Annotated in this window: 54 protein-coding genes and 1 riboswitch (2 of these 55 only partly in view); of the genes, 30 read left to right on the forward strand and 24 right to left on the reverse strand. The window is 73.4% G+C overall.

Translation table 11 applies throughout. The annotated features are described in order from the left end of the window. The 3 genes from ACIBW6_RS18995 to ACIBW6_RS19005 form a co-directional block, all read left to right on the forward strand. Nucleotides 1-882: the 3' portion of a sugar-binding transcriptional regulator gene (locus ACIBW6_RS18995; RefSeq protein WP_399061079.1), read on the forward strand. The gene continues 99 nt to the left of window position 1, outside the view; only the last 882 of its 981 coding nucleotides appear in the window; the start codon falls outside the window, past its left edge; its stop codon occupies nt 880-882. After that, complete coding sequence (locus ACIBW6_RS19000) at nt 875-1,213, forward strand: barstar family protein (protein WP_399060925.1); 339 nt, start codon at nt 875-877, stop codon at nt 1,211-1,213. Before ACIBW6_RS18995 ends, ACIBW6_RS19000 begins: the two co-directional genes overlap by 8 nt. Before the next feature lie 167 nt (nt 1,214-1,380). Continuing rightward, a complete protein-coding gene (locus ACIBW6_RS19005; RefSeq protein ID WP_399060927.1) occupies nt 1,381-2,823 on the forward strand; it encodes a GuaB1 family IMP dehydrogenase-related protein in 1,443 nt (480 codons plus the stop codon). A gap of 26 nt (nt 2,824-2,849) precedes the next feature. Here the strand turns inward: ACIBW6_RS19005 and ACIBW6_RS19010 are convergent, their stop codons facing one another. From ACIBW6_RS19010 to ACIBW6_RS19040, 7 genes are read right to left on the reverse strand one after another with little or no spacing between them, the layout of a single operon-like run. Then, nucleotides 2,850-3,215: an ATP-binding protein gene (locus ACIBW6_RS19010; protein ID WP_399060928.1), complete on the reverse strand. Its 366-nt coding sequence runs from the start codon at nt 3,213-3,215 to the stop codon at nt 2,850-2,852. 9 nt (nt 3,216-3,224) lie between these two features. Further along, nucleotides 3,225-3,614, reverse strand: a complete 390-nt coding sequence (locus tag ACIBW6_RS19015) for an STAS domain-containing protein (protein ID WP_399060930.1) — start codon at nt 3,612-3,614, stop codon at nt 3,225-3,227. After that, nucleotides 3,611-4,849 carry a PP2C family protein-serine/threonine phosphatase gene (locus ACIBW6_RS19020; protein WP_399060932.1) on the reverse strand — a complete coding sequence of 413 codons (1,239 nt, stop codon included), beginning with the start codon at nt 4,847-4,849 and terminating at the stop codon, nt 3,611-3,613. The genes ACIBW6_RS19015 and ACIBW6_RS19020 overlap by 4 nt, the downstream gene beginning before the upstream one ends. Then, nucleotides 4,846-5,859 (reverse strand): ATP-binding protein, encoded by a 1,014-nt coding sequence (locus tag ACIBW6_RS19025; RefSeq protein WP_399060934.1) that lies wholly within the window; start codon nt 5,857-5,859, stop codon nt 4,846-4,848. The genes ACIBW6_RS19020 and ACIBW6_RS19025 overlap by 4 nt, the downstream gene beginning before the upstream one ends. Further along, the gene (locus tag ACIBW6_RS19030; RefSeq protein WP_399061081.1) at nt 5,856-6,305 is read right to left on the reverse strand and encodes an ATP-binding protein; all 450 of its coding nucleotides are present in this window, start codon (nt 6,303-6,305) and stop codon (nt 5,856-5,858) included. The genes ACIBW6_RS19025 and ACIBW6_RS19030 overlap by 4 nt, the downstream gene beginning before the upstream one ends. Then, nucleotides 6,295-6,696, reverse strand: a complete 402-nt coding sequence (locus ACIBW6_RS19035) for an STAS domain-containing protein (RefSeq protein WP_399060936.1) — start codon at nt 6,694-6,696, stop codon at nt 6,295-6,297. Before ACIBW6_RS19035 ends, ACIBW6_RS19030 begins: the two co-directional genes overlap by 11 nt. Continuing rightward, nucleotides 6,693-7,577, reverse strand: a complete 885-nt coding sequence (locus ACIBW6_RS19040; protein ID WP_399060938.1) for an STAS domain-containing protein — start codon at nt 7,575-7,577, stop codon at nt 6,693-6,695. The genes ACIBW6_RS19035 and ACIBW6_RS19040 overlap by 4 nt, the downstream gene beginning before the upstream one ends. 448 nt (nt 7,578-8,025) lie before the next feature. Between ACIBW6_RS19040 and ACIBW6_RS19045 the strand changes: the two genes are divergently transcribed. The 3 genes from ACIBW6_RS19045 (at nt 8,026) to ACIBW6_RS19055 (ending at nt 11,902) form a co-directional block, all read left to right on the forward strand. Next, nucleotides 8,026-9,507: an amino acid permease gene (locus ACIBW6_RS19045; protein ID WP_399060940.1), complete on the forward strand. Its 1,482-nt coding sequence runs from the start codon at nt 8,026-8,028 to the stop codon at nt 9,505-9,507. A 10-nt stretch (nt 9,508-9,517) separates the two neighbouring features. Next, nucleotides 9,518-9,970 carry an Lrp/AsnC family transcriptional regulator gene (locus ACIBW6_RS19050; protein WP_356492024.1) on the forward strand — a complete coding sequence of 151 codons (453 nt, stop codon included), beginning with the start codon at nt 9,518-9,520 and terminating at the stop codon, nt 9,968-9,970. 228 nt (nt 9,971-10,198) lie between these two features. Further along, nucleotides 10,199-11,902 (forward strand): flavin monoamine oxidase family protein, encoded by a 1,704-nt coding sequence (locus ACIBW6_RS19055; protein ID WP_399060942.1) that lies wholly within the window; start codon nt 10,199-10,201, stop codon nt 11,900-11,902. A gap of 17 nt (nt 11,903-11,919) precedes the next feature. Here ACIBW6_RS19055 and ACIBW6_RS19060 read toward each other — a convergent pair whose 3' ends face one another. From ACIBW6_RS19060 to ACIBW6_RS19070, 3 genes are all read right to left on the reverse strand, one after another. Next, nucleotides 11,920-12,849, reverse strand: coding sequence for an LLM class F420-dependent oxidoreductase (locus ACIBW6_RS19060; protein ID WP_399060944.1), 930 nt, complete (start codon nt 12,847-12,849; stop codon nt 11,920-11,922). Between the two features lie 72 nt (nt 12,850-12,921). Continuing rightward, complete coding sequence (locus ACIBW6_RS19065) at nt 12,922-13,638, reverse strand: DUF5995 family protein (RefSeq protein WP_399060945.1); 717 nt, start codon at nt 13,636-13,638, stop codon at nt 12,922-12,924. A gap of 108 nt (nt 13,639-13,746) precedes the next feature. After that, nucleotides 13,747-15,150 carry a uracil-xanthine permease family protein gene (locus tag ACIBW6_RS19070; RefSeq protein WP_399060946.1) on the reverse strand — a complete coding sequence of 468 codons (1,404 nt, stop codon included), beginning with the start codon at nt 15,148-15,150 and terminating at the stop codon, nt 13,747-13,749. A gap of 192 nt (nt 15,151-15,342) precedes the next feature. On the opposite strand from ACIBW6_RS19070, the gene ACIBW6_RS19075 reads away from it, so the two are divergent. Next, nucleotides 15,343-16,644: an alginate lyase family protein gene (locus tag ACIBW6_RS19075; protein ID WP_399060948.1), complete on the forward strand. Its 1,302-nt coding sequence runs from the start codon at nt 15,343-15,345 to the stop codon at nt 16,642-16,644. A 44-nt stretch (nt 16,645-16,688) separates the two neighbouring features. On the opposite strand, the gene ACIBW6_RS19080 is transcribed toward ACIBW6_RS19075, so the two are convergent. Next, the gene (locus ACIBW6_RS19080; protein ID WP_399060950.1) at nt 16,689-17,891 is read right to left on the reverse strand and encodes an MFS transporter; all 1,203 of its coding nucleotides are present in this window, start codon (nt 17,889-17,891) and stop codon (nt 16,689-16,691) included. A 157-nt stretch (nt 17,892-18,048) separates the two neighbouring features. On the opposite strand from ACIBW6_RS19080, the gene ACIBW6_RS19085 reads away from it, so the two are divergent. Continuing rightward, nucleotides 18,049-19,230 (forward strand): ROK family transcriptional regulator, encoded by a 1,182-nt coding sequence (locus ACIBW6_RS19085; protein WP_399060952.1) that lies wholly within the window; start codon nt 18,049-18,051, stop codon nt 19,228-19,230. A gap of 92 nt (nt 19,231-19,322) precedes the next feature. Here ACIBW6_RS19085 and ACIBW6_RS19090 read toward each other — a convergent pair whose 3' ends face one another. Next, complete coding sequence (locus ACIBW6_RS19090) at nt 19,323-20,066, reverse strand: SDR family oxidoreductase (RefSeq protein ID WP_399060953.1); 744 nt, start codon at nt 20,064-20,066, stop codon at nt 19,323-19,325. A gap of 129 nt (nt 20,067-20,195) precedes the next feature. Next, complete coding sequence (locus ACIBW6_RS19095; RefSeq protein WP_399060955.1) at nt 20,196-21,098, reverse strand: RNA polymerase sigma-70 factor; 903 nt, start codon at nt 21,096-21,098, stop codon at nt 20,196-20,198. 186 nt (nt 21,099-21,284) lie between these two features. Further along, nucleotides 21,285-21,415: riboswitch (FMN riboswitch) on the forward strand. Nucleotides 21,416-21,583: 168 nt separating this feature from the next. Here ACIBW6_RS19095 and ACIBW6_RS19100 point away from each other — a divergent pair. From ACIBW6_RS19100 to ACIBW6_RS19140, 9 genes are all read left to right on the forward strand, one after another. Next, nucleotides 21,584-22,231 (forward strand): riboflavin synthase, encoded by a 648-nt coding sequence (locus ACIBW6_RS19100; RefSeq protein WP_399060957.1) that lies wholly within the window; start codon nt 21,584-21,586, stop codon nt 22,229-22,231. Then, nucleotides 22,228-22,878 carry a nicotinamide riboside transporter PnuC gene (locus tag ACIBW6_RS19105; RefSeq protein ID WP_399060959.1) on the forward strand — a complete coding sequence of 217 codons (651 nt, stop codon included), beginning with the start codon at nt 22,228-22,230 and terminating at the stop codon, nt 22,876-22,878. Before ACIBW6_RS19100 ends, ACIBW6_RS19105 begins: the two co-directional genes overlap by 4 nt. Continuing rightward, nucleotides 22,875-24,164, forward strand: coding sequence for a bifunctional 3,4-dihydroxy-2-butanone-4-phosphate synthase/GTP cyclohydrolase II (locus ACIBW6_RS19110; protein ID WP_399060961.1), 1,290 nt, complete (start codon nt 22,875-22,877; stop codon nt 24,162-24,164). Before ACIBW6_RS19105 ends, ACIBW6_RS19110 begins: the two co-directional genes overlap by 4 nt. A gap of 45 nt (nt 24,165-24,209) precedes the next feature. Beyond that, on the forward strand, nt 24,210-24,695 hold the full coding sequence (gene ribH, locus ACIBW6_RS19115; protein WP_399060963.1) for a 6,7-dimethyl-8-ribityllumazine synthase: 486 nt from the start codon (nt 24,210-24,212) through the stop codon (nt 24,693-24,695). Nucleotides 24,696-24,729: 34 nt separating this feature from the next. Continuing rightward, entirely contained in the window at nt 24,730-25,002 is a 273-nt protein-coding gene (locus ACIBW6_RS19120; RefSeq protein WP_361079704.1) for a phosphoribosyl-ATP diphosphatase, read from the forward strand. A 52-nt stretch (nt 25,003-25,054) separates the two neighbouring features. Continuing rightward, complete coding sequence (hisG, locus tag ACIBW6_RS19125) at nt 25,055-25,912, forward strand: ATP phosphoribosyltransferase (protein ID WP_399060966.1); 858 nt, start codon at nt 25,055-25,057, stop codon at nt 25,910-25,912. 11 nt (nt 25,913-25,923) lie between these two features. Next, entirely contained in the window at nt 25,924-26,364 is a 441-nt protein-coding gene (locus ACIBW6_RS19130) for a PH domain-containing protein (protein ID WP_399060968.1), read from the forward strand. A gap of 225 nt (nt 26,365-26,589) precedes the next feature. Further along, entirely contained in the window at nt 26,590-27,927 is a 1,338-nt protein-coding gene (locus tag ACIBW6_RS19135; protein WP_399060970.1) for a hemolysin family protein, read from the forward strand. After that, complete coding sequence (locus ACIBW6_RS19140; protein ID WP_399060972.1) at nt 27,924-29,000, forward strand: hemolysin family protein; 1,077 nt, start codon at nt 27,924-27,926, stop codon at nt 28,998-29,000. Before ACIBW6_RS19135 ends, ACIBW6_RS19140 begins: the two co-directional genes overlap by 4 nt. A gap of 25 nt (nt 29,001-29,025) precedes the next feature. On the opposite strand, the gene ACIBW6_RS19145 is transcribed toward ACIBW6_RS19140, so the two are convergent. Further along, nucleotides 29,026-30,900: an AAA family ATPase gene (locus tag ACIBW6_RS19145; RefSeq protein WP_399060974.1), complete on the reverse strand. Its 1,875-nt coding sequence runs from the start codon at nt 30,898-30,900 to the stop codon at nt 29,026-29,028. Between the two features lie 415 nt (nt 30,901-31,315). Then, a complete protein-coding gene (locus ACIBW6_RS19150; protein ID WP_399060976.1) occupies nt 31,316-31,957 on the reverse strand; it encodes a uridine kinase in 642 nt (213 codons plus the stop codon). A gap of 207 nt (nt 31,958-32,164) precedes the next feature. On the opposite strand from ACIBW6_RS19150, the gene ACIBW6_RS19155 reads away from it, so the two are divergent. Together ACIBW6_RS19155 and ACIBW6_RS19160 are read left to right on the forward strand one after the other, a co-directional pair. Next, nucleotides 32,165-33,550, forward strand: a complete 1,386-nt coding sequence (locus ACIBW6_RS19155) for a peptidase C39 family protein (RefSeq protein WP_399060978.1) — start codon at nt 32,165-32,167, stop codon at nt 33,548-33,550. 218 nt (nt 33,551-33,768) lie between these two features. After that, a complete protein-coding gene (locus tag ACIBW6_RS19160) occupies nt 33,769-33,924 on the forward strand; it encodes an SCO1431 family membrane protein (RefSeq protein WP_399060980.1) in 156 nt (51 codons plus the stop codon). A gap of 88 nt (nt 33,925-34,012) precedes the next feature. On the opposite strand, the gene ACIBW6_RS19165 is transcribed toward ACIBW6_RS19160, so the two are convergent. Continuing rightward, a complete protein-coding gene (locus ACIBW6_RS19165; protein ID WP_399060982.1) occupies nt 34,013-35,254 on the reverse strand; it encodes a glycoside hydrolase family 18 protein in 1,242 nt (413 codons plus the stop codon). Nucleotides 35,255-35,637: 383 nt separating this feature from the next. Here ACIBW6_RS19165 and ACIBW6_RS19170 point away from each other — a divergent pair, with 383 nt between their 5' ends. Continuing rightward, complete coding sequence (locus ACIBW6_RS19170) at nt 35,638-36,801, forward strand: acyl-CoA dehydrogenase family protein (protein ID WP_399060984.1); 1,164 nt, start codon at nt 35,638-35,640, stop codon at nt 36,799-36,801. On the opposite strand, the gene ACIBW6_RS19175 is transcribed toward ACIBW6_RS19170, so the two are convergent. Further along, complete coding sequence (locus ACIBW6_RS19175) at nt 36,764-37,147, reverse strand: hypothetical protein (RefSeq protein ID WP_399060987.1); 384 nt, start codon at nt 37,145-37,147, stop codon at nt 36,764-36,766. The genes ACIBW6_RS19170 and ACIBW6_RS19175 overlap by 38 nt on opposite strands. A 281-nt stretch (nt 37,148-37,428) precedes the next feature. Here ACIBW6_RS19175 and ACIBW6_RS19180 point away from each other — a divergent pair, with 281 nt between their 5' ends. Then, complete coding sequence (locus ACIBW6_RS19180) at nt 37,429-38,502, forward strand: hypothetical protein (RefSeq protein ID WP_399061083.1); 1,074 nt, start codon at nt 37,429-37,431, stop codon at nt 38,500-38,502. A 47-nt stretch (nt 38,503-38,549) separates the two neighbouring features. Then, nucleotides 38,550-39,653 carry a phosphotransferase family protein gene (locus tag ACIBW6_RS19185; RefSeq protein WP_399060989.1) on the forward strand — a complete coding sequence of 368 codons (1,104 nt, stop codon included), beginning with the start codon at nt 38,550-38,552 and terminating at the stop codon, nt 39,651-39,653. Nucleotide 39,654: 1 nt separating this feature from the next. Here the strand turns inward: ACIBW6_RS19185 and ACIBW6_RS19190 are convergent, their stop codons facing one another. Next, complete coding sequence (locus tag ACIBW6_RS19190) at nt 39,655-40,107, reverse strand: hypothetical protein (protein ID WP_399060991.1); 453 nt, start codon at nt 40,105-40,107, stop codon at nt 39,655-39,657. 237 nt (nt 40,108-40,344) lie between these two features. On the opposite strand from ACIBW6_RS19190, the gene ACIBW6_RS19195 reads away from it, so the two are divergent. The 4 genes from ACIBW6_RS19195 (at nt 40,345) to fxsA (ending at nt 44,337) form a co-directional block, all read left to right on the forward strand. Then, nucleotides 40,345-40,785 (forward strand): Lrp/AsnC family transcriptional regulator, encoded by a 441-nt coding sequence (locus ACIBW6_RS19195; RefSeq protein WP_324767677.1) that lies wholly within the window; start codon nt 40,345-40,347, stop codon nt 40,783-40,785. 86 nt (nt 40,786-40,871) lie between these two features. Next, nucleotides 40,872-42,485 carry an amidohydrolase gene (locus ACIBW6_RS19200; protein WP_399060993.1) on the forward strand — a complete coding sequence of 538 codons (1,614 nt, stop codon included), beginning with the start codon at nt 40,872-40,874 and terminating at the stop codon, nt 42,483-42,485. A gap of 417 nt (nt 42,486-42,902) precedes the next feature. After that, nucleotides 42,903-43,700, forward strand: coding sequence for a polyprenol monophosphomannose synthase (locus tag ACIBW6_RS19205; RefSeq protein WP_399060996.1), 798 nt, complete (start codon nt 42,903-42,905; stop codon nt 43,698-43,700). Between the two features lie 46 nt (nt 43,701-43,746). Continuing rightward, nucleotides 43,747-44,337: an FxsA family membrane protein gene (gene fxsA / locus ACIBW6_RS19210; RefSeq protein ID WP_399060998.1), complete on the forward strand. Its 591-nt coding sequence runs from the start codon at nt 43,747-43,749 to the stop codon at nt 44,335-44,337. A gap of 149 nt (nt 44,338-44,486) precedes the next feature. Here the strand turns inward: fxsA and ACIBW6_RS19215 are convergent, their stop codons facing one another. The 4 genes from ACIBW6_RS19215 to ACIBW6_RS19230 all read right to left on the reverse strand — a co-directional run bounded on the left by ACIBW6_RS19215 (nt 44,487) and on the right by ACIBW6_RS19230 (nt 47,963). Then, entirely contained in the window at nt 44,487-44,861 is a 375-nt protein-coding gene (locus ACIBW6_RS19215) for an RNA polymerase-binding protein RbpA (RefSeq protein WP_003977404.1), read from the reverse strand. A gap of 254 nt (nt 44,862-45,115) precedes the next feature. Next, the gene (locus ACIBW6_RS19220) at nt 45,116-46,471 is read right to left on the reverse strand and encodes an MFS transporter (protein WP_399061000.1); all 1,356 of its coding nucleotides are present in this window, start codon (nt 46,469-46,471) and stop codon (nt 45,116-45,118) included. Between the two features lie 56 nt (nt 46,472-46,527). Beyond that, nucleotides 46,528-47,295 (reverse strand): glycerophosphodiester phosphodiesterase, encoded by a 768-nt coding sequence (locus ACIBW6_RS19225; RefSeq protein ID WP_399061002.1) that lies wholly within the window; start codon nt 47,293-47,295, stop codon nt 46,528-46,530. Then, nucleotides 47,292-47,963 (reverse strand): YitT family protein, encoded by a 672-nt coding sequence (locus tag ACIBW6_RS19230; protein ID WP_399061004.1) that lies wholly within the window; start codon nt 47,961-47,963, stop codon nt 47,292-47,294. The genes ACIBW6_RS19225 and ACIBW6_RS19230 overlap by 4 nt, the downstream gene beginning before the upstream one ends. Nucleotides 47,964-48,061: 98 nt before the next feature. Here ACIBW6_RS19230 and ACIBW6_RS19235 point away from each other — a divergent pair, with 98 nt between their 5' ends. After that, a complete protein-coding gene (locus tag ACIBW6_RS19235; RefSeq protein ID WP_399061006.1) occupies nt 48,062-49,561 on the forward strand; it encodes a PLP-dependent aminotransferase family protein in 1,500 nt (499 codons plus the stop codon). 26 nt (nt 49,562-49,587) lie between these two features. Here ACIBW6_RS19235 and ACIBW6_RS19240 read toward each other — a convergent pair whose 3' ends face one another. Together ACIBW6_RS19240 and ACIBW6_RS19245 are read right to left on the reverse strand one after the other, a co-directional pair. After that, the gene (locus tag ACIBW6_RS19240) at nt 49,588-51,738 is read right to left on the reverse strand and encodes a hypothetical protein (protein WP_399061008.1); all 2,151 of its coding nucleotides are present in this window, start codon (nt 51,736-51,738) and stop codon (nt 49,588-49,590) included. A gap of 36 nt (nt 51,739-51,774) precedes the next feature. Beyond that, nucleotides 51,775-51,969, reverse strand: coding sequence for a hypothetical protein (locus ACIBW6_RS19245; protein WP_324767692.1), 195 nt, complete (start codon nt 51,967-51,969; stop codon nt 51,775-51,777). Between the two features lie 289 nt (nt 51,970-52,258). Here ACIBW6_RS19245 and ACIBW6_RS19250 point away from each other — a divergent pair, with 289 nt between their 5' ends. The 3 genes from ACIBW6_RS19250 to ACIBW6_RS19260 form a co-directional block, all read left to right on the forward strand. Further along, nucleotides 52,259-52,651, forward strand: coding sequence for an ankyrin repeat domain-containing protein (locus ACIBW6_RS19250; RefSeq protein ID WP_399061010.1), 393 nt, complete (start codon nt 52,259-52,261; stop codon nt 52,649-52,651). A gap of 279 nt (nt 52,652-52,930) precedes the next feature. Next, a complete protein-coding gene (locus ACIBW6_RS19255; protein ID WP_399061012.1) occupies nt 52,931-54,352 on the forward strand; it encodes a HEAT repeat domain-containing protein in 1,422 nt (473 codons plus the stop codon). Nucleotides 54,353-54,512: 160 nt separating this feature from the next. Continuing rightward, nucleotides 54,513-55,316: the 5' portion of a glycosyltransferase family 4 protein gene (locus tag ACIBW6_RS19260; RefSeq protein WP_399061014.1), read on the forward strand. The gene runs 321 nt beyond the window's last position; 804 of the gene's 1,125 nt are visible here — the first part of the coding sequence; the start codon lies at nt 54,513-54,515; its stop codon lies off the right edge, out of view.

Raw genomic sequence — 55,316 nt, forward strand, 5'->3', positions numbered from 1 at the left:
CGCTTCAAGGTGGCCCGGGTCCTGGAGACCGCCCTGGAGCGAGATCTCGTCCGTATCGAGATCCGGGTCCCGGCCGAGCTGGACGCCGAGCGCTCGGACGCGCTGCGCGCCCGGTACGGCCTGCGGCACGCCGTGGTCGTCGAGTCGCCCGCCGAGGCGGAGGAGTCCCCCGACCCCGAGAACCTCGGCGAGGTCGCCGCGGACCTGCTCGGCGAACTGGTGACCGAGGGCGACGTCCTCGGCCTCGCCTGGGGCCGCTCCACCATCCACATGGCCGCCGCCCTCGACCGGCTCCCGCCGTGCACCGTCGTGCAGCTCACGGGGGTGTACGACGCCGGGACCGCCGAGCGCGGCTCGGTGGAGGCGGTGCGGCGCGCCGCCCAGGTCTCGGGCGGGGACGCGCACCCCATCTACGCGCCCATGCTGCTGCCGGACGCCGCCACCGCGTCGGCGCTGCGCAACCAGACCGGGATCGCCCGCGCCTTCGAGTACTTCGACAAGGTCACCGTGGCCTGCGTGTCGATCGGCTCCTGGGAGCCCGGCATCTCGACCGTGCACGACATGCTCAGCGACGAGGAGCGCGCGCACTACGCGTCCCTCGGGGTCGCGGCCGAGATGTCCGCCCACCTCTTCGACGCGCAGGGCCGCCGGGTCGGCCGGGACCTGGGGGAGCGGTGCATCACGGTCGAGGCCGACCGGCTGCGGCGGATACCTGAGGTCGTGGCCATCGCGGGCGGCCAGCGCAAGGCCGCCGCCATCGACGCCGTGCTCCGGTCCGGGCTTGTGACCAGCCTGGTCACCGACACCGCGGCGGCCGACTTCCTGCTCGCGGCGGGCACCGCCCCCAGGTCCGCCCTGCAGCGGGCCGATCCGGATGAGTGAGCCGCGGGCGCCGCAGGGACAGGCGGCGGCCGTGCGCTTCCTCGATCTGGACGGCGTCGCGGACAAGGCCGCCTTCATGGAGCGCTGCGCCACCGTCCTGGGGCTGCCCGACTGGTTCGGCCGGAACTGGGACGCGCTGGCGGACGCGCTCGCCGACCCCGGCCAGTGGCCGGACTCCGGCCGGGGCCTGGTGCTCGTCGTGACCGGCTGGCAGGCGTTCGAGACCCGCGGACCGGGTCAGTGGGCGACGGCCCGCGACGTGCTCACCGAGGCGGTCCGGCGGCGCCGCGGGAGCGAGGCGCCCCTCACGGTGGCGCTCGGGCTGGTCTGAGCCGCACCCGCCCCACCCGGCTTGGATGATCATCCGAGCCGGCCCCACGACCTTGGGACGTTCGGCCCGGAGACGGGGCCGAGGGGGCCGTGGGAAAATGAAGTACGTGCTTTGTGCCCCGGAGGGCTCCTCCCGGGGGCCCCTTCTACCGACTGGGATGTCCGCACGTGCGTTTCCTCAATGACATCAAGCCCGCGTACGACCTGACGTACGACGACGTCTTCATGGTGCCGAGCCGGAGCGCCGTCGGCTCCCGGCAGGCCGTCGACCTCTCGTCGCCGGACGGCACGGGCACCACCATCCCGCTGGTCGTCGCCAACATGACCGCGATCGCCGGGCGCCGGATGGCCGAGACGCTCGCCCGCCGCGGCGGCCTCGTCGTCATCCCCCAGGACATCCCGATCGAGGTCGTCACCGAGGTCATCTCCTGGGTCAAGACCCGCCACCTGGTGCTCGACACCCCCATCGTCCTCGCGCCGACCCAGACCGTCGCCGACGCCCTCGCGCTGCTGCCCAAGCGCGCGCACAACGCGGGCGTCGTCGTCGACGACGAGCTGCGCCCCGTCGGTGTCGTCACCGACCAGGACCTGACCGGCGTGGACCGCTTCACCCAGCTCTCCGAGGTCATGTCCAGGGACCTGCTGCTGCTCGACGCGGACATCGACCCGCGCGACGCCTTCAACAAGCTGGACGGCGCCAACCGCCGCTACGCGCCCGCGGTCGGCAAGGACGGCAAGCTCGCCGGCATCCTGACCCGCACCGGCGCCCTGCGCGCCACCCTCTACACCCCGGCCACCGACGCCGAGGGCAAGCTGCGCATCGCCGCCGCGGTCGGCATCAACGGCGACGTGGCGGGCAAGGCCAAGCAGCTGCTCGACGCGGGCGTCGACACCCTCGTCATCGACACGGCCCACGGCCACCAGGAGTCGATGATCAGCGCCATCAGGACGGTGCGCGCGCTCGACCCGCGGGTCCCGATCGTGGCGGGGAACATCGTCGCCGCCGAGGGCGTGAAGGACCTGATCGAGGCCGGCGCCGACATCATCAAGGTCGGTGTCGGACCCGGCGCCATGTGCACCACGCGCATGATGACCGGCGTCGGCCGCCCGCAGTTCTCCGCCGTCATGGAGTGCGCCGCCGAGGCCGCGAAGTACGGCAAGCACGTCTGGGCCGACGGCGGGGTCCGCCACCCGCGCGACGTCGCCATGGCGCTCGCCGCCGGCGCGTCGAACGTGATGATCGGCTCCTGGTTCGCCGGCACCTACGAGTCCCCGGGCGACCTCCAGCACGACGCCAAGGGCCGCGCCTACAAGGAGTCCTTCGGCATGGCCTCCGCGCGGGCCGTGAAGAACCGGACGTCCGAGGAGTCCGCCTACGACCGCGCCCGCAAGGCGCTCTTCGAGGAGGGCATCTCCACCTCCCGGATGTTCCTCGACCCGGAGCGGCCGGGCGTCGAGGACCTGATCGACTCGATCATCGCGGGGGTCCGCTCGTCCTGCACGTACGCCGGTGCCAACTCGCTCGCCGAGTTCGCCGACAAGGCCGTCGTCGGCGTCCAGTCCGCCGCGGGCTACGCCGAGGGCAAGCCGCTGCACGCCAGCTGGAGCTGATCCTCAGGGGCGCGGGGCGGCCCGGCTCAGACGGCCGGTGCCGCCCACGCCGCCTCGATGCGCTTGCCGCCCGGCGCCGGGAGCACCGCGAGCCGCTCCGCAAGCCGCTCCACCATGTGCCAGCCGAAGCCGCCCCCGCCGCCCAGGTCCGGCGCGCGCGGCACCGGCGGGCGCGGGTCGCCGTCCTCCACCGTCACCGACAGGCCGCCCGCGTCCACCCGCAGCCGCAGCCGCCCGAGGGCGCCGGTGTGCCGGGCCGCGTTCGTCACCAGCTCCGACACGACGAGCAGGACCGCGTCGGCGTCGGCCCACGGGCAGTGCTCGGCGAGGAACCGGGCTGCCGCGCTCCTGGCCTGTGTCCCCGTCACGGGGCCGTCCACCACGATCTCCATAGCTGACAGCTACCCCACCGCCGGATCTTCAAGGGGCCCCGTCGGGGCCGCGGCGGGACCGATGACCGTGTCGAGGCCCGTGATCCGGAAGATCCGCTCGACCGCGGCGGAGAGGCGGCACACGGCCAGCGAGACGCCGCGCTCCTGGAGCACGCCCCGCGTCCGCAGCAGCACGTTGATGCCGCCCGAGTCGAAGAACTGCACGCCGGACAGGTCGAGCGTGACGAGGGTGCCCGGCGGGTCGGCGAGCGCCTCCACCGCGGCGATCAGCTCGGGGGCCGTCTCGTAGTCGAGATCGCCGGCGAGGGCGATCACGGGCCCGTCGGGTCCGTCCGATCCGGTACAGGACAGGGCGGTGCCGGGCCCGTCGGGTATGGGCTCGGGTGCCGCGTGCGTCATCGGCTCCTCCGTACGGTCAGGGCGAGGGTGTCGTCCGGGTGCAGGATCACGGTGTGCATCTCCTCGGCGAGCGCGCCGGGGATCTCCTCGGTCGGGCGGTCGCGGTGGCGGACGGCCGCCGACACGAGCCGGCGCTCGCCCTCGTAGGGGTCGCGACGGCTCTCGGTCAGCCCGTCCGTGTAGAGCACGAGCAGGTCGCCGGGGGCGAGGTCCTCCTGCCAGAGCCGGTCGCTGCCGGCCTTCGGGTAGCCGATGCCCCGGCCGCGTACCTCCAGGAAGCGGGCGGAGCCGTCCGCGGAGACCAGCAGGGGCGGCGGGTGGCTGCCGCTGGCGAGGACGACCCGGCCCGTCGCCGGGTCGATGCGGGCCAGCAGCACCGTCGCCATCAGCTCCCGGTCGTAGGGCAGCAGGATCTCGTCGGTGCGGGCGACGATCGTCTCCAGGGGGTGGCCCTCCAGGGCCAGCGTGCGCACGGCGTGCGTCACGTTCAGGGCGCTGCTGGTACTGGTGAGGCCGTGGCCGAGGGCGTCGACGACCGTGATGTGCACGGTGCCGTCGGGCAGCTCGAACCAGTCGTACAGGTCGCCGCCGGTGGGGGCGTCGGTGCCCGCGGGCGCGTAGTGGATGGCCAGTTCGAGCCCGTCGACCTTCATCGGCCCGGGCCGCAGGGCGTCCTCCAGTTCGCGGAGCATCTGGCCGTGGGCGCGGCGCAGCTGCTCGTCGCGCTCCTCCAGCTGGACGTAGAGGGCGAGGACGCCGCTGTTGGTCTCGTCCAGTTCGTGGGTGAGGCGGCGCCGGTCGGCCTCCAGGGCGTCGGCGCGGGCGACCGCGACCCGCAGCTCCTCCTCCAGGAGGTCGGTCGGGGAGGGAGCGGCGGACTCCAGGGCCGGGGGACGGCGCTGTCCGGGCAGCGGCACCCGCCACACCGTGGTGTCCGCCTCGTGCTGCCCGGGCAGCGGCAGCGCCTCGACCGGCGCGGCCCAGGGGGTCCGCGCGGCGTGCAGGCGCACCGTGAGGGACTGGCGGTGCGTACTCTGTTCGTACGCCGATTCCAGCGTCACGGGCCGTCCCGCCCGCAGTTCGGACTCCGCGACCCGCGCCACGGAGAGCGTCAGCCGGGTGCGCAGCTCGGCGGAGAGCCGGAAGGTGACCGCCAGGGCCCGTACGGCGGCGCGCAGCTCGGCCGGCGTGCGGTGGGTCGTGCGCTGGGCGGGCGCGGCTGCCCGGTCGGTCATGAGTTCCTCCTTGCCGCCCCGGTGACGAGGGCGGTCGCGTCGTCCCGGGCCGAACGATAGCCATGGCCCAGAGCCGCGGCGAGCAGCCGGGGCGGCAGCCCCAGCAGGAACGGGGTGGCCGTCTCCGGCCAGCGCGCGGCGATCCCGTCGCTGTGCAGTACCGCCGAGCTCGTCGCGGGCATGGTCAGCGAGACCGGTCGCGGCCGGGGCATGTTCCAGCCGACGACGCCGGGCTGGCCGGTGGCCCGGGGGCCGGTGCCGTCGTGGCCGACGATCAGCAGCCGGATGTTGCCCACGCCGCAGTGTTCGACGGTGCCGGGCCGCAGCCGTACGAGGCCGACGGCGGCGCCGCGGCCGCCGCGCAGCGCGCGGTCCATCACGGTGAGCAGGTCGGGCAGCGGCCGCTCCGGCTCCGCACGGAAGGCCCGTACGGCGGCGGCGCTCGCCTCGGCGGCCTCGGCGCCGTGGCCGAGCCCGTCGACGACGGCCGCCGTCCGGCCGCCCGGCGTGTCCACCACGGTCGCGCTGTCCCCGCACTCCTGCTCGCCGCGCAGCGGCAGGCAGAGCAGCCCGATGTCGGCCCGTGTCGGCGTGGCCCCGGGAGCGTGGAAGCGGGCGCAGATCAAGGTGCCGACGCCGGGCAGGCTGCGCAGCGTCAGCTCGTCGGCGAGGCGGCGCAGCGCGCCCATGCCGGAGCCGAGCGTCCCGGTGGTGCTGTACCCGTCGACCATGGCCCGGTCGGGGCTCGCCATGCCCGGGCCCCGGTCGACGGCGACCACGTCGATGCCGCCGCCCTGCGGCAGTCGCTGCACATAGACGGCCCCGTCGACCGCGTGCCGCAGCAGGTTTCCGGCGAGTTCGCTGGTGAGGACCGCGGCCCGCTCGACGGGGGTGGGGCCGAGACCGGACGCCCGCGCCGCGTCCCTGGCCAGGGACGCCGCGTGGTGCACGGCGCTGGAGTGGTCGACGACGACGTGCGCGGTCACGGCGGCGTCGGCGAAGGCCGTCACCGCACCGTCCAGCGCGCCACGGTGACGGTGGTGCCGGCGCCGGGCCGGGTGTCCACGTGGAACTCGTCCATCAGCCGCCGGGCGCCGCCCAGGCCGTGGCCGAGGCCGTTGCCCGAGGTCCAGCCGTCGGTCATGGCGGCCCCCATGTCCGGGATGCCGGGCCCCTCGTCCGTGATGACGAGGCGGATGCCGTCGCCGCCGCGCCGCCGCAGCAGCTCGACGGTGAGGGTGCCGCCACCGCCGTGGATGTAGGCGTTGCGGGCCAGTTCGCTGGCGGCGGTGACCACCCGGGTCTGGTCGACCAGGCCGAAACCGCACTCGACGGTCGCCGCGCGCACGGCATGACGGACCGTCAGGAGGTCGTCCTCCGAGCGCACTTCGTACTCCCGGCGGACGACCACCTGGGCCGCTGCGGGGTGCGGGTGCGCGGCCGCCTCATCCGACATGGTCACGGCCTGGGCCCTCCGGGGTCCGCTGCCAGCCGAGCGCGGTCAGCCCCTGCTCGGCGTTGAGCGCCGTCTCCACCCCGGTGAGCCGGATGCCCAGTTCGACCAGGGTGATGGCGACGGCGGGGCGCATTCCCGCGACGATGACCCGGGCGCCGAGCAGCCGGGCCATGTGGGTGAGCTCCATCAGCGTGCGGGCCACGAACGAGTCGATGAGTTCGAGCCGGGAGATGTCGATGAGCACACCGCGGGCCCGGTCGGAGACGATCCGCTCGGTCAGCTCGTCGGTGAAGGCGACCGCGGACCGGTCGTCCAGCTCGTTGAGGAGCCCGGTCACCAGGACGTCGCCGAGCCGCAGGATGGGGACGCCCGTGGGGCGCACGGTGGTCACCGCGGTGCCGATCCGGGCACGGTGAAGCCGACGTCCTGCTGGTCGGTCAGTCTCACCGCGTCGGCCAGGGCGTCGGCCAGCGTCGCGCGGGTCAGGATGGTGGACAGGTCGATTCCCAACTGGGCGATGGTCTGGGCGATGGGCGGCCGGATGCCGCTGATGACGCAGTCCGCGCCCATCAGCCGGACGGCGTTGACCGTGTGCATGAGGTGCTGGGCAACCGCCGTGTCGACGGTCGGCACCCCGGTGATGTCGATGATGGCGATCTTGGCCTCGTCGTCCTGGATCGCCTGGAGCAGCGACTCCATGACGATCTGGGTGCGGGCCGTGTCGAGCGTGCCGATCAGCGGGACGGCCAGCACCTGGCGCCACAGCCGCACGACGGGCGTGGACAGCTCCATGAGCTGGCGGCTCTGACGCTGGATGATCTCGTCGCGCCCCTCGACGTAGGTCTCGAAGGAGAGGGCGCCGGCCGCGTCGAGCATCCGGTTGACCAGGAGGGCCGCCGAGAACAGCTCGCCGCTGTCCCGCGTGGTGTGCTGGACCGCCGCCAGCAGCGCCTCTTTGAGGGAGAGGACGGCGAGGGAGGTGTCGGTGGGGGTGGCCCCGGCCCGCACCCGGCGCAGCGAGAGCTGGACGACGGTGGTGCGCAGGTTGTGGTGCGACGTCACCAGGCGTCCGACCGGGGTGTCACTGGCCAGCGCCTCGGTGAGGGCATCGATGAGCAGATGCGCCTCCTCGCGCAGCTCGCCCTCGGTCATGTCCGTGCCGAGGGCCGCCTGCTCCAGCTGGAGGAGCGTCCACCGCTCGGCGATCCGCCCCTCCTGGGCGCGCAGCGCCTCCAGCAGCAGATGGCGGATGTCGGTTTCGCTTTTACTCACAAGCCCCTCTCACACCGTTCTTCTCTGACCGCCGTGCACGTCCTCCACATGATGCACACATCGAACGTTTGTAGCCCCAACCCGGGGGGCGACGCACGGGCGTCCCGTGCGGAGCCGGTGACCGGCCGGTGCACGGGACGGCCCACCCGCGTACCCGCGAACCGCGCTTTCACTCCCCGCCCTGCCGTGTGATGCCTGCCACAGTGAACGCAACAGACGAAACGGACGTCGCAACGAACTCCTGCCTTGCGGCGATCCGCGCAACGTTCGCGCGCGGGCACGCAAGGTTGCTGCATTACAGCTGGGAAGCTCCGTCCCTTAGAGTCATCCGCTGAAGGTGGCACGGCGGGAGACGGCCTGCGCGGCGGTCCCCGGTTCGGATGTGACCGCCGCCACGCGCTCCCTCGCCCCCGCCCGACCCCATTGGCAGCGATGAAGGAGCCAGTCCGTGCCCGACCACGGCGCACCCCCGCGCACCCCGCAGACCGAGGCCGCAGCCGCCGGCCTCGGCGCCCGCCTGATGCGCCGAAAGCCGGTGGAACGCCTGGTCGACGAGGGCGGGCAGGGGGAGGGCGGCTCACTGCGGCGCTCGCTCGGGCTCTGGCAGCTGACCATGATCAGCATCGGGGCGACGCTGGGCACCGGCATCTTCGTGGTCCTCGGCGAGGCCGTCCCCAAGGCCGGCCCCGCCGTCACCCTGTCGTTCGTGATCGCGGGCCTGACCGCCCTCTTCTCGGCTCTCTCCTACGCCGAACTGGCCGGCACCATCCCGGTCGCGGGCTCCTCCTACTCGTACGCATACGCAACGATGGGCGAGCTGATCGCCTGGATCTGCGGCTGGTGCCTGGTCCTGGAGTACGGCGTCTCCGTCGCGGCCGTCGCCGTCGGCTGGGGCGAGTACCTGAACGAACTGCTCGACGGCACCATCGGCGTCACCATCCCCGACGTGCTCTCGGCACCGCCCGGCGACGGCGGCGTCTTCAACCTGCCCGCACTCATCGTGGTGCTGCTCGCCATGGTGTTCCTGCTGGGCGGCGCCAGGGAGTCCGCCCGCGCCAACACGATCATGGTCGCGGTGAAGATCGTCTCCCTGCTGCTGTTCTGCGCCGTCGGGCTCAAGGGCTTCCAGTCCGGCAACTACGAGCACTTCATGCCGCTCGGCATGGCCGGGGTCAGCGCCGCGGGCGCCACGCTGTTCTTCTCGTACATCGGCTTCGACGCCGCCTCCACGGCCGGCGAAGAGGCCAAGAACCCGCAGCGCGACCTGCCGCGCGCCATCATGCTCTCGCTCGTCATCGTCACCGCGCTGTACGTGCTCGTCGCCGCGGTCGCCGTCGGGGCCAGGCCCTGGCAGCAGTTCAGCGACTCCGAGGCGGCCCTCGCCGGGATCATGAAGGACGTGACGGGCCAGTCGTTCTGGGCGACGCTGCTGGCGGCCGGTGCCGTCATCGCCATCGCCTCCGTCGTGCTGACCGTGCTCTACGGGCAGACCCGCGTCCTGTTCGCGATGAGCCGCGACGGACTCGTCCCCAAGGTCTTCTCCAAGGTCCACGCCAAGAGCGGCACGCCGCGCGTCAACACCCTCCTGGTCTCCCTGTTCTGCGGCGTGCTCGCCGCCGCCGTCCCGCTGGGCCAGCTCGCCGACGCCACCAGCATCGGCACGCTCTTCGCCTTCGCCCTGGTCAACATCGCGGTGATCGTGCTGCGCCGGACCCGGCCCGACATGCCCCGCACCTTCCGGGTGCCGCTCTCGCCCGTCCTGCCCGTCATCGGCTTCGGGCTCTGCCTGTGGATGATGGGCTCGCTGTCCGAGATCACCTGGATCGTCTTCGGTGTCTGGATGGCCGTCGGCCTCGTGTTCTACTTCAGCTACGGGATGCGTCGCTCCCGTCTCGCCGCCCCCGCGGATGCCGCAGAAGCACAGAAGTGAACCGCCTGCCTTGCTGAACGATCTCGACGAACGCATCGTGCACGCCCTCGCCGAGGACGCCCGTCGCTCCTACGCCGACATCGGCATGCTCGTCGGTCTCTCCGCGCCCGCCGTGAAGCGGCGCGTGGACCGGCTGCGGGCCACCGGCGCGATCACCGGCTTCACCGTGCGCGTCGACCCCGCCGCGCTCGGCTGGGAGACCGAGGGGTTCATCGAGATCTACTGCCGCCGCAACACCTCGCCGGACGCGATCCGGCGAGGCCTGGAGCGGTACCCCGAGGTCGCGGCCGCCTCCACCGTCACCGGTGAGGCGGACGCCCTCGTGCAGGTGTTCGCCTCCGACATGCGCCACTTCGAGCGGGTCCTGGAGCGGATCGCGGGCGAGCCGTTCGTCGAGCGGACGAAGTCCGTGCTCGTCCTGTCACCGCTGATGCGCCGCTTCACCTCGGGCTCGCCTGTCTGACGGCTCCGGGCCCGCGCAACGGATCGCCGCACAGGCTCCCGCGCGCGCAACGGATCGCACACCCAGACGCAACGCTCCGGTCTTCCCCGTCGGCCGGGCCGAAACGTACGGTCGTACCGGTCGCGGACAGATCCCCGACGACCCCCTCCCCGTTCGTACGTCGTACGCCGCTGAGCACAGCCCTGCCGTCGTCGCCGCGCACCCGTATCCGCAAGGAGCCCGTACCCCATGACGTCCACGGTGCCCACCGCCGTCCAGCACACCGAGGCCCAGCCGCCGATCACCATGTTCGGGCCGGACTTCCCGTACGCGTACGACGACTACCTCGCCCATCCGGCGGGGCTCGGCCAGATACCGGCGACCGAGCACGGCACGGAGGTCGCGGTCATCGGGGGCGGCCTGTCCGGGATCGTCGCCGCGTACGAGCTGATGAAGATGGGCCTCAAGCCCGTCGTCTACGAAGCGGACCAGATCGGCGGACGGCTGCGCACGGTCGGCTTCGAGGGGACGCCGCCGGACGCCGCCGGGCTGAGCGCGGAGATGGGCGCGATGCGCTTCCCGCCCTCGTCGACGGCGCTCCAGCACTACATCGACCTGGTGGGGCTGCACACCCGGCCGTTCCCCAACCCGCTCTCTCCGGCGACCCCCTCCACCGTCGTCGACCTCAAGGGCGAGAGCCACTACGCCGAGACGATCGACGACCTGCCGCAGGTCTACCGCGACGTCGCCGCCGCGTGGAACGCCTGTCTGGAGGAGGGCGCCGACTTCACGGACATGAACCAGGCGATGCGCGAGCGCGACGTGCCACGCATCCGGGAGGTCTGGTCGCAGCTCGTGGAGAAGCTCGACAACCAGACGTTCTACGGGTTCCTGTGCGAGTCCGAGGCCTTCAGGTCCTTCCGGCACCGGGAGATCTTCGGCCAGGTCGGCTTCGGCACGGGCGGCTGGGACACCGACTTCCCCAACTCGATCCTGGAGATCCTGCGCGTCGTCTACACCGAGGCCGACGACCACCACCGCGGCATCGTCGGCGGCTCGCAGCAGCTGCCGCTGCGGCTGTGGGAGCGCGAGCCCGGCAAGATCGTGCACTGGGCGCCCGGCACCTCGCTCGCGTCGCTGCACGCCGAGCGCACGCCGCGGCCCGCGGTGACCCGGCTCGCCCGCACGGCCGGGAACCACATCACCGTCACGGACGCCGACGGCGACATCCGCACGTACCGGACCGCGATCTTCACCGCGCAGTCCTGGATGCTGCTCTCCAAGGTGGCCTGCGACGACGCGCTCTTCCCGATCGACCACTGGACGGCGATCGAGCGGACCCACTACATGGAGTCCAGCAAGCTGTTCGTCCCGGTCGACCGGCCGTTCTGGCTGGACAAGGACGAGACCACCGGCCGCGACACGATGTCGATGACGCTCACCGACCGGATGACCCGCGGCACGTACCTCCTGGACGACGGGCCGGACAAGCCCGCCGTCATCTGCCTCTCCTACACCTGGTGTGACGACAGCCTGAAGTGGTTGCCGCTCTCCGCGGGTGAGAGGATGGAGGTCATGCTCAAGTCGCTGGGCGAGATCTATCCGAAGGTCGACATCCGCAAGCACATCATCGGCAACCCGGTCACGGTGTCCTGGGAGAACGAGCCGTACTTCATGGGCGCGTTCAAGGCGAACCTGCCGGGCCACTACCGCTACCAGCGGCGCCTGTTCACCCACTTCATGCAGGACCGCCTGCCCGCGGACCGGCGCGGCATCTTCCTGGCCGGCGACGACATCTCCTGGACGGCCGGCTGGGCCGAGGGCGCCGTGCAGACCGCGCTCAACGCGGTGTGGGGCGTGCTGCACCATCTGGGCGGCACCACCGACGCGACCAACCCCGGCCCCGGCGACGTGTACGACGAGATCGCCCCCGTCGAACTCCCGGAGGACTAACACCTCGCCGGGTCCGCCTACACCCCGGCGGCGCGGGCCTTCTCGTACACCTCCGCCGCCACGTCCTTGAGCTCCTGCGCGTCGCGGCAGTCGCCCTGGAGGTCGAGGAGGATCTCCTCGAGGCCCACCGCGGCGTGCGCGGCCAGGTCCTCGACGATCTGGTCCGTGCTGCCCTGGAACGGCCGCCGGTCCTCGCCCGTGTACGTCTCCCGCGAGTACAGCGTGTTCGCCCGCAGCACGCTCTGCAGCGGCGCGGTGCGGCCCCGCTCCTCGGCGAGCGCCCGCAGCTCCGCCCACTGCCGGGTGAGCGCCTCGACACCGGCGGCCGCGGGCATCCAGCCGTCCGCCCGGTCGACCAGGCGGCGCGCGGCCCGGGGGCCGCCGGCCGGGAGCAGGATCGGCAGCGGCCCGGCCGGTTTGGGCCCCACCACGGACGGCGCGACGGTCGTCCACTCGCCCTCGTACGCCACCGGGTCGGGGCCCCACACCGCGCGGCACACGTCGATCAGCTCGTCCAGGACCGCGCCGCGCCGCTCGAAGGGGGCCACGGCCGCCGCCGCGTACTCGTCGTGCGACCAGCCGGTGCCGAGCCCGGCGACCACCCGGCCGCCGCTCGCCGCATCCAACGAGGCGAGCGAGCGCGCCAGTTGGAAGGGGACGTGCAGGGGCGCCACCAGCACGCTGGTGCCGAGCCGGGCGCGTGAGGTGACCGCGGCCGCGAGGGTGAGCGAAACGAGCGGATCGGCGACCGACCGGTACCGGTCGGGCCAGGGCAGCCCCGGGACGCCGTAGAGCCCCTGCCGGGCCGGCTCGGGGAACAGGACGCGCTCGAAGACCCACAGGCTCTCGTAGCCGGTCGCCTCCGCCGCGCGCGCCACGTCGGGGATGTCGCGGCCGATGTCGTACTGCCGCATCTGCGGGAGGCCCAGGCCGAGTCGGGTCGCCATACCGTGCTCCTTCGTCGCGTGCGCATCGGGTGTCACAACCCTCAACGCGCCGACACCGCCCCGGAGTTCCGCTCAGTCGGGGAGCGGGGTGAGCAGCATGCGGCTGACCAGGCCCACCGAGGTGTCGAGTCGGTAGGCGAACTCGTCGGCCAGGCAGGGGAGTTCACGCAGCGCCCACAGGGCGCGGGCGGACCCCCACGCCGCGTCGCGCGCCCGCTCCAGGCTCCACGAGCCGAGCAGATGGGTGAGGGGGTCGGCGACCTGGAGGAGGTCGGGGCCCGGCATCAGCTCTTCGCGGACGTGCTCCTCCAGCGCGACGAGGAGGTCGCCCACCCGCTCGAACTCGTCCTCCAGGGCGGCCGGGGCGCAGCCGAGCGTCCGGCAGGCGTCCACGACGGCCAGCGCCAGATCGTGGCCGATGTGCGCGTTGATGCCCGCGAGCGCGAACTGCAGCGGGCGCACGCCGGGGTGGCGCCGCAACTGCAGCAGCGGGCGCCAGCACGCGGGTCCCCGGCTCCCGAGGGCCGCCGCCTCCACCGCCGCGAGGTAGCGCTCGGCGAAGCGGACGTCCAGGGTGACGGCGGCGGCCCGGTCCCGGAAGCCGCTCGCGGCGCCGCGCTCGACCGCCCGGTCGACGGCCTCCGTGACGGCGAGATAGACCCGGTTGAAGACCGCCACGCCGTCCCGCGGCGGCAGGTCGAGGGTGAGCGCGCGCATCCGCGCCAGCACCGCGTCGATCCCGGGTGCGGCCGGGGTGTACGTACCTGCGAACCGCTCCGCCTGCGCCATGGACGAAGGGTCCCAGCCCGGGGCCCGCGCGGGCGTCGGCTGGCCGGGGGCTTCCCCAGAACGAGCGAACGGCCGGTGCGGGACCGGCCGTTCGCCGCCCGGTCGCGCCTACGAGCCGGCCGGCGGACGCGGCGTGCCGGAGCCCTCGTCGTAGGCGGAGGTGCCCGAGTCCAGCAGGGGTTCCTGCGACTTGAGGTGGGCGGGGGCCAGCGCGCGCAGGGCGTGGTAGCCGGTGATCACGACGATGGTGCCGAGGGCGATGCCGCTGAGGGAGAAGGTGTCGGTGAACTTCAGCGAGACGTTGCCGACGCCGATGATGATGCCCGCGGCGGCCGGCACCAGGTTCAGCGGGTTGCGCAGGTCGACCTTGGCGTTGATCCAGATCTGCGCGCCGAGCAGGCCGATCATGCCGTACAGGATGACGGTGATGCCGCCGAGGACGCCGCCGGGGATCGCCGCGACGATCGCGCCGAACTTGGGGCACAGGCCGAAGAGGAGGGCGAATCCGGCCGCCGCCCAGTAGGCCGCCGTGGAGTAGACGCGGGTCGCGGCCATGACGCCGATGTTCTCGGAGTACGTGGTGTTGGGCGGGCCGCCGACGGCGGTGGAGAGCACCGAGGCGACGCCGTCCGCCGAGATCGCGGTGCCGAGCCTGTCGTCGAGGTTCTCCCCGGTCATCTCGCCGACCGCCTTGACGTGCCCGGCGTTCTCCGCGATCAGCGCGATGACCACGGGCAGCGCGACGAGGATCGCCGACCACTGGAAGGAGGGGGCGTGGAAGGAGGGCAGGCCGACCCAGTCCGCCGAGCCGACCGCGGAGAGGTCCAGGCGCCAGTGGTCGACGGCCTCGGTACCGCCGTCGACCGAGTGGATCTTGCCGAAGACCAGGTCGAGGAGCCAGGAGAGGCCGTAGCCGAAGAGCAGGCCGAGGAAGATGGCGATGCGGGACCAGAACCCGCGCAGGCAGACGACGGCAAGGCCGGTGAAGAGCATCACGAGCAGCGCCGTCCACTGGTCGGCCGGCCAGTAGGTGGAGGCGGTGACCGGCGCCAGGTTGAAGCCGATCAGCATGACGACCGCGCCGGTGACGATCGGCGGCATCGCGGCGTGGATGATCCGCGCCCCGAACCGCTGGACCGCGACCCCGACCAGGAAGAGCACCGCGCCGACCACGAGGACGGCACCGGTCACGGTGGCGCTGGAGCCGCCCTGCGCCCGGATCACGGCGGCGACGCCGACGAAGGACAGGGAGCAGCCCAGGTAGCTGGGGACCCGGCCGCGGGTGGCGAGCAGGAAGATCACCGTCGCGACGCCGGACATCATGATGGCGAGGTTCGGGTCGAGCCCCATCAGGACCGGTGCGACGAACGAGGCGCCGAACATGGCGACCACGTGCTGGGCGCCGAGTCCGACCGTGCGCGGCCACGACAGCCGCTCGTCGGGGCGGACGACGGCTCCGGGGGCCGGGGTACGCCCGTCGCCGTGCAGTTTCCAGCGCACGCCGAGGTCCATGTGAGTTCTGCTTTCTGTGGCTCGAAATAATCGCTTCATGGTAGAGGCACGCGGCCGTCCGCTCCGGCCGGCCGCGGCGGGCGCAGCCATGGGCGCTGTCGGACTTCTTGTTGCCGAGGGGGCGGAGGTCTACCCTCACTCGCACTTGTCCGTGAACATCGTTCAGATATGTGTCTGAATGGAGCCGTGTTGATGCGTGCCAGACCCCGGATGCGCCTCGGCGCCCTCGTCGCGGCCGCGGCCGCGCTGACCGCCGTCCTGATCCCGCCCGCGCAGGCCGCCGCCCACGAGCCGCGGGCCGCACCTGCCACCGCCCGCGAATCCGCTCCCCGCACGGCCGTCCTGGACGGCGACCGCCTGAGGCGGACCCGGCTGCGCCTCGCCCACGGCGACCCCCGGCTCGCCCGGGCCGCCCGGGACCTGACGGCGCGCGCCGACCGCTGGCTCGGGCAGGGCCCCTGGACGGTCGTCGACAAGCCGAAGCCCGCCCCCGGCGGCGACGTGCACGACTACCTGAGCCAGGCGCCGTACTGGTGGCCCACCACGGCCCCGACCACCGACAACCCCTGGGGCTGCCCGTACGAACAGCGCGACGGGCAGCGCAACCCCGAGGTCGACACCGGCACCGACCGGCAGGACGTCGAGAAGGTCTTCGACTCCAGCTACGACCTCGCCCTCGCCTGGTACTACACCGGCAAGAAGCAGTACGCCGTCAAGGCCGGGCAGATCCTGCGCACCTGGTTCCTCGACGCGGCCACCAAGATGAACCCGGACCTGGACCACGCCCAGTTCATCCCGTGCAAGTACGACGGCCGCGCCATCGGCGTCATCGACTTCTCGCAGTCGTACACCAGCGTCGTCGACGCCGTCGCCCTCCTCGCCACCGGCGCCCCGGGCTGGACGCGCGGCGACCGGGCGGGCATGGGGGAGTGGAACGAGGACTTCCTCGACTGGCTCGTGCACAGCGACTTCGGTGAGCAGGAAGGCGCCGCCGACAACAACCACGGCACCTTCTACGACATGCAGGTGGCCGCCCTCGCGTACGCGACCGGCGACAAGGACCTGGCCCGCCGCACCGTCCTCGGCGTCCGCGCCGGGCGCATCGACGCGCAGATCGCGGGCGACGGCACCCAGCCGCAGGAACTGGCGCGCACCCGCAGCTGGCACTACTCGACCTTCGACCTCGTCGCGTACACGCGACTCGCCGCCATCGGCCGGCACGTCGGCGTCGACCTGTGGCGCTACCGGGGGCCGCAGGGGCAGAGCCTGGTCAAGGCCGTGGACTACCTGCTGCCCGCCGCGACGGGGGCGAGTGCCTGGCCCCACCCGGAGCTGGAGTTCCACCGCTTCGCGGCGAGCGACGTCGTCCGGGCGGCGGCCGACGCGGGGGACCCGGCCGCGCGCCGGGCCGTGCCGGACCTTGAGGCGCCGCCCGGCGGCGACCTGTGGGAGCTGCGGCCCGCCGCCGAACAGCTGGACTCGATCGCCGGATGACGGCGGCGCCGCGGGTCCGGGCGGTCGCGCCGGGGCCCGCGGCGTCAGTCGACGCGGGCCACGGACGGGGCCGGCACCGCCGTCGGGGTGCGGTCGGCGCCGCGCAGCACCCCCGCGAACACCATCAGCCCGCAGGTCAACGCCGTCACCAGGCCGAACGACACGACCAGGCTGGTGGCGTCCGCGACCGTGCCGATGGCCGACGGCGCGATCAGCCCGGAGGTGTACGTGATCGTGGCGACGCCCGCGATGGCCTGGCTCGGGTTCGGCCCGCTGCGCCCGGCCGCGGCGAAGGCCAGCGGCACGACGACGGCGATGCCGAGCCCGAGCAGGCCGAACCCGGCCATCGCGACCGGCGGGTTCGGGGCCAGCACCACGAGCAGCGCGCCGCAGGTAGCCATGGCGCCGCTCACCCGCACGGTGCGCACCGCCCCGAAGCGGTCCACCACGGCGTCGCCGGCGATCCGGGTCACCGCCATGGTGAGCGTGAACGCCGTGGTGCAGGCGGCGGCGAGCCCCGCCGAGGTGTCGAGCACGTCCCGCAGGTACACCGCCGACCAGTCCAGGCTCGCACCCTCCGCGAAGACCGCGCAGAACCCGACGGCGCCGATGAGCAGCGCGGACTTCGGCGGCAGCGCGAACCGCGGCGGCGGCTCCTCGTCCTCCGTGGGCCGCAGGTCGAGCACCCACCGGCAGGCGACGAACCCGGCCGCGGTGAGCACGGCGGCCGCCAGCAGGTGGTGCAGCCGCGCGTCCGCCCCCAGGTGAGCGGCGAGCGTGCCGCCCGCCGAGCCGATCAGCGCGCCCACGCTCCACATGCCGTGCAGGCCCGACATGATCGATTTGTCGAGGCGGGTCTCGACCTCGACGCCCAGCGCGTTCATCGCCACGTCCGACATGCCGGCCGACGCCCCGTAGACGAAGAGCACCGCGCAGAGCGTGAGCAGGTTCGGGGCGAGCGAGGGCAGGACCAGGGCCAGGGTCCACAGGGCGAGCAGCCCGCGCAGCGCCGCCTTGGCCCCGAACCGGTGGGTCACGCTGCCGGCCAGCGGCATCGCCACCGAGGCGCCGATGGCGGGGAAGGCGAGCGCCAGGCCCAACTGGCCCGCGCTCACGCCCGCGTGGTCCTGGATCCACGGCACGCGGGTCGCGAACGAACCCGTCACCGCCCCGTGGACGCAGAAGACGGTCGCGACGGCGTAGCGCGCCCGCTTCACCTTCTCCAGCGTGTAGGTCGCTTCACTCATCCGGTGGGCCCCTCCCCGTACGTCGGTGTGCGCGTGCGTCGGTGCGTGACGTCCGGCCGTGCGTGACGTCGGTATGCGCGTGGCGGTGACGCGGCGCGGCCGTAAACTATCAGGAACCCTGCCTGATAGTTACCCCGTTTCGGCGTAGGATCCGGCCATGCCCGCATCGCCGAGGACCGCCCGCGCCATCAACGACCGCCTCGCGCTGCGCTTCCTCCAGGACCGAGGCCCGCTCACGGCAGGCCAGTTGAAGGACCTCACCGGCCTCTCCCGGCCCACCGTCGCCGACCTCGTCGAGCGGCTCACGGCCTCCGGTCTGGTCGCGGTCGTCGGGGAGAGCGGCGCCCAGCGGCGCGGTCCGAACGCCCGGCTGTACGGGATCGTCGCCGACCGCGCGCACCTCGCGGCGCTCGACGTGCGCACCGAGGGCGTCCGGCTCGTCGTCGCCGACCTGCTGGGCGCGGTGCTCGCGCGGGCGGAGCTGCCCGTCGAGGAGGGAGAGGAGACCGGCGCCGCCGTCGAGCGGGCCGTCGCCCTGCTGGAACGCACGGCGAAGGAGGCCGGCGCCGAACGTCTGCATACGGTCGGCGTGGGGGCCCCCGGCCTCATCGACCCGGTCTCCGGCGAGCTGCGGGACTCCTCCGGCCTGCCGCAGTGGCACCGGCAACTGGTCGCGGCGCTCCAGGAACGCCTGCCCGCGCGGGTGCTGGTGGAGAACGAGACCAACCTCGCCGCCGTCGCCGAGCAGCGCGACGGCGCCACCCGCGACCGGGACACGTTCGTGCTGCTCTGGCTCGGCCTCGGCATCGGGGCGGCGGTCGTCCTGGACGGGAAGCTGCGCCGCGGGGCCTCCGGCGGGACCGGCGAGGTGGGGTTCCTGCCCGTGCCGGGGACGGCCGGGCTCCCCTCCGCCACCGACTGCGGCGGCGGCTTCCACTCCCTGGCGGGATCGGCCGCGCTCCTCGAACTGGCCGCGGAGCACGGCTTGGCGGACCCCGGGCAGCCGGTGGAGCGGGCCGCTGCCGTGGTGCGCTCCGCCGTGGAGGGCGCGGCGGACGGCTTCCTGGACGCCCTGGCCGACCGGGTCGTCCTCGGCGCCGCCGCCGTGGTCGCGGTGCTCGACCCCGGCTGCGTGGTGCTGGCCGGGGAGATCGGCCGGGCCGGGGGCGACGCGCTGGCGCGGCGCGTCGCGGACCGGCTGGCGGCGATGTCGCCACTGGTGACACAGGTGCGGGCCGGGGCGCTCGGCGGCGGTGCGGTGCTGCGCGGCGCGCTGCTGATGGCCCGCGAGGCGGCCCAGGAGGACGTGTTCGGGCCGGGCCCCGCGCCCCAGCCCTGAGGACACGCGGCGTGGGTGGCCCCCGCCCCACGCGACGACGTGTCCAGCTCCGGCTCCACGGCCCCGCCCTGGAATCACCGCGCCCCGCGCGCTCAGCGGGCCCCGCTCCTCCCCAGGTACTCCTCGAACGTTCCCTTGCCCACGGCCTGTTCGGGAGCCAGATGGCCGCCCGCGCGGAAGGCGCGGTACGTCCTGCCCGCCAGCGGGACGCTGAGCACCGCACGGCGCCTGCCCGTCGCGCGCAGGTACGCGCGGGCGAGGTCAGGGAACGTGCGGACCTCCGGGCCGCCCATGTCCGCGACCCGCCCGGCCGGCGCGCCGAGGGCCAGCCCGGCCAGCCGGTCCGCCACCTCGGCCACCTCCACCGGCTGGTCGCCGACGCCCGCGGGCAGCAGCATCACCGGTGACTTCGCGAACCCCCGCAGCACCGAGTGCACCAGCTCGTGGAACTGGGTCGCGCGCAGCACCGTCCAGCCGAGCCCGGACTCCTCGACGAGCCGCTCCACCGCGTGCTTGGCCCGGTAGTAGCCGAGCGGCACCCGGTCGACGCCGACGATGGAGATGTAGACGAGGTGCCCCACCCCGGCCGCCCGCGCGGCCCCGATCAGCTGTCGCGCCGCCCGCTCGTCCCCGCCGCCCGGCGTCGAGGCGCAGTGCACGACCACCTCCACCCCCTCGACCGCGCGGGCCAGCGCGGGCCCGCCCTCGCGCAGGTCCACCGCGTAGGGCTCGGCGTGCCGGCTCAGCACCCGCACCTCGTGCCCGCCGTCGCGCAACCGCTCCGCTACCAGCCGGCCGAGCGTTCCGGTCCCGCCGGTCACCAGGATCGTGGTCACCGCTGCATCAGCTCCTTCGGACGTTCCTTCGGACGCCGGGCGCCTCCTCGTGGCGCGCCCGCCGCCAGCTCAGAACCGGGCAGGCGGCACGGATGTGACAACGGCGGCGGACTTTTTCCGGCGGTCCGCTCAGGCGGCGGCCAGCTGCCGCCCCACGAACCCCAGTTTGTCCGGGTTCAGCACGGCCCGCGCGGTCACGATGGCGCCCTCGCGCACCTCGAACGAGACGACGGCGGACACCGTGCCGCCGGCGTGGGCGACCAGCGCGGCCACCCCGTTGACCTCGGCGACGGTGAGGTCCAGGCCCGCCGCGAACCGCTCCCGGGTGCCGGCGAGGAACCGCAGCACCTTCGCCCGCCCCGCGACCGGCCGCCGCGCCGCGGAGACCTTGCCGCCGCCGTCGCCCCACCACGTCACATCGGCGGCCAGCGTCTTCTCCAGGGCGGCCAGGTCCCCGGCGCGCGCGGCCGCCACGAACGCCTCCACCAGCGCGTGGTGCACCCCCGGCGACGCCTCGAACCGCGGTTCGGGCGCCGCGACACGGGCCGCGGCCCGCCGGTACAGCTGACGGCAGTTCGCCTCCCCGAGGCCGAGCACCCCGGCGATCTCCCGGTAGCCGTACGCGAACGCCTCCCGCAGCACGTACACGGCCCGCTCCGTCGGCGTCAGCCGCTCCAGGAGCAGCAGCAGGGCGCACGACACGGAGTCGCGGCGCTCGGCCGACTCCAGCGGGCCGAGCGTGCCGTCCGAGGTGAGGACCGGCTCGGGCAGCCAGGGCCCCGCGTACCGCTCCCGGCGCGCGCGGGCCGAGGTGAGCCGGTTGAGGCAGAGGTTCGTGACGACCTTGGCGAGCCAGCCGCCCAGATGCCCGACGGAGCCCGGCTCGGTGGCGCTCAGCCGCAGATACGCGTCCTGCACGGCGTCCTGCGCCTCCTCGGCGGAGCCGAGCAACCTATAGGCGAGCCCGAACATCCGTGGACGGTGGCTCTCGAACTCCTCGGCCCGCGCACCGGGTTCTGGCGAAGTCGTCACGCCCACACCCTGCCAGAACACCCCCGGGCCGGGCCGCTCACCAGGCAGGTCGCCCCGGCCGCCGGGGCGGACGCGGCCCTATTCCCGCCGGGCGGGGAAAACCATCGGCACGGCCTGTGAGTCAGCCCACAGCATTCGCCGGCATGCGCGTCGACCGGACGTGGCACACTGGCCGTGTACCAGAAGCAGCGCACTCCGGGGTCGGTGAAAGTCCGAACCGGCGGTTACAGTCCGCGACCCGGTCACGTCCAGTGGCCGGTTGACCAGGTGAAATTCCTGGACCGACGGTTAAAGTCCGGATGGGAGGCAGTGCGCGGCGGGCGGACACCTCCATGGTGTGCGTCGCCGTCTGTTCCGGGTGCCGTCCACCTCCGTGGCCGGTCTCGTCTTTCGGTGTCGCTCCCGGTGCCCTCACCCGTCCCGTTCCTGTCGTCGTCGCACGACAGTGCCCCGGAGTCCACGCCCCATGAGGGAGGACCCGGGAAGTGTTCACCGGAATCGTCGAAGAGCTGGGCGAGATCACGGCCGTCGAGAACCTCGGCGACCCGGTTGAGGCATCCCGCTTCCGCGTCCGCGGCCCCGTCGTCACCGAAGGCGCCAAGCACGGTGACTCCATCGCGGTCAACGGCGTCTGTCTGACCGTCGTGGAGCACGGCGCCGACTGGTTCACCGCCGACGTCATGGCCGAGACCCTCAAGCGCTCCAGCCTCGGCGCGCTGACCACCGGCTCCCGCGTCAACCTCGAACGCCCGATGGTCGCCGACGGCCGCTTCGGCGGCCACATCGTCCAGGGCCACGTCGACGGCACCGGCACGATCATCGAGCGTCTGCCCTCCGCGCACTGGGAGATCGTCAAGATCGCGCTGCCCGCGGAGCTCGCCCGGTACGTCGTCGAGAAGGGCTCCATCACCGTCGACGGCGTGAGCCTGACGGTCGTCGAGGCCGGCGCCGACTACTTCACCCTCAGCCTCATCCCCACCACCCTCGACGTGACCACGCTCGGCTTCAAGCAGCCCGGCGACCCGGTCAACCTCGAGGTCGACGTCCTCGCGAAATACGTCGAGCGGATGCTCGGTTATGCGGCCGACGGCCGGGACGACGGCCGGGACGGCACCCAGGGGGGCACCCAGTGAACTGGCTGAACACCGAAGCATTCACCCTCTTCGACCAGCACATCCTCTGGTCGGACATGATCGGCAACACGATCGGCCTGATCGCCCTCGCGCTCGGCTGGCGCCGCTCCCTGTGGACCTGGCCCGCCCAGCTGGTCTCCGGCGCGATCCTGCTCACCGCGTTCGCCACCGCCCACCTCTCGGGCAGCGCGGGCAAGCAGCTCGTCGTCATCGTCGTCGCCCTCTTCGGCTGGTGGCAGTGGACCCGCGGCACCGGCCAGGCACAGGACGGCTCCATCGCCGTCCGCTTCGCCACCTGGCGCGAGCGCGGCGCCCTGCTCGGCGCCGCCGCGCTCGGCACCCTCGCCGTCGGCGGCCTGTTCACCGCGTTCCCGACGCTGTCGTGGGACCCCTGGCCGGACGCGTACATCTTCGTCGGCACCGTCGTCGCCATGTACGCCCAGGCGCGCGGCATGGTCGAGTTCTGGTTCGCCTGGCTCCTCGTCGACCTCGTCGGCGTCCCACTGAACTTCGCCAACGGCTTCGCCTTCTCCGGCTTCGTCTACGTCATCTACGGCGCGCTCGTCCTGTGGGGCATGCGCGACTGGTGGCTGCGCTCCCGCGCCGCCGCGGCCACCGCCCCCGCGTTCGAAGGAGCCCACGCATGAGCACCGCAGCCCACCTGTACGACGTGTCCGCCGACGCCGACCTGGTCCTCGACCCGGTCGAGCAGGCCCTGCGCGACATCGCCGCGGGCCGCCCCGTCGTGGTCGTCGACGACGAGGACCGGGAGAACGAGGGCGACCTCGTCGTCGCCGCCGAGAAGATCACGCCCGAGATCGTCGCCTTCATGATGAGCGAGTGCCGCGGCCTGATCTGCGCCCCCATGGAGGGCGCCGAGCTGGACCGGCTCGACCTGCCGCAGATGGTCGGCGACAACACCGAGTCGATGAAGACCGCCTTCACCGTCTCCGTCGACGCCTCCGGCGCGCACGGCGTCACCACCGGCATCTCCGCCGCCGACCGCGCCACCACCCTCCGGCTCCTCGCCGGCGGCACGGCCGAGCCAGGCGACCTCGTGCGGCCAGGACACGTCTTCCCGCTGCGCGCCCGCACCGGCGGCGTCCTCGCGAGGAACGGCCACACCGAGGCCGCCGTCGACCTCGCCCGGCTCGCGGGCCTGCGCCCGGCCGGCGCCATCGTGGAGATCGCCGGCGAGGACGGCGTCATGCTGCGCCTGCCCGAGCTGATCCCCTTCGCCCGCAAGCACGGCCTGACGATCATCTCCATCGAGGACCTGATCGCCTACCGCCGCTCCGCCGAGCCCACCGTCAGGCGCGAGGCGACCGTCCAGCTGCCCACCGCCCTCGGCGAGTTCACGGCGTACGGCTACCGCTCCACGGTCGACGGCGTCGAGCACGTCGCCCTCGTCCACGGCGACCTGGGCACGGGCGAGGACGTCCTCGTGCGCATCCACTCCGAGTGCCTCACCGGCGACGTCTTCCACTCGCTGCGCTGCGACTGCGGCCCCCAGCTGGAGGAGTCCATGCGCCGCATCGTCGAACAGGGCCGCGGCGTCGTCGTCTACCTGCGCGGACACGAGGGCCGCGGCATCGGCCTGCTCTCCAAGCTGCGCGCCTACGAGCTCCAGGAGCGCGGCCGCGACACCCTCGACGCCAACCTGGAGCTCGGACTGCCCGCCGACGCCCGGGACTACGCGGCCGGCGCCCAGATCCTCACCGACCTCGGGGTGCGCGCCCTGCGCCTGATGACCAACAACCCCGACAAGGTCGACGCCCTCACCCGGCACGGCCTGACGGTCACCGCCCGCGAGCCGATGCCCGTCACCGCGGGCGAGCACAACCTCCGCTACCTGCGCACCAAGCGGGACCGGATGGGCCACGACCTGCCCTGGCTGGACGCCTCCCAGACGTCCGCCTGCACCAACCAGTAACCGATCGACCCCGTCAACCACCCACATACGTACGAGGAGAAGCGCGTGAGCGGCAAGGGTGCCCCCGAACTGAGCGTGAAGAACTGCGGCGACCTGCGCGTGGCCGTCATCGCCGCCCAGTGGCACGAGAAGGTCATGGACGGTCTGGTCGACGGCGCCCTGCGCGCCCTGACCGAGCTGGGCATCAGCGAGCCCACCGTGCTGCGCGTCCCGGGCAGCTTCGAGCTGCCGGTCGTCGCCAAGGTCCTCGCGGGCCGCGGCTACGACGCGATCGTCGCGCTCGGCGTCGTCATCCGCGGCGGCACCCCGCACTTCGAGTACGTGTGCCAGGGCGTCACCCAGGGCCTCACCCAGGTCTCCGTCGACACCGGCGTCCCCGTCGGCTTCGGCGTGCTGACCTGCGACACCGAGGAGCAGGCCCTGGACCGTGCGGGCATCGAGGGCTCCCGCGAGGACAAGGGGCACGAAGCGGTCACCGCCGCCGTGGCCACCGCCACCACGCTGCGTACCGTCTCCGAGCCCTGGCGTTAGGGCCGGGGGAGAGCCGCGTAAAGTGGGGACCACCATGTCCAATAAGACGTTCGAGGAGCTCTTCGCCGAGCTCCAGCAGAAGGCCGCCACCGGCGACCCCGCCACTTCCCGCACCGCCGAGCTGGTCGGCAAGGGCGTCCATGCCATCGGCAAGAAGGTCGTCGAGGAGGCCGCCGAAGTCTGGATGGCGGCCGAGCACGAGGGCAAGGAAGCCGCCGCCGAGGAGATTTCGCAGCTGCTCTACCACGTCCAGGTGATGATGGTCGCCCGCGGCATCTCCCTCGACGACGTGTACGCCCACCTCTGAGCCGCTCGCCGCGCTCGCCCAACTCACCCATCACGCAAAGGAATCCGACCTCATGCTGCGCATCGCCGTCCCCAACAAGGGTTCACTGTCCGGACCTGCGTCGGCGATGCTCCATGAGGCCGGCTACCGCCAGCGCAAGGAGTCCAAGGAACTCGTCACGGTCGACCCGGGCAACGAGGTGGAGTTCTTCTACCTGCGCCCCAAGGACATCGCGATCTACGTGGCCTCGGGCAAGCTCGACATCGGCCTCACCGGCCAGGACCTCCTGATCGACTCGGGGGCCAACGCCGAGGCGATCCTGCCGCTCGGCTTCGCCCGCTCCACCTTCCGCTTCGCCTCCCGGCCCGGCGCCGTCAAGGACCTCGCCGACCTCGCGGGCCGGACGATCGCCACCTCCTACGAGGGCATCGTCGGCAAGTACCTCGCCGAGCACGGCGTGGAGGCCTCCGTCGTGCACCTCGACGGCGCCGTGGAGACCGCGATCGAACTCGGCGTCGCCGACGCCATCGCCGACGTCGTCGAGACCGGCACCTCGCTGCGCAACGCGGGCCTGGAGGTCTTCGGCGACCCGATCATGACGTCCGAGGCGTGCGTGATCCGCCGCGCGGGCGAGGGCGCGGGCGAGGAGAACGAGCCCAAGGTCCAGCAGTTCCTGCGCCGCCTCCAGGGCGTCCTCGTCGCCCGTACGTACGTGATGATGGACTACGACTGCCGCGCCGAGCACCTGGAGCGGGCCGTCGCCCTCACCCCGGGCCTGGAGTCGCCGACCGTCTCCCCGCTGCACAACGAGGGCTGGGTCGCCGTGCGCGCCATGGTCCCCGCCAAGGACGCGCAGCGCATCATGGACGACCTGTACGCCCTGGGCGCGCGGGCCATCCTCACCACGGCCATCCACGCCTGCCGGCTCTGAGGACCGCGAGCATGCCCGACCCCGTACCCCTTCCCGTCACCTTCCGGCCCGGTGGCACCCGCGTCGTCCTGCACGTGCTCGGCGCGGCCTGCTTCGTCGTGATCACCGCCATCGCGCTGGTCCTGGACACGATGAGTCCGGCGGAGAAGGTCAGCTTCGTCTTCACCGCGGCCCTCTTCTGGGGCGTGCTCGGGCTGCTCGCGCGGCCCAGGATCGTCGCCGACGAGGACGGGGTCACCGTCGTCAACATCGCGCGCAGCCGCCGCCTCGCCTGGGCGGAGATCGTCCAGGTCAACCTGCGGCCCGGCGACCCCTGGGTGTTCCTGAACCTGACCGACGGCACCAGCCTCGCCGCGATGGGCATCCAGCCCGGCATCGCCCGGCAGAGCGCCATCCGCGACGCCAGGGCGCTGCGCGCCCTGAGTGAGGCCCGCACCGCGGTCCAGGACTGACCCGGGGCCCCGGCCCCTGACGCCCGCGCCCCCGCCTCACTTAATCTGGTGGCGGGGCGCGCACCATCAGCCGCCCCGCCCCTGACGCGCCCGGACGGGCGGCCAGGGGCTCCTGCTAACCAAGGAGTGACTCCCTCCAGCGATGGACGGATCGTCCGGCAGTACCTGCGCCGCCCCCACCCGACATAGCGCGCCCCGCGCGCGCACGTCCTCCCAGGCGGCGGCATGACCATCCCGTTGCTGCTCCTCGCGGCAGCCTTCCTCCTGATCCTCGCCAACGGATTCTTCGTGGCCGCCGAGTTCGGGCTCGTCACCGTCGAGCGGCAGGACGCCCAGCAGGCCGCGGACGCCGGCGACAAGCGCGCCCGCACCGTCGTGGCCGCCCTCAAGGAACTCTCCTTCCAGCTCTCCGGCACCCAGCTCGGCATCACCATCACCTCCCTGGTCGTCGGCATGCTCGCCGAACCGGCCCTCGCCGAGCTGCTGCGCGGCCCCTTCACCGCCGTCGGCATTCCCGAGGGCGCCGCGCGCGGCATCGCCGTCGTCGTGGGCATGCTGCTGGCCGCCGCCGTGCAGATGGTGGTCGGCGAACTGGTCCCGAAGAACTGGGCGGTCTCCCGGCCGCTCCAGGTGGCCCGGTTCGTGGCGGGCCCCCAGCACACCTTCGCCCGCCTCTTCCGGCCGGTCATCGCCCTGCTCAACACGGTGGCGAACCGCCTCGTGCGGCTGCTCGGCGTCGAACCCGCCGACGAGCTGGCCTCGGCCCGCACCCCCGGCGAGCTGGTCTCGCTGGCCCGCCACTCCGCGCAGGCGGGCGCCCTCGAACAGGACACCGCCGACCTCTTCGTGCGCACGCTCTCCCTCGGGGAGCTGACCGCGCAGCACGTCATGACGCCGCGCGTGAAGGTCAGCGCCCTGCAGGCCTCGGCGACCGCCGAGGACGTGGTCAACCTCACCCGCGCCACCGGCCTGTCCCGCTTCCCGGTCTACCGGGAGCGGATCGACGAGGTCATCGGCATGGTCCACCTCAAGGACGCCCTCGCGGTGTCGGCGCACGAGCGGCTGCGCACGCCCGTCGTCCGCATCGCGCAGGCCCCGCTCCTGGTCCCCGAGACCCTCCCCGTCCAGCCGCTCCTCGCGCGCCTGCGCAGCGAGCAGCCCATCGCCGTCGTCGTCGACGAGTACGGCGGCACGGCCGGGGTCGTCACCCTGGAGGACATCGTGGAGGAGCTCGTCGGGGAGGTGCGCGACGAGCACGACCGGCTGGGCCTGCCCGAACTGGCGGCGGCGCCGCCCGAGGAGGGCAGGCCCGCCTGGGACGCCGACGGCAGCTGCCGCGTCGACGTCCTGCGCCGGATAGGGCTCGACGTCCCCGAAGGCCCCTACGAGACGGTGGCCGGCCTGGTCGCCGACCTCCTGGGCCGCATCCCCGCCCCCGGCGACCGGGCCGAGCTGCCCGGCTGGCGGCTCGCCGTGCGCCAGGTCGACCACTACCGGGCCGCGCGGGTGCGCATCGTCCGTACGGCCGACGCCCCGCAGTCCCTGTTCGAGGCGGTCCGATGAGCGCGCTGCAACTGTTCTTCGCGATCCTGCTCGTCCTGGCCAACGGCTTCTTCGTCGGGGCGGAGTTCGCCCTGGTCTCGGTGCGCCGCAGCCAGATCGAGCCGCTGCCCGGCAAGCGGGCCCGCCAGGTCCTGTACGGCCTGGAGCACCTGCCGCAGATGATGGCGGCCGCCCAGTTCGGCATCACCGTCTGCTCGCTGACGCTGGGCGCGGTGGCCGAGCCGACGGTGGCGCGGCTCCTGGAACCCGTCTTCGAGGCGGTCCACGTGCCGCACGGGATGATCCACCCGCTCGGCTACGTCATCGCCCTTGCGGCGGTGGTCTCCCTGCACCTCGTCATCGGTGAGATGGTGCCGAAGAACCTGGCGATGGCGGCCCCGGAGAAGACCGCGCTCTGGTTCAGCCCGGGCCTCGTCGCCTTCGCGCGGCTGTGCAAGCCGGTCACCTTCGCCCTCGGCGCCTGCGCCCGCCTGGTCCTCAGGGCCTTCCGGGTCGAGCCCAAGGACGAGGTCGAGGCGGTCTTCACCAGCGAGCAGCTCAACCGCCTGGTGGAGGACTCCGGACAGGCGGGCCTGCTCGCCCCGGAGGAGCAGGAGCGCCTGGAGGACGCCCTGGAGCTGGGTTCCCGCCCGGTCACCGACGTCCTGCTGAACCGCTCCGACCTCGTCACGGTCGGCCCCTCGGTCACCCCGGCGCAGATCATCGCGCTGACGGCCCGTACCGGCTTCTCCCGGTTCCCGGTCTGCGCGGACGGCGGCGCCTTCATGGGCTACCTGCACGTCAAGGACGTCCTCGACCTGATCGAGGGGCCGGGCACGGACCGCGCCGTGCCGCAGCAGGTCTGGCGGCCGATGACGACCCTGCGGGCCGAACTGCCCCTGGACGACGCCCTGACGGTCATGCGCCGGGCCGCCACCCACCTGGCGCAGGTCGCCGACGCCGCGGGCCGGGTCCTCGGCCTGGTCGCCCTGGAGGACGTGCTGGAGCTGCTGGTCGGCGAGGTGCGCGACCCGGCACACCGGGACGAACCGCAGGTCCCGGGCGCCCGGGAGAAACAGGGGGCGCTCACGTAGGCGCGCGGGGCCCCTCCGCCGCGTGCTACAGCGCGGAGGGGTCCTGCGGTCCCCGCCCGGAGAGCACCTCGCCGTACGCCTGCATCAGGTCGGGCAGCCGCAGCGTGGCCAGGTCGTCCCGGGACGGCTCCGTCAGGTACCCGGTGAGCCGCAGATCCCGGTAGGCGCACGACTTCTCGTACAGCGTCCGCAGGAACCGGCCGTTGCCCAGCTCGTCGATCCACCCCTGCTCCACCACGTGCCCCGAGATGGAGCGCAGCTCGTCGAGCGCCTCCTCGTCCCACGCGTCCCCGTTCTCCGCCGCCAGCACCTCGCCGATCGAGGTGAGCTCCAGCGGACGGTACGAGGGGAAGTCGACCCGCGACGTGAAGCGCGAGGACAGGCCGGGGTTGGCCGCGAGCAGCCGGTCCATGCCCTCCGGATAGCCGGCCAGGATGACCACCAGATGGTCCCGGTTGTCCTCGGCCCGCTTCAGCAGCACCTGGAGCGCCTCGTCGCCGTACGCGTCGCCCTTGCCGTATCCGGAGTTGGACAGCGCGTACGCCTCGTCCACGAACAGCACCCCGCCCAGCGCGGAGTCGATCAGCTCGTTCGCCTTCACCGCGGTCTGGCCCAGGTACTCGCCGACCAGGTCCGCGCGCTGCGCCTCCACCAGGTGGTCCCCGCCGAGCAGACCCAGGGCGTAGAAGACGCGGCCGAGGATCCGGGCCACCGTCGTCTTGCCGGTGCCCGAGGGACCGGAGAAGACGAAGTGGCGCTTGGGCGGCTGGACCGGCAGCCCCTGCCCCGCGCGCAACCGTGCCATGTTGAGCTGCGCCGAGAGCGCCTTGACCTGGCGCTTGACCGGCTCCAGGCCGACCATCAGCTCCAGCTCGGAAAGCGCCTCCTCCAGCAGCACCGGGTCGGCGGGGCCCGCCGGCAGCGGCACCTCGACCGGCACCACCGCCTTCTCCCGCACCATGTCGGGGTCCCCGGCGGCCGGGCCGCCCGGCGGCGGCAGATCGGGCTCGGTGACCTTCAGACCGAGGCCGTCACCCGCGTACAGCGGCTCCACCGACTCCCCGCCGTCCGGCGCGTCCTGATACCCCGTCAGGGTGACCGGGGCGAGGTCGGGGCCGTCCGCGAAGTCCCCGTACCCGTCGCCCTCGGAGATCGCCGCGAGCCGCGCCGATGTGTCCATGAACGCGGGATCGACCCGGTGCACCGCCCGGTACAGCGGCATCGCGGCCGCCGACCTGCCGGTGCCCTCGTGCGCCCGGGCCAGCCAGTACCGCAGCTCCTTGCGCTGCGGCTGCTCGCTGCGGCAGCGCATCAGGGCCGAGGAGAGCAGCGGCTCCGCCTGCCCGTACATCTCCAGGCGCACCCGCGCCATCCCGCCGAACAGGCCCGCCTCGATGCCGAGCATCGGATCGTCGATCAACGAGTCGGTCTGCCGCACCAGTTGGTCCCAGTCCTTGACCAGGTACGCCCGGCAGGCGTGCAGGAAGCGCACCTGCGGATCGGCCTCGGCCGGCGGCAGCGTCGCGAGCGCCCGGTCCAGCTCCGGCACATGGCGCCCGTCCAGCCAGTGCGAGGCGTGCGCGAGGAGTAGGTCGCGCGGGTGCTCAAGCACCGGCTGCACCCACCAGCCCAGCCAGTACCAGGAGTTGAGGGTGCGGCGATGGCGCGTGCGCTGCTCGCCGAACCGGTCGCGGTGGCGGAACATCCGCAGCAGCGCCGTCGTCGTGTCGATGCGCAGCGCGTGCAGCCCGAGCCAGCCGTCGGCCATCCCCGGGTCCATCCGCACGGCGGCCCGGAACTCCTCCTCCGCCTGCGGGTACGCGCCCATCGTGTACGCGTCCACGCCCCGCAGCCAGGCGAGGTCGGCCGGGCCCGTCGGCGCGCCGGTGCCGAAGTCCATCACGTCCCCCACAAGCCGTGCCCCCGATGAACCGCTCTGTCATGGACGGGAGTTGTCGCGATGCGGACAGCGAGCCGTCCTTGGCCGCACCGAAGGCATCGTACCCGCGGGGACCTGGTCGGCCGTAGGGCGCGACGGGGCCGGATCGCCGCGCGGGGGGCACACGGCCGGGGACCGCGCGCGGGGGAGTCCGGCCCGATTCGGTGACCCAGGGTGAACGACGAGCGTCCCTGAGCGGCCGTGAAGGGGTGCCGTGGGCAGAACGAAGCCCCCGATCACGGGGGAACAACCGGGGGCTTCGCGTCTGCGGGCGGCCCCGAAAGACCGCACATTGAGAACGTAAGACCTGTACGGCCCCCCGGTCAAGCAGAGTTGAGGCACTCGGGGAAAGTGGCGGAAGGCCGTTCGGACGCGGTCAGCGCACCGCTGGCGGTTCCTCACTTTGAGTGACATTCGAGGGGGCGCGCGGAGTTCCGCCGGGCCCCTCACGCATCTCGTACCCCAGGGGGCACTCCCGTACCAATGTGTCGGCGAAGGGCCGGGACGGGTCCCGCGTGAAGTGCTCGCGCTCCGCCGGGATCCAGCCGTCCCAGAACTCCCGCTGGGCCGCGCCGTCCCGGGCCCGGCCGCGCGCCCACGCCGTCTCCTGCGCCAGCTCCATCCACAGCAGCCCCGCCAGCCGGGGGCGCAGCGCGCGGCGGCCCGCGCCCACCCCCTCGACGAGCACCACGTCCGTGGGCGGCAGCGGGCGCGGGGCACCGAAGCGGCGCGCGTGCCAGTCGTAGACCGCGTAGTGCGCCACCTCGCCCCGGGCGAGCGGTTCCAGCACCTGCGCGCGCAGCCGGCCGGTCCAGCCGAAGAGGGCGTCGTGGCTGGCGAGGTCGTCGAGCCGGAGCACGGGCGCCCCGCCGAGCGCCTCGGCGAGCCGCGCGGCGAACGTCGACTTCCCGGACCCCGCGTGCCCGTCGACGCCGACGAGGCGCACGGGCCCGCAGGAGGCGGGCAGCCGGCGCACCCGGTCGGCGTACCGGTCGAGGGGGACGTGCTGAAAGGTCACGGCGGCAAGGGTACGCCGGGCCGCGCCGGGGTTTCGGGCACGCCGCCGCAGGTCATTCCAGTGGTGGAGACCAATATTGGTGGCGCGTCGGGCCCCGGAAAGCTGGTGGAAATCCTGTCCCTGCGGCCATAGTTGGCCCACCGCACCGCCCGGCCGGGTTCGGCCGTCCGCACCGTCCACCGCTCCGTCGACTGGGGGATCCACCCGATGACCCGATCCGCTCCGGACTCCGGTCCGGCCCGCAGAACCCTGCTCGCCGCCGCCGCGGGCGCCGCGCTCGCCGCCACCACGGCCGCCGCGGGCGCCGCGCACGCCGCGGCAGGCCCGGCCGCCCCGCGCGCGAAGGCCCCGGCCCGCCCCGTGGACAACCGCACCTGGACGACGCAGGCCGACTGGCGCTCCGGCACCGGCAAGGGGACCCGCGTCGTCGCGGGCGCCCGCCCCGGCGTGACCCTGGCCAAGGCCGCCGGCCGCACCACGTACACCGACCCGCACCTGAACAGGACCGCGCAGTGGGAGTACGCCGAGTGGCTCTCGCCCGAACACCGCCTGCGCGTACCCGCCACCGAGGTCATCGCCTCGTGGAACGCGCACACCCCGCCCGGCACCTGGATCCAGGTGGAGCTGCGCGGCACGTACACCGACGGGACCCGTACGCCCTGGTACGTGATGGGCCGCTGGACGGCCGGGGACGACGAGCACGTCGACATCCGCCGGACCTCCGTGGACGACCAGAGCGACGGGAAGTCCAGCATCTGGACCGACACGTTCTCGATCGACGACGCGGCCTCGGGCCTGCGGCTGGTCGCCTACGGCCTGCGCCTGCGGCTGCTGCGCGCCCCCGGCGCCAAGGCCGCGCCGACCGTGTGGCGGCTCGGCGCGATGGGCTCGGACGTGCCGGACCGCTTCACCGTCCCGGCCTCCACCCCCGGCCTCGCCAAGGAGCTGCCGGTACCGCGCTACTCGCAGAACATCCACTCCGGCCAGTACCCCGAGTACGACAACGGCGGCGAGGCCTGGTGCAGTCCCACCTCCTCGCAGATGATCATCGAGTACTGGGGCCGCAGGCCCACGGCCCAGCAGCTGTCCTGGGTCGACCCGTCCTACGCCGACCCCCAGGTCTGCCACGCGGCCCGGTTCACCTACGACTACCAGTACGAGGGCTGCGGCAACTGGCCCTTCAACGCGGCGTACGCGGCGACCTACAAGGACCTGCAGGGGGTCGTCACGCGGCTGTCCTCGCTGGGTGACCTGGAGACCCTGATCGCGGCCGGCATCCCGGCCATAACGTCCCAGTCGTTCCTCAAGGAGGAGCTGACCGGCGCGGGCTACGGCACCTCCGGCCACCTCATGACGGTGATCGGCTTCACCGCCGAGGGCGACGTGATCGCCAACGACCCGGCGTCGCCGAGCGACGCGGCGGTGCGCCGCGTCTACAAGCGGGCCGAGTGGGAGACGATCTGGCTGCGCACGAAGCGCCGCAACGCCTCGGGCAGCGTCGTCTCCGGCACCGGCGGCGTCTGCTACCTGTACTTCCCGGCCCACCCGACCCCGCAGCAGCGCAAGGCGCTGGCGGCGGTGGGCGTGCGCTGACCGGCACCGCCGCGCGGCCCCTCCCGCCCGGAGGGGCCGCGGGCGCGGTCCGGGGCGCGCCGCTCGCCGGACGGGGTGCGTGACCAACGTCTCGGCCGCGGAGCGGCATTCCGGTGGCAAGGTGGTAGGGGCGCCAGGAGGGGACCCAGGACCGTCACGGCGGCCCGTGGCGCCGGGGACGTCACGACCACCCCATGACCCCAGTGAGTGAGACACCCATGACCGCAAGTTCCGTGGCCAGTCAGGCTTCCGCCGCCCCGCGTGCCCGCACCGGCGGCCCGCAGGAGGACGGCCCGAAGATCCTCGAACACCTGATGGGCTGGGCCCTCGTGGTGGTGCTGGCGATGCTCGTCACCCAGACCGGCCTGATGTGAGCCGAGCCACCCCTGTCACGCACGCCCGAGGGGCGGGACCCGGACGACCGGGCCCCGCCCCTCGGGCGTACAGGAGCAGGCGGTCGGCTCAACCGACGGCCTTGATCAGCTCGCCGCTCGCCGTGTCACCGGACAGCTCCCAGAGGAAGGTGCCGCCCAGGCCCTGCTGGTTCTTGTACGCCATCTTCCCGGCGATGGTGGCCGGGGTGTCGTAGCTCCACCAGTCGGTGCCGCAGTGCGCGTAGGCGGTGCCGCCGACCGTGCCCGTGGCGGGGCACTTGGTCTTCAGCTCCTTGTAGTCGTCGATGCCCGGCTCGTACTTGCCCGCGGCGGGGCCGGTCGCCGTGCCGCCCGGCGCGTCCTGCGTGACGCCGGTCCAGCCGCGTCCGTAGAAGCCGATGCCGAGCAGCAGCTTCGACGCGGGTACGCCCGCGGCCTTCAGCTTGGCGATGGTGGCGTCGGTGTTGTAGCCGTCCTTCGGGATGCCGTCGTACGCCGTCAGCGGTGAGTGCGGGGCGGTCGGCCCCTGGGCGTCCCACGCGCCGAAGTAGTCGTACGTCATCGGGTTGTACCAGTCGACGTACTGGGCGGCGCCCGCGTAGTCGGTGGCGTCCAGCTTGCCGCCCTCGGAGGCGTCGGCCGGGATGGCGGAGGTGATCAGGTAGCTGCCGCCGAACTTCGCGCGCAGCGCCGCCATCAGGTTCTTGTACGCGTCGCGCCCGTTGGTGTCGCAGGTCAGCCCGCAGGCGTTGGGGTACTCCCAGTCGATGTCGATGCCGTCGAAGACGTCGGCCCACTTGGAGTTCTCGACCAGGTCGTAGCAGGACTGGGCGAACGCGGCCGGGTTCTTCGCCGCCTCCGTGAACCCGCCGGACCAGGTCCAGCCGCCGAAGGACCACAGGATCTTGAGGTCCGGGTGCTTCTTCTTCAGCTTGAGCAGCTGGTTGAAGTTGCCGCGCAGCGGCTGGTCCCAGGTGTCGGCGACGCCGTCCACGGACTGGTCGGCGGTGTACGCCTTGTCGGTCGCGGCGTAGGAGTCGCCCATGGCGCACTTGCCGCCCTGGACGTTGCCGAACGAGTAGTTGATGTGCGTGAGCTTGTCGGCGGAGCCGGACGTCTCGACGTTCTTGACGTGGTAGTTCCGGTCGTAGACACCCCACTCGGTGAAGTATCCGACGACCTTCGAGCCGGCGGCGGCCTGCCGGCTGCCGGTGTCCGTCTGGGCGCTCGCGGTGCCGGCGGAGGCGAGCAGTCCCGCGCCGAGCACGGCGCAGCACGCGGCGGCGGCGAGGGAGGTGAGGCGCGTGTGGGGGAGGTGCGGTCTGAGCATCGTGTCTCCTCGTGGGGGAGGGAGGACATGGGGGGAGGTGGTGCCGTGGACCTGCGTGAGCACGACGCCGCGCGCCTGCCGGAATGACATGAACGCGGTAAGTCGTTGAACGGAACAGTAGGAGGACTAGACCAGTGGGTCAATGGTCCGAACCAATTCCCGTGCGCGCGCCGACGCGGCGCCCGTCGTCCGAAAAAGCTGGAGTAAGCGGTCGTTAACTGGTGACGCGGAGCCCTTTCTCGGGAATACTCGACACGCCGCAGCCGCTGGTCAGGCCCTTCCGAGACCCGGAAGGGCAGCATCGGCCCGGTAGTGACCACCCGGCGACGCCGCCCCACCCCGCGCGCGTGGCCGCCGTGCCCGACCAGGAGGAGAGCGTCGCCATGCCGGAGCCAGGAGTCGAGCGTCAGCTGCCGACGGACGAGGCCAGGGACCTGCTCGCGCTGGTCCGCGACATCGCGCGGCGGGAGATCGCCCCGAGCGCCTCCGAGGGGGAGGCGGCGAGCCGCTTCCCGCGCCCGGCCTTCACCCTGCTCTCCTCGTCGGGACTGCTCGGACTGCCCTACGAAGCCGAGTTCGGCGGCGGCAACCAGCCCTACGAGGTCTACCTCCAGGTCCTCGAAGAGCTCGCGGCCGCGCGGCTGACGGTCGGTCTCGGGGTGAGCGTGCACTCGCTGTCCTGCCACGCCCTGGCCAACTTCGGCACCAAGCAGCAGCGTGCGGAGCACCTGCCCGCCATGCTCGGCGGCGGCCTGCTCGGCGCCTACTGCCTCTCCGAACCGTCCTCCGGTTCGGACGCCGCGTCCTTGCGCACGAAGGCGGTGCGCGACGGCGACAGCTGGGTGCTCACCGGGACCAAGGCCTGGATCACGCACGGCGGCGTCGCCGACTTCTACACGGTGCTGGCCCGCAGCGGCGGCGAAGGAGCGCACGGCATCACGGCGTTCCTGGTCCCCGGGGACGCCGAGGGGCTGAGCGCGGCGGTGCCGGAGAAGAAGATGGGGATGAACGGATCGCCCACCGCGCAGGTCCACTTCGACGGCGTCCGGGTGAGCGACGCGCGCCGCGTCGGCGACGAGGGGCAGGGCTTCCAGATCGCCCTCTCCGCCCTCGACTCGGGCCGGCTCGGCATCGCCGCCTGCGCGATCGGCGTGGCGCAGGCGGCGCTGGACGAGGCGGTGGCGTACGCGAAGGAGCGCAGCCAGTTCGGGCGGCCGGTCGCCGACTTCCAGGGCATGCGGTTCCTGCTCGCGGACATGGCGACGCAGATCGAGGCGGGCCGGGCGCTGTACCTGTCGGCGGCCCGGCTGCGGGACGCCGGCCGGCCCTTCTCCAAGCAGGCCGCCATGGCGAAGCTGCTGTGCACGGACGCGGCGATGAAGGTCACCACGGACGCGGTGCAGGTCTTCGGCGGCTACGGCTACACCGCCGACTTCCCCGTCGAGCGTTACATGCGCGAGGCGAAGGTGCTCCAGATCGTCGAGGGCACCAATCAGATCCAGCGCATGGTCATCGCCCGTCACCTCGCGGGTCCGGAGTCCCGCTGAACTGCCCGGTGCGCACGATGGGCGCCACGAGCCGCACCCACTCGGGGTCGTGGCGCCCCGGCAGGGTCCGGCCGCCCTCGGCCCAGGCGGCGAGCAGGGCCCGGTAGAGGGGCGGGTCCGGCACGGGCGCCTGCGGGGCGGGCGGCGACTGGTGCGCCGCGTGTGCCGGGTGCGGTGCGTGGGGCTGGTACGCCTGGGGTGCCTGCTGGAAGCCCTGGGGCGGCGGGAACCCCTGATACGACGGGAAGCTCTGCTGCGGCTGCCGAACCGATTCTGCGGGGACAGGGACGAGGCCGCGCCTGCGACGGCCGGTGGGTGCGGAGGCCGGAGTCTGCGTCGAGGTCATGCCCGAGCAACGGACCGGGGCCGGGGCAGGTCACCGATCGGCGTAATCGGCCGTGAGTTCGCGGCCTCACCGCGTGCGCGCGGGAGAGGGGCGAGGCGGGCTCCGCGGGGTCGCGCATCTGGCCACCGCGGCCGGTCTGACGTACCGTCAGTTCTCCTGCCGGGCCGCGCCCGCCGTCCCGGTCGACGTCGACTGCCCCACGTTCCGGGAGGGATGCCGTGGCCGAGGACGACCGACCCGTCGCGTTAGACGAGTATCCGGTGCACCAGGCGCCCCTGTCGATGAAGCACGTCGTCACCGGCGACCGGAACGCCTACGACCGGTGCATCTTCCATCTCTTCGACACCGAGGGCGAGTTCCTCCTCATCCTGGGCCTCGGTGTCTACCCCAATCTCGGGGTGATCGACGCCTACGCCACGCTGCGCACCGGATCCACCCTGCACGCCGCCCGCGCCTCCGACGCGCTGAGCGAGGAGAGCCGCACCCGGATGGAGGTCGGCCCGCTCCGGGTCCGCATCGAGCGCCCGTTGCGGGACTTCGTCCTGACCTGCGCGGCCGACCCGGACGACCCGGACGGACTGGCGTACGAGATCGCCTGGCACGCCGACTTCCCCGCGCTGTGGGAACCGCACCACACCCAGCGGCGCGGCGCCCGGCTCACGCTGGAGGGCAAGCGGTTCGTGCAGGCCGGGCGGGCCGAGGGGTGGCTGCGCGTCGGCGGCCGGGAGGTCGAGGTGCGCGGCTGGACCGGGACCCGGGACCGCAGCTGGGGTGTGCGGCCCGTACCCGGCGAGGAGGGCGGCCGGTTCGCGCAGGACCACCCCGCCGAGGGTTTCCACTGGATCTGGGCTCCGGTCCGCTTCGAGGACCGCTTCCTGATGGTCGTCGTCCAGGAGGACGCGGACGGCTTCCGCACCCTGAACGACGCGACCCTGGTCCGCCCGGGCCACCGCGACCGCCAACTGGGCTGGCCCCGCGCCGACATCGGCTACCGGCCGGGCACCCGCCACCCCGCGAGCGCGGTCGTCCACCTCACGGACCCGGCCGACGGCGCCCCGCTCGACCTGGACGTGGAGATCCTCACCTCCTCCCCACTGGCGGTCGGCGCGGGATACCCGCCGGCCGACGACTGGCAGCACGGCACCTGGCGCGGCCGCGGCTGGAGCGACCGCCGCAGCTACGACCTCTCCGACCCTGCGGCGCACCCCCTGGCCGCCTACGGAGTCATCGACCACGCCGCCCGCTTCACCCTCGACGGACAGGTGGGGCACGGCATCTTCGAGCACGGCAGCTTCGGCCGCCACGACCCGAGCGGCTTCACCGGTTTCGACTCGGTCGCGCCCGGCCGCCCGTGACCGCCCGGCAGGCCCGCGCGCACCCGGCACGGAAAGGGAGTCCGGCCATGGCCTCAAGCCCGCGCCCCCGCACCTCCACCCGCGACCCCGAGGAGATCACCCGCAGGCTCACCGCCTGGCTGGACCGGAAGCTGCCCGGCGCGCGGGCCGTGCACGTCACCGTGCCCGACTCCAACGGCATGTCCAGCGAGACCCTCCTCTTCGACCTCGACCACCCCCGGCCCCCGCTCCGCTCCTGCGCGCTGCGGCTCGCGGCGGACCCGGCCGCGTACACGGTCTTCCCGGTCTACGACATGCCGCGCCAGTACCGCACGATGCGCCTGGCCGCCGAGCGGACCGGGCTGCCGGTGCCGCGCGTGCTGTGGCTGGAGGAGGACCCGGGGCCGCTCGGCGCGCCCTTCTTCGTCATGGAACGGGTGGCGGGCCGCGTCCCGCCCGACGTCATGCCCTACACGTACGCGGGCAACTGGCTGCACGACGCCACGGACGACGAACGGGCGCGCCTGGAGGAGGAGACCCTCCGGCTGCTGGCCCGGTTGCACGACGGGGTGCCCGCGGCCGAGGCCGGGTTCCTCGCGCTGCCGGGCGAGGGCAGCCCGCTGCGCCGGCACGTCGAGGCCCAACGCGCGTACTACGCCTGGGTGGTCGACGGCCGGCCACCGTCACCGCTCATCGAGAGCGCCTTCGCGCGACTGGAGACGCTGTGGCCGAAGGAGGAGACGGACCCCGTCCTGAACTGGGGCGACGCCCGCATCGGCAACATCGTCTACGACGGCTTCACCCCGGCCGCGGTCCTCGACTGGGAGATGGCGGCGCTCGCCCCGCGCGAGGTGGACCTCGGCTGGACCATCTACCTGCACCGCTTCTTCCAGGACCTGACGGAGGGCTTCGGCCAGCGCGGCCTGCCCGGCTTCCTGCGCCGCGACCGGGTCGAGGCGCGCTACGCCGACCTCACCGGCCGGACACCGTGCGACATGGAGTTCTACACCCTGTACGCGGCGCTGCGGCACGCCGTCGTCATGCTCCGGATCGCCTACCGCCAGGTGCACTTCGGGGAGGCCGCCGTACCCGCGGACCCGGACACACTGATCCTGCACCACGGCAGTCTGCGCGCCATGGTGCAGGGCAGGTACTGGACGGGCGTGGGGTAGCTCAGGCGGCCCGGCGGCTCACCTGGAGGGGGACCTGGAGCGGACGCGAGCCGGGCCCGCCCACGTGCGAGAACGGCTGGGTGCGCCAGTCGAGCCCCTGCGGGAGCGTCAACAGCAGCGACGTGTCCTGCTCCTGAGTACCCGTCACCTCGTCCGCGGGCCGGGCCTCGGCGGCGGCGCGGCCGGTGCCCGCGCAGACCGTGAGGCCGAACGGGTTCCACGGCGAGGCGCACAGCGCGTGCTCCGGCAGGACGTCCTCGTCCGCCAGCAGCGCGATGGGCTGGGCGCAGTCCGGGCACAGCACCCGGTACATCTCGAAGGTGTCGTAGGCGTCGTACGCCTCGGCGTCGTCCGCGTCGAGGACGTCGGGTTCGACGCCCTCCGGCTGGGACGCGACGGCCGCCTGCTTGGACCGGCGCGTGGCCGTGCGTCCGGAACGCTTCGCACTCTGCATGGGAATCTCCCCCTCGGGTGGGCCGACCAGGAACCGCGGCCCCGACCAAAGCAAGCACTTCCCGCCCGGCCCGCGAGGTAACCGCTTCACCGGTGGGGACACGGCCACAAGCGTGTGGTCTTCGTCACATGGCGATTGCGGATGCCGTGCGGGCGGTATGCGTGAGGCCCCTCCCGGCCGCCGTCACCGCGTCGCTCAGGTATCCGGGGCGATCACCGGCCCTGTAGGTTCTGCCGCATGGAGGAGCTCGACCGACAGATCGTGCAGCTGCTCGTCAAGGACGGGCGGATGAGCTACACCGACCTGGGCAAGGCCACCGGCCTGTCCACGTCGGCCGTGCACCAGCGGGTGCGCCGCCTCGAACAGCGCGGCGTGATCCGCGGGTACGCCGCCGTCGTCGACCCCGAGGCGGTGGGGCTGCCGCTGACCGCGTTCATCTCGGTGAAGCCGTTCGACCCGAGCGCCCCCGACGACATCGCCGAGCGGCTCGCTGGCGTCCCCGAGATCGAGGCCTGCCACAGCGTGGCGGGCGAGGAGAACTACATCCTGAAGGTGCGGGTGGAGACCCCGCACGAACTGGAGAACCTGCTGGCCCGGGTGCGCTCCCTGGCCGGTGTGTCGACCCGTACGACCGTCGTCCTGTCGACCCCCTACGAGGCGCGGCCGCCGCGCATCTGAGCCCGGCTCCCGCCGCCCGGCGGGACGGGGAGACAAAAGGGACCCCGGCGGCCCCGCGGAGCACCCGGCGCGGGAGACTGTCCTCCATGAGCACGCCCTCCAGCACCCGCACCGTCCTCCTGAGGCGCGGCGAGGTCCACAGCCCCGCCGACCCCTTCGCCACCGCGATGGTGGTGGAAGCAGGACACGTCGCGTGGGTCGGTTCGGAAGGCGCGGCCGACGCCTTCGCGGACGGCGTCGACGAGGTCGTCGACCTCGACGGCGCCCTGGTCACCCCGGCGTTCACCGATGCGCACGTGCACACCACGTCGACCGGTCTCGCCCTCACCGGCCTCGACCTCACCGCCGCGCGCTCCCGCGCCGACGCCCTCACTCTCGTACGGCAGTTCGCCGCGGCCCGCCCCACCGACCGGGTCCTGCTCGGCCACGGCTGGGACGCGGCCCGCTGGCCCGACGACCGCCCGCCCTCGCGCGCCGAGCTCGACGAGGCCACCGGCGGCCGGCCCCTCTACCTCTCCCGCATCGACGTGCACTCCGCCGTCGTGAGCACCGCCCTGCTCGCTCTGGTCCCCGGGGTCGGCGACCGGCCCGGCTTCGCCCCGGACGGGCCCCTGACGCGCGACGCCCACCATGCCGTCCGCGCCGCCGCCCTCGGCGCGGTGGGCCCGCAGCAGCGCACCGAGGCCCAGCGCGCGGCCCTGCGCCACGCCGCGTCCCTCGGCATCGGCTCGCTCCACGAGTGCGGCGGCCCCGACATCTCCTCCGAGGACGACTTCACCGGCCTGCTCGACCTGGCCCGCTCCGAGCCGGGCCCGCGCGTCGCCGGGTACTGGGCCGACCGGGACATCGAGCGGGTCCGCGCCCTCGGCGCCCTCGGCGCGGCCGGGGACCTGTTCGTGGACGGCGCCCTCGGCTCGCACACGGCCTGCCTGCACGCGCCGTACGAGGACGCGCCCCACACCGGGACCGCCTACCTGTCGGCCGAGGACGTCGCCGCCCATGTCGCCGCCTGCACCGAAGCGGGCCTCCAGGCCGGTTTCCACGCCATCGGCGACGCCGCCGTGAGCGCGGTCGTCGAGGGCCTGCGCGCCGCCGCCGACAAGGTCGGCCTCGCGCGCGTGCGCGCCGCCCGGCACCGCGTCGAACACGCGGAGATGCTGACGCCCGAAACGGTCGCGGCCTTCGCCGAGTTCGCCCTCACCGCGTCCGTGCAGCCCGCCTTCGACGCGCTGTGGGGCGGCGAGGAAGGCATGTACGCCGACCGCCTCGGCGCCGAGCGGGCGCGCACGCTCAACCCGTACGCGGCCCTGCTGCGGGCCGGCGTCCCCCTCGCCTTCGGCTCCGACAGCCCGGTCACCCCGCTGGACCCCTGGGGCACCGTCCGCGCCGCCGCGTTCCACCGCACGCCCGGACACCGGGTCTCCGTGCGCGCCGCCTTCACCGCCCACACGCGCGGGGGCTGGCGTGCCGTCGGCCGCGACGACGCCGGCGTCCTCGTGCCCGGCGCCCCCGCGGACTACGCCGTCTGGCGCACCGACGAGCTGGTCGTGCAGGCCCCCGACGACCGTGTGGCCCGCTGGTCGACGGACCCGCGCTCCGGCACCCCCGGCCTGCCGGATCTCTCGCCCGGCGCCCAACTCCCCGTCTGCCTGCGGACGGTGGTCTTCGGACAGCCGGTCTTCGTACGGCCGGACGAGTGATGTACCGGGGCGGCGCGCAACCGATCCCGGCCCCGTTCCCTCCCGTACGACCTGCGAATCCTCGGCCCTGACCAGGCGTCTTCTCAAAGAGGTGCAGGTCAAACGGCTGTTGACAGACCGCCGCCGTCGGCGGGTAGGTTCGGCCGGGTCCACCACCTGTCGTACGACCGGCCGAACCAGGCAGTCGTAGAACGCAGACCGGCGCCCGCGCCACGGGGTGCCGGAACGTTCCGGCCGGTCGGCGAGGTGCGACCCGGGTGGGGCCCGGACGTTCAGTAGACAACGGCTTTCGGTCGACCCGCAGCCAGCGGGCCCCAGGTCGGCCCGAAGGACGTCCGGCCCCGATCCGCAGTGTCGGTGCGACGTGCGCCGCTCGCTAAGCTGTCCCCCTGTGTACTGAAGTTCTAAGGGGAAGCTGTGAGAGACGGCGGCGGGCGCGGGTTCGGCCCTCTGGGTACGGCCTTGGTGATCATTCCGACCTATGACGAGGCGGAGAACATCACGTCCATCGTCGGCCGCGTCCGGGCCGCGGTGCCCGCGGCCCACGTGCTGGTCGCCGACGACAACAGCCCCGACGGCACCGGCAAGCTCGCCGACGAGCTGGCCGCGGCCGACGACCAGGTCCATGTGCTGCACCGGACCGGCAAGGAAGGCCTCGGGGCCGCCTACCTCGCCGGCTTCGCCTGGGGCCTGGAGCGGGGGTACGGGGTCCTCGTCGAGATGGACGCCGACGGCTCCCACCAGCCCGAGGAGCTGCCCCGGCTGCTCACCGCGCTCCAGGGCGCGGACCTCGTCCTCGGCTCGCGCTGGGTGCCGGGCGGGCGCGTGGTGAACTGGCCCCGATCCCGCCAGCTCCTCTCCCGCGGCGGCTCCACGTACTCACGCCTCCTGCTGGACGTCCCGATCCGCGACGTCACCGGCGGCTTCCGCGCGTTCCGCCGCGAGACCCTCGAAGGCCTCGGCCTGGACGAGGTCGCCTCGCAGGGGTACTGCTTCCAGGTCGACCTGGCGCGCCGGGCCGTGAAGGCCGGCTACCGCGTGGTCGAGGTCCCCATCACCTTCGTCGAGCGCGAGCTGGGCGATTCCAAGATGAGCAAGGACATCGTCGTGGAGGCCCTGTGGCGGGTCACCACGTGGGGCGTGGGGGAGCGCGTGGGCAAGATCCTCGGCCGGCCCCGCGAAGACCCCGCCCGGCCGCCCGTGAGGCCCTCCTGATCCCCTGCTTACGCCACGTGGACGTGTCCCCAGGCACACTGGGGACATGACCACTGGCACACCGCCCCGCAATCAGCCCGCCGGGGCCCGGCGCTCCCGGGTCCGCACGTTCCTCCCGCTCGCCCTCGCGGCGTGGGTGGTGCTGGAGATCTGGTTGCTCACGGTGGTGGCGGGCGCCGTCGGCGGCTTCACCCTGTGCCTGCTCCTGGTGGCGGCCTTCGTGCTCGGTGCCGTCGTGATCAAGGCGGCCGGGCGCCGCGCCTTCCAGAACCTCAGCGAGACGCTCCAGCGCGGTCAGCCGGGCGCCGTGGAGCAGGGCGAGCAGCGCCCCCAGGGCAACGGGCTGCTGATGCTGGCCGGCCTGCTCCTGATGATCCCCGGGTTCGTCTCGGACGCCTTCGGCCTGCTGCTGCTCGTCCCGCCGGTCCGCGCGGCGCTGAGCCGGTCCACCGAGCGGGCCGTCCAGCGCCGGATGAGCGCGGCGACCCAGGGCGCGTTCGGTACCGCGTTCCAGCAGGCCCGGCGGGACCGCCCGGGCGGCAGCACCGTCATCCAGGGCGAGGTCGTCAGGGAGGACGAGCGCCCGGCCGGCCGCCATGACGGCACGGACCCGCGCCCGCCGATCATGCCGTCGTAGGCCCGCCGCGGTGCACAGGTCATCGGCACTCGGCACAGCAAGAGGTGCAGGGGCCATCGGCACCCGCGGTGCACAGCAAGAACGGCCGGGGCCGGACACACGGTGGTGTGTCCGGCCCCGGCCGTCTCACGTAATGCCGAGTCCGTCGGTCAGGCCGACTTGCGGCTGTCCCTCGGGTGGACCGCGATGTTCATCGCGCCCGAACGCAGGACCGCCAGGCGCTCCTCGAGGACCTCTTCGAGCTCCTCGCGGGTGCGCCGCTCCATCAGCATGTCCCAATGCGTACGGGCCGGCTTGGCCTTCTTCTCCTCAGGGCCGTCACCGTCCACGAGGAGTGCCTGGGCCCCGCAGACCTTGCACTCCCACTCCGGCGGAATCTCGGCCTCCACCGAGAAGGGCATCTCGAAGCGATGTCCCTTCTCGCATGCGTACTCCACGGCCTGGCGCGGAGCCAGGTCGATACCGCGGTCCGTCTCGTAGCTCGTCACCACGAGGCGTGTACCGCGAAGAGCTCGCTCACTCATGAATCGTGCCTCCCGGGCTTGTCGCCCACAGGACAGGTGTCGCTGTCGTCGTCATCCGGTCAACGTCCGGTCGGCGGTAAAGATTCCCGTTCCGGGACATGCGTCGCCGTCGTAGCCGCCCCTTGTTGTACCCACCGACGCCCGGTTTGTCACATCTGACACCAGATGTCACCTAGCGTCTCGCATTCTTGACGTGCAGTAACGGTACGCCCGGCAGGCCAACCGCGTACACTACCGGCCTTTGCCCTCAGGTGCTAAATCCGGGCCGGTACGGGATTCCCCGCGTCGCGCACCGCCTGCCGCACCGGAACCCGGGCGAGCAGGACGAAACCGAGTACGAAGAAGACCACCAGGGACACGATCGCGTCCCGGTAGCTCCCGGTCAGCTGGTAGGCGAGCCCGAACACCAGGGGCCCCAGCCAGCTCATGCCCCGGTCGCTCATCTCGTACGCGGAGAAGTACTCCGCCTCCTTCCCGGCCGGTACCAGATGCGAGAACAGTGACCTTGACAGGGCCTGAGTACCCCCGAGAACGAGGCCGATACCCACCGCCAGGGTGAAGAACCACGGTGCCGACCCCTTCGGCAGGAAGTACCCCGCCCCGATCGTCACGGTCCACGCCACGAGAGAGCCGAGGATCGTGCGCCGGGAGCCGAAGGCGCGGGCCAGCCGGCCCATCGCCAGCGCCCCGGCCACCGCGAGGACCTGCACGAGCAGCACCGCCACGATGAGGGTCGACTGCCCCAGGCCCAGTTCCTCGGAGCCGTACACCGAGGCCTGCGAGATCACCGTCTGGACCCCGTCGTTGTAGACGAGATAGGCGAGCAGGAAGGAGAGCGTCAGCGGGTAGCGGCGCATGCCCTTCATGGTGGCCACGAACTGGCGAAGCCCCGGCGCCGTCGCGCCGGGCGCGCGCGTCGGCCGCCGGTCGCGCAGACGGCGTAGGGGCACCAGGGTGAACGCGCCCCACCACACCCCCGCCGAGGCCAGACACAGCCGCACCGCCGTCGACTCCGAGACACCGAAGGTGTCGTGGGACGTGTACAGCCACAGGTTCGCCATGAGGACGAGGGCGCCCGCCGCGTAGCCGAAGGCCCATCCCCGTGAGGAGACGGCGTCGCGCTCCTCCGGGGGCGCGATCTGCGGCAAGTAGGAGTTGTAGAGCACCATCGAGACGGCCAGCGCTGCATTGGCGACCACCAGGAGAGCGCCCCCGAGCAGATAACGCTCGCCGTCCAGGAAGAACATGCCCGCCGTCGCCGCCGCGCCTATGTAGGCGGCCGTCGCGAGCAGCGGCTTCTTGCGGCCGGTGCGGTCGGCCGCGGCGCCCGCGAGCGGCATCACGACGATCGCCACGATCACTGAGAGGGAGACCGTGTAGGCGAAGAAGGAGCCCGCGCGGACGGGAACGCCGAGCGGGTGCACGAAGCCGTCCTCGTCGGCCGCCGCCTTCGCGACCGAGGTCAGGTACGGGCCGAGGAACACCGTCAGGACGCTCGTCGAGTAGACCGAACAGGCCCAGTCGTAGAAGTACCAGCCGCGCTGCTCGCGCCGGCGCTCGGCGCGGGCGGTCGCCTCCGGCGCCACCCCGCCCACGGTGTCGGTCCCCACCCGTGTCCCCTTGTGTTTCCTTGTGTTCCCCGTGCCCCGGCACTGCGCGGCCGCTCTCAGGCCCAGGCGCCCCGGTCCACGAGGACCTCGCGCAGCGTCTCGATGTGATCGGAAACTATGCCATCGACGCCGAGGTCGAGCAGCCGCCGCATCTCGGCCTCGTCGTTGACCGTCCAGACGTGGACCTGCGTCCCGCGCGCGTGGGCCGCCCGCACGAAGCGGCGGTCGACGACCCGGATCCCGTACTGCGCCACCGGCACCTGGACGCAGACGGCGGAGCGGCGCAGCGCGGCCGGCACCCCGTACGAGCGCAGGCGCAGGCCGACCACCCCGGCGGTGCCGTACGACGTGGCGAGGCGCGGGCCCGCGAGCGCCTGGGCGCGGGCGACGCGCGGCTCCGAGAACGAGCCGACGCAGACGCGGTCCCACGCGCGCGTGCGGCCCAACAGGTCCAGCAGGGGGAGCAGCGCGGGCTCCGCCTTCACGTCGACGTTCCAGCGCACGTCGGGGAAGGTCTCCAGCAGTTCTTCGAAGAGCGGCACCGGTTCGCTGCCCGCCACGCGCGCGTGGTGTACCTCGTCCCAGGGAAGGTCGGCGATCGCTCCGCTGCCGTCCGTGACCCGGTCGAGCGTCGCGTCGTGGAAGGCGACGAGGCGCCCGTCGGCGGTGCAGTGCACGTCGGTCTCGATGTAGCGGTAGCCGAGGCCGACGGCGCGGCGGAAGGCGGCGACGGTGTTCTCCAGGCCGTCGGCAGCCCCGCCGCGGTGGGCGAGGGCGAGCGGCCCGGCGTGGTCGAGGTAGGGATGGCGTACGGGGTCGGTCACGGTCGCAGTATGGCCCGCCCCGGCGCGGGGCCCGCCACCGCGGCAGGAGCCGCGGCCGGCGCGGGGACGGCGAAGACCCGCAGGAAGAACTGGGCCAGCGGGCCGATGGCCAGGGCGTACACCACCGTGCCCACCCCGATGGTGCCGCCCAGCAGGAAGCCGGTGACGACCACCACGACCTCGACGACCGTGCGCATGAGACGGATCGAGCGGCCGGTGCGCCGGTGCAGGCCGGTCATGAGGCCGTCGCGCGGTCCGGGGCCGAACCGGGCCGCTATGTAGAGACCGGTCGCGACTCCGTTGAGCACGATCCCGGCGGCCAGCAGCGGAACGCGCACTCCGTAGGTGTGCACGGGCGGCACGAGGGCGAGCGTGGCATCCATGGCGAGGCCGACGACGAAGACGTTCGAGACCGTCCCGAGCCCCGGGCGCTGCCGCAGCGGGATCCACAGCAGCAGCACGATCGCGCCCACGATGATCGACACGACGCCGATGGAGATGCCCGTCAGCTCGGCGAGGCCCTGATGCAGGACGCCCCACGGCTCCAGGCCGAGCCCGGCCGCCACGAGGAGCCCCGAACTGACCCCGAACAGGGCGAGTCCTCCGTACAGCTGGAGGAGCCGCCGCACGAGGCGGCCGCCGGACGGGGTGGGCGTCGACGCGGACAAGGATTCCCCCAGTGGTGATGGTGGCCTGACACATGACACTGTGTGGCTCCGGTATCGACGCCAACCATGGCCAATTCCGGAAAGGTGGACTGGTTCGCATGGCTCAGTGGACTTCGGCGATGGGTTCGACGCAGCTCGCCCGGCTGCTCACCTCCCAGCAGTCACGTCCCGTGGGGTCGGCGGGCCGCCGTCCGCCCGCCTACCGCGCCCTCGCCGACGGTATCCGGCTGCTCGTCCTGGAGGGCCGCGTCCCGGTCGCCGCCCGGCTGCCCGCCGAACGCGAACTGGCGCAGGCCCTCTCGGTGAGCCGCACCACGGTCGCCGCCGCCTACGAGGCCCTGCGCGGCGAGGGGTTCCTGGAGTCCCGCAGGGGTGCGGGCAGCTGGACCGCCGTGCCCGCGGGCAACCCGCTTCCGGCCCGCGGCCTCGAACCGCTGCCGCCCGAGGCCCTCGGCTCGATGATCGACCTCGGCACGGCGGCCCTGCCCGCCCCCGAACCCTGGCTGACCCGCGCCGTCCAGGGCGCCCTGGAGGAACTCGCTCCCTACGCCCACACGCACGGCGACTATCCGGCGGGCCTGCCCGCGCTGCGCGCGATGATCGCCGAGCGCTACACCGCCCACGGGATCGCGACCATGCCCGAACAGATCATGGTCACCACCGGCGCGATGGGCGCCATCGACGCGATCTGCCACCTCTTCGCGGGCCGCGGCGAACGGGTCGCCGTCGAGTCGCCCAGCTACGCCAACATCCTCCAGCTCATGCGCGAGGCCGGGCTGCGGCTCGTCCCCGTCGCCATGGCCGACGCCCTGACCGGCTGGGACCTCGACCGGTGGCGGCAGGTCCTGCGCGAGGCCGCGCCCCGGCTCGCCTATGTCGTCGCCGACTTCCACAACCCGACCGGGGCCCTCGCCGACGAGGGGCAGCGCCGCGCCCTGGTCGACGCCGCCCGGTCGGCCGGCACGGTCCTCGTCGTCGACGAGACCATGACCGAGCTGCACTTCGACCCGGACCACGCGATGCCGCGCCGGGTCTGCGCCTTCGACCCCGGCGGCTCGACCGTGATCACCGTCGGCTCGGCGAGCAAGGCGTTCTGGGCGGGCATGCGGATCGGCTGGGTGCGGGCCGCCCCGGACGTGATCCGCAGCCTGGTCGCCGCGCGCGCCTACGCGGATCTGGGCACGCCGGTGCTGGAACAGCTGGCGGTCAACTGGCTGCTGAGCACCGGGGGCTGGGAGGAGGCGGTGCAGCTCCGCCGCGACCAGGCCCGGGAGAACCGGGACGCGCTCGTCGCGGCGGTCCGGCGGGAGCTGCCCTCCTGGGAGTTCGACGTGCCCGACGGCGGGCTCACCTTGTGGGTGAAGGCGGGCGGTCTGTCGGGCTCACGGCTCGCGGAGGTCGGCGAGCGGGTGGGGGTTCGGGTGCCGTCCGGGCCGCGGTTCGGAGTCGACGGTGCCTTCGAGGGCTATGTGCGGTTGCCGTTCACGGTGGGCGGCGCCGTCGCCCACGAGGCGGCCACGCGCCTTGCGGCGGCGGTCCGGCTGGTCAGCGAGGGCCGCGTCACCGGCGGCGACGTCCCTCGCACCCTGATCGCCTGACGCCCCTGACCCGGCCGTCACCACGGCTACCGCTCGGCGAGCGCCTCGACGCCGGTCGGAACGGTCTCCGGGGTGTGGACGGCGTCCGCGGGGACGGTTTCCGGTACGAGGGGCTCCTGCGGGGGCGCGGCGGGTTCGGCCGGGGGCGCCTGGGGGATGTGCGGGTCCGGCGGGGCCGTTTGCGGGGTGGGGTTTTTGGCCGGGGCCGGGGCCGGGGCCGCGGTGGTGGTCGGTGTGGCGGCCTGTGGCGTGGCGGCCTCGGCCGTGGCGGCGTCCGGCGTGGCGGCCTGCGGCGTGGCGGTCTCGGGCGTGGCGGCCTGCGGCGTGGCGACCTCCGGCGTGACGTCCTCGGGCGGGGTCGTCCCCCGGGTCGGTGACCCCGGCGGGATCGCCTCAGGGGCGCCGTCCGACGCGGCGGCCGGCCCTGCTTCGGCCGGAGCGTTCGGGGCGTCCCCGGCCGGCTCAGGCGCGGCGGGAGTGCGCTGTGCGTCCCCGGTCGATGCGTGCGCGGCGGGGGCGCTCTGTGTGTCACCGCTCGGCTCCTGCGCGGCCGGGGTCGCCGCGCGCGACCGAGCCGGTGTCGTAGCGGGCGGCGTCGTGGCGGCCGGTGCCGTGGCGGCCGGCGTCGTGGGGGCCGGTGCCGTAGCGGGCGGTGTTGTGGGGGCCGGTGTCGTCCGGTCCGGGAGCAGGGCGATGACCGCCTGCCGGTGCGCCTCGCTCGTCGCGTCGTCGTACGGGTCCGGGGTGGCCGGCACCTGGAGGCGGTGGACGTCCCCGGTGCCGAGGCGGGCGTAGCCGCGGCCCGGCGGGACGTCGGTGGTGGGGGTCGTGCGGGGCAGGGCGCCCAGGACGTCCCGCAGCTCCGCGGGCGTGGCCGGACCGAGCACCACGCGCGCGCGGGTGTGCTGGCCGACCGACTCGTCGAGCGCGGCAAGCGCGTCGAACTGCTCCGCGACGGCGACCGTCACGCCCGCCGCGCGCCCGTGCCGCAGCGGGACCTGGAGCAGGGTCTGCGGGTCGGTGCGGCCGTCCGCCGCCGCGAGGTGGCCGAGGGCGGTGGGCCGGTCGAGCAGGAGCCACAGCGGCCGCTTGATGTCGTCCGGGGCGGGGTGCCCGGCCTGCCGGGCCCGGTTCGCGGCGATCAGCCGCCGCTCCGTCTCGTGCGCGGCCCACTCCAGGCTGGCGAGGGCGCCGCCGAGGCCGGACTCGACGCTGAGGACACCGGCCCGCCCGACGAGGCACGCGTAGTCACCGGTGCCGCTGCCCTCGATGACGAGGACGTCGCCGTGCTGGAGGGCCTGGAGCGCGATCGAGCGCAGCAGGGAGCTGGTGCCGCTGCCGGGCTGGCCGACGATCAGCAGATGGGGCTCGGTGGAGCGGATACCGGTGCGCCAGACGACGGGCGGCACGTCGCGCTGCTCCTCGCCGTCCATGACGGGCAGGGTGCGCTGCACACCGGTCTCGTCGGTGAAGCCGAGGACGGTCTCGCCGGGGGACGTGACGAACCGCTGGGCCGCGATGTCGGTGGGCAGCGGATCGAGGACCGTCACCGTCAGGTGGTTGGCCTCCTCGTCCCACCCGAAGTGGTACTCGCGGCCGCGCCCCAGCTTGGCGTCGAGCAACTGCTCGATGCGGGCCCGGGACTCGGCCTCACCGTCGGTGAAGTAGGCGGGATAGCGGATGGAGAGCCGCCCGAAGCGGCCGTCGCCGTCGAAGTCGTAGGCCTCGAAGGCCTTCTCCCACTCCCCGCCGTGGGCGTACAGGGGGCTGGGATCCTCCGGGACGGAGAAGTACGGGACGAGCGCTTCGTAGAGCGAGGACAGCCGCTGGACCTGCGACTCGTCGGGACCGCTCGGTTCCTCCTGCTTGGGGTCGCGCCCCTTCCACGCGGCCGCCGCCATCAGCGTGACGAAGGCCAGCAGCGGCCCGTACGGGAGGAACACCATGACCAGGACCACCGCGCCGACCAGGAAGAGCAGCGGTCCGCGCCGGTCCTTGGGCGTCTCGACCCACCTGCGCCGCCCGGCGGCCACCAGGCGGCGCAGTCCTCGGGTGATCGTGATGAGCGGATGAAGGACGTCGGTGGCGCTGTCGGCGGCCGTCCGTGCCATTTCCCGGCTTCGGGCGATCGAGGCGCTGCCGTTGCTCAGAATGCGGGGGAGGGGGCGCCTGGCCACGTCGGTCTCCTGGGGTGGGTGCGGGTGGGTGGACCGTCAGAACTTGATCCCGCCGAGCAGGCTGGCCAGGCTCGCGCCGCCCGCCTTGATGCTCGGGGCGATGGCCGTACCCGCCAGGTAGAAGCCGAGAAGGGCGCAGACCAGTGCGTGCGAGGCCTTGAGGCCGTCCTTGCGGAAGAACAAGAAGACGATGATGCCGAGCAGCACGACGCCCGAGATGGACAGGATCATGAGGTTCTCCTGGTTGATGCGGGGACAGTCACCATGAGTTCTTCCAGGCTCACAGCATGTATCCATACGACAAAAGGTGCAAATGGGTGGCATTTTGTGGTTTTCACCCATTCGGCAGGCGGCTGGTGAGCCGCGCCGCCGCGACCCCTCGCCGGGGCGCCGGTCCGCAACTGGTGGTGATCTTTGCCACGCCGGGGTCCGCTCATGTACTCCGGTGGGCAGTACTCTGTCGATTCACTCGTACGGCCGCACGGTCGTACCTGCACGTATGTGAAAGGCGGTCCGGCCGATGAGCGAAGCCCCCGACCCGGAGGTCGTGGAGCTGGCCACCAAGATCTTCGACCTGGCCCGCAGGGGCGAGACCGAGGCGCTCGTGGGCTATGTGGACGCGGGTGTTCCGGCCAACCTCACCAATGACCGCGGCGACACGCTCGTCATGCTGGCCGCCTACCACGGCCACGCGGAGGCGGTCCGCGCGCTGCTCGCGCGCGGGGCCGACGCCAACCGCGCCAACGACAAGGGTCAGACCCCGCTCGCGGGCGCGGTCTTCAAGGGCGAGGAAGGCGTGATCCGGGCGCTCCTCGACGGGCACGCCGACCCCGCGGCGGGCACGCCGTCGGCCGTCGACACGGCCCGCATGTTCGGCCGGACGGAGCTCGTCGAGCTCTTCGGTGCTTCCTGACGCACCGGCTCTGACCAGGCAGTACGGGGGTGCCGGAAATGTGGTCGCGGCGGGCAGAACCGCTGGGTCATGATGACGGCGTGATTTACGGACGCGACGGTGGGGCAGGTGGTGCCCACGTGCCGCGCGGTCCGTGAACGGCCCGCACCGGGCCTTGGACGAGAGGCAGAGAGATGGTCTACAGCAAGCAGAAGACGGCGGGCGCTCCGACGTGTTGTCGCGTGGCCAGGTAGTTGCAGGTTCCCGGTTGCGTCGACGCTTGATGTGAGGCTGTTTCCCATGTTCGAACCGGTCATAGCGCCCAGCGGTACGCTGCTCGGCCTGCTGCAGCGGGGCCGCGGTGACGGCACCCTGCACGCGCTGACGGCACCGCGGGACGAGGCGCTCGCGGCTCTCGACCAATGTGTGCTGAGCGACCCCCGCCACGACTGGCAGGTGGAGAACCGCTCGCTCTACTACGCCCGTCTCTACCTGGACCTCCACGGGGGCCTGGCAGAGATCGAGCGCCACCTTTTCCACCCCGACGGCACCGTGGACCTCGTCGACACCGACGAGTCCCGGACCGGGCTCGCGCTCTCCGTCCTCGGGCACCTCGCCTCGTACGGCCGGCGGGACGCCCTCGAACTGCTGCGCAGGTACGCGGCCTTCGGCGGGAACTGGGCCTGGGCCCTGGACGAGCTGGCCCTGCGCGACGACGACGCGGGACTGCGCGCCCTCGCCGAGCCGGTCCTGGCCCGCTTCTCCGCGCAGGACGAGGCCGAGCTGGCCGCCGCCGTCCGCGACGCCTTCGAGCCGCGGCCCTGGCGGCTGTGGGCCGAGGATCCGCGCCCGCACATCGGGGCACGCGTGCGTGCCGCCCAGGAAGCAGGCTCCTTCGACCGCTGGCAGCGGCAGCTGACTCCCGCGGGCCCCCGCCCCGAGTGGAGCGTCCAGGCCGTCTTCGACTGGGCCCAGGAAGGCTTCGAGCGGGGCGCCGCGCGGTACGTGCCCGCCGCGCGCTGCCTGAGCGCGGTCGCCGGACCCGAGGACCGCGCGCGGATCGTGCGGGCCGCCCGGGACGGCTCGGACGGCGCCCGCTGCACCGCGCTGCGCTATCTCGCCGACGCCCACGACCCCGAGGTCCTCGACCTCGTCGAGGCCGCCGTCGCCTCTCCCGCGCGCGTGGTGGTGGACGCGGCGCTCGACTCCTTCGAGCGGATGCGCAGTCTCGCCGCCGTGGACCGGGCCCGCCGCTGGGCCCGCCGCCCGGACGCGCTCGGCGCCGCCGCGGGCCGCGTCCTCGCCTGCCGGGGCGCCGCCGCGGACAGCGAGCTCGTGCTCTGGGCCCTGCGCGAGGCCGTGCGCGGTGACGGCCCCGACGCCCCCACCCTGTGGCCGCTCGTCGACGGAGCGGGACGGCTCGGCATCGCCTGCGCCGCCCCCGTGCTTCGCCACGTCTACCGCGAGACGGCCTCCTCCCATCTGCGCGGGCGCGCCGCCCGCGCCCTCGCCGCCACCGACCCCTCCTTCGCCGCGGGCTTCGCCGTCGAGTGCCTGTGGGACTGCGAGGAGTCCACCCGCGAGGTCGCCGCACGGCACGCCGAGACCGGCGACAGCCGCGTCGTCGACCAACTGCGCCGCCTCGCCGCCGACCCCGCGGAGGAGGCCGAGGTACAGACCGCGGTCCGCGCCCGGATCGGCCCGGACGCGCCGGCCCGGTGACCGGCTGATGGACGGGAGGCGGCCGTCCGGCCGCCTCCCGCCGCCTGCCGTTCGCCCAGGTCGCCCGCTGTTCGCCCGGCGGCACAACGCTCACGGGACGTTCCTCGCCAGGAAAGATCCACGTTGACGTGGGCACGTCCGGTGCGGCGACAACACGGATATGCGTGTCGTCATCGTGAGCGAGTCCTTCCCTCCCGACATCAACGGCGTGGCCCACTGCGCCCTGCAGACCGCGCGGCACCTCGCCGCCCGCGGCCACGAACCCCTCGTCGTCGCCCCGGCCACCGCCGACGGACCCGAGGCGGACGCGGGCGCCCCCTGCCCCGTGATCCGGGTGCCCTCGCTGCCGCTGCCCGGCTACCCGCAGGTCCGGGTCGCCCTGCCCAGCCGCCGCGTCGCCCAGGCCGTGGCCGCGCACCGGGCCCACGTCGTCCACCTGGCCAGCCCGTTCGTCCTCGGTGCCCGCGGCATGGCGGCCGCGGCCCGCCAGGGTGTCCCGGCCGTCGCCGTCTACCAGACCGACCTGGCCGGTTACGCCCGTACGTACATGGGCGCGGGGGAGGCCGCCGCCTGGCGCCGCATCCGCGCGGTGCACGCCGCCGCCGACCGGACCCTCGCCCCGTCCAGCGCCGCCCGGCACGACCTGGAGGCGCACGGGGTGCCCCGGGTGCGGCTGTGGCCGCGCGGCGTGGACGGCCACCGGTTCCGGCCCGAGCGGCGCGATCCGTCACTGCGCGCGGAGCTGGCACCCGGCGGGGAGCTGCTCGTCGGCTACGTGGGACGGCTCGCCCCGGAGAAGCGGGTCGAGCTGCTGTCTCGCGCGTGCGGCCTGCCCGGCGCGCGGATCGTCGTCGTGGGGGACGGGCCGAGCCGCGCCTCGCTGGAAGGCGCCCTGCCCGGCGCCGTCTTCCTCGGGCGGCGCACCGGCGACGACCTCGCCCGGATCTTCGCCTCCCTGGACGTC

The organism is Streptomyces sp. NPDC049813, from assembly GCF_044465085.1.
In the GTDB taxonomy this organism is placed as follows: Bacteria; Actinomycetota; Actinomycetes; order Streptomycetales; family Streptomycetaceae; genus Streptomyces.

Excerpts from the sequence above, each read along its gene's own strand:
- ACIBW6_RS19000 (WP_399060925.1), top strand. The coding sequence starts at position 875 with ATGAGTGAGCCGCGGGCGCCGCAGGGACAGGCGGCGGCCGTGCGCTTC.
- ACIBW6_RS19010 (WP_399060928.1), bottom strand. The coding sequence starts at position 3,215 with ATGGAGATCGTGGTGGACGGCCCCGTGACGGGGACACAGGCCAGGAGC.
- ACIBW6_RS19015 (WP_399060930.1), bottom strand. The coding sequence starts at position 3,614 with ATGACGCACGCGGCACCCGAGCCCATACCCGACGGGCCCGGCACCGCC.
- ACIBW6_RS19020 (WP_399060932.1), bottom strand. The coding sequence starts at position 4,849 with ATGACCGACCGGGCAGCCGCGCCCGCCCAGCGCACGACCCACCGCACG.
- ACIBW6_RS19030 (WP_399061081.1), bottom strand. The coding sequence starts at position 6,305 with ATGTCGGATGAGGCGGCCGCGCACCCGCACCCCGCAGCGGCCCAGGTG.
- ACIBW6_RS19055 (WP_399060942.1), top strand. The coding sequence starts at position 10,199 with ATGACGTCCACGGTGCCCACCGCCGTCCAGCACACCGAGGCCCAGCCG.
- ACIBW6_RS19060 (WP_399060944.1), bottom strand. The coding sequence starts at position 12,849 with ATGGCGACCCGACTCGGCCTGGGCCTCCCGCAGATGCGGCAGTACGAC.
- ACIBW6_RS19065 (WP_399060945.1), bottom strand. The coding sequence starts at position 13,638 with ATGGCGCAGGCGGAGCGGTTCGCAGGTACGTACACCCCGGCCGCACCC.
- ACIBW6_RS19070 (WP_399060946.1), bottom strand. The coding sequence starts at position 15,150 with ATGGACCTCGGCGTGCGCTGGAAACTGCACGGCGACGGGCGTACCCCG.
- ACIBW6_RS19075 (WP_399060948.1), top strand. The coding sequence starts at position 15,343 with ATGCGTGCCAGACCCCGGATGCGCCTCGGCGCCCTCGTCGCGGCCGCG.
- ACIBW6_RS19080 (WP_399060950.1), bottom strand. The coding sequence starts at position 17,891 with ATGAGTGAAGCGACCTACACGCTGGAGAAGGTGAAGCGGGCGCGCTAC.
- ACIBW6_RS19085 (WP_399060952.1), top strand. The coding sequence starts at position 18,049 with ATGCCCGCATCGCCGAGGACCGCCCGCGCCATCAACGACCGCCTCGCG.
- ACIBW6_RS19110 (WP_399060961.1), top strand. The coding sequence starts at position 22,875 with ATGAGCACCGCAGCCCACCTGTACGACGTGTCCGCCGACGCCGACCTG.
- ACIBW6_RS19120 (WP_361079704.1), top strand. The coding sequence starts at position 24,730 with ATGTCCAATAAGACGTTCGAGGAGCTCTTCGCCGAGCTCCAGCAGAAG.
- hisG (WP_399060966.1), top strand. The coding sequence starts at position 25,055 with ATGCTGCGCATCGCCGTCCCCAACAAGGGTTCACTGTCCGGACCTGCG.
- ACIBW6_RS19130 (WP_399060968.1), top strand. The coding sequence starts at position 25,924 with ATGCCCGACCCCGTACCCCTTCCCGTCACCTTCCGGCCCGGTGGCACC.
- ACIBW6_RS19135 (WP_399060970.1), top strand. The coding sequence starts at position 26,590 with ATGACCATCCCGTTGCTGCTCCTCGCGGCAGCCTTCCTCCTGATCCTC.
- ACIBW6_RS19140 (WP_399060972.1), top strand. The coding sequence starts at position 27,924 with ATGAGCGCGCTGCAACTGTTCTTCGCGATCCTGCTCGTCCTGGCCAAC.
- ACIBW6_RS19145 (WP_399060974.1), bottom strand. The coding sequence starts at position 30,900 with ATGGACTTCGGCACCGGCGCGCCGACGGGCCCGGCCGACCTCGCCTGG.
- ACIBW6_RS19155 (WP_399060978.1), top strand. The coding sequence starts at position 32,165 with ATGACCCGATCCGCTCCGGACTCCGGTCCGGCCCGCAGAACCCTGCTC.
- ACIBW6_RS19160 (WP_399060980.1), top strand. The coding sequence starts at position 33,769 with ATGACCGCAAGTTCCGTGGCCAGTCAGGCTTCCGCCGCCCCGCGTGCC.
- ACIBW6_RS19165 (WP_399060982.1), bottom strand. The coding sequence starts at position 35,254 with ATGCTCAGACCGCACCTCCCCCACACGCGCCTCACCTCCCTCGCCGCC.
- ACIBW6_RS19170 (WP_399060984.1), top strand. The coding sequence starts at position 35,638 with ATGCCGGAGCCAGGAGTCGAGCGTCAGCTGCCGACGGACGAGGCCAGG.
- ACIBW6_RS19175 (WP_399060987.1), bottom strand. The coding sequence starts at position 37,147 with ATGACCTCGACGCAGACTCCGGCCTCCGCACCCACCGGCCGTCGCAGG.
- ACIBW6_RS19180 (WP_399061083.1), top strand. The coding sequence starts at position 37,429 with ATGAAGCACGTCGTCACCGGCGACCGGAACGCCTACGACCGGTGCATC.
- ACIBW6_RS19185 (WP_399060989.1), top strand. The coding sequence starts at position 38,550 with ATGGCCTCAAGCCCGCGCCCCCGCACCTCCACCCGCGACCCCGAGGAG.
- ACIBW6_RS19190 (WP_399060991.1), bottom strand. The coding sequence starts at position 40,107 with ATGCAGAGTGCGAAGCGTTCCGGACGCACGGCCACGCGCCGGTCCAAG.
- ACIBW6_RS19195 (WP_324767677.1), top strand. The coding sequence starts at position 40,345 with ATGGAGGAGCTCGACCGACAGATCGTGCAGCTGCTCGTCAAGGACGGG.
- ACIBW6_RS19200 (WP_399060993.1), top strand. The coding sequence starts at position 40,872 with ATGAGCACGCCCTCCAGCACCCGCACCGTCCTCCTGAGGCGCGGCGAG.
- fxsA (WP_399060998.1), top strand. The coding sequence starts at position 43,747 with ATGACCACTGGCACACCGCCCCGCAATCAGCCCGCCGGGGCCCGGCGC.
- ACIBW6_RS19215 (WP_003977404.1), bottom strand. The coding sequence starts at position 44,861 with ATGAGTGAGCGAGCTCTTCGCGGTACACGCCTCGTGGTGACGAGCTAC.
- ACIBW6_RS19235 (WP_399061006.1), top strand. The coding sequence starts at position 48,062 with ATGGCTCAGTGGACTTCGGCGATGGGTTCGACGCAGCTCGCCCGGCTG.
- ACIBW6_RS19245 (WP_324767692.1), bottom strand. The coding sequence starts at position 51,969 with ATGATCCTGTCCATCTCGGGCGTCGTGCTGCTCGGCATCATCGTCTTC.
- ACIBW6_RS19250 (WP_399061010.1), top strand. The coding sequence starts at position 52,259 with ATGAGCGAAGCCCCCGACCCGGAGGTCGTGGAGCTGGCCACCAAGATC.
- ACIBW6_RS19255 (WP_399061012.1), top strand. The coding sequence starts at position 52,931 with ATGTTCGAACCGGTCATAGCGCCCAGCGGTACGCTGCTCGGCCTGCTG.